The organism is Actinomadura verrucosospora (assembly GCF_039540335.1).
Taxonomy (GTDB): Bacteria; Actinomycetota; Actinomycetes; order Streptosporangiales; family Streptosporangiaceae; genus Spirillospora; species Spirillospora verrucosospora.
The window spans coordinates 1-53792 of record NZ_BAABEV010000054.1; the positions used below are offsets into that span (position 1 = coordinate 1).

Genomic DNA, 53792 nt, shown 5'->3' on the forward strand with positions numbered 1-53792 from the left:
CCGGTACCGGATCGTGGCGAGGTCGGTGGTGGAGTAGTTGTAGCCGCCGTCGCTCTCGGCGACCGCCACCGGCTCGGCGCGACGCGTCGAGGGCGCGCCCGCCGAACCGCCGCGCGAGGCCGTCCCGTCCGGGACGGTGACGGGCGGGCTGCGCGCCTGCTACGTCTGCAAGGCGCACTTCCGGGAGGCGGACGCGTTCTACCACCGCCTCTGCCCGCCGTGCGCGCGGGAGCACCGGCGGCACCGGAACGCGCGGGCCGACCTGGCGGGACGCCGCGCCATCGTCACGGGCGGGCGGGTCAAGGCCGGGTTCGAGCTCGTGCTGAAGCTGCTGCGGGACGGCGCCGCCGTGACCGCCCTGACCCGGTTCCCCGCCGACGCGCGCCGCCGCTTCGCCGAGGTCGCCGACCGGGACGACTGGCGCGACCGCCTCACGGTCGTCGGCATGGACCTGCGGGACCTCCCGTCCCTCGTGCGGTGGTGCGACGCGCTCGTCGAGACCGGCGAGCCGCTCGACATCCTCGTGAACCTCGCGGCGCAGACGCTGCGGCATCCGCCGGAGTCGTACGCCGAACTGCTGGCGGGCGAGGAGCTCGCGGCGCTGCCCGCGCCCGCCGCGCTTCCCGTCCCTCTGGCGGCCGGAGCGGTCGACGTCGCGGGCCTGCTCCCCGACCCGTCCCCCGTCAACTCCTGGACCCGGCTGGTGCACGAGGTCGACCCGGTCGAGCTGCTGGAGGTGCAGCTCATCAACGTCACGGCGCCGTTCGTCCTGCTGGGGCGGCTGCGTCCCCTCCTGGAGCTCTCGCGGCATCCGCGGCGGTACGTGGTGAACGTCTCGGCCGTCGAGGGGCAGTTCGACCGCGTGTACAAGGGCGCCGAGCATCCGCACACCAACATGGCGAAGGCCGCGCTGAACATGCTGACGCGCACGACCGCGTCCGAGCTGGCCGAGCACGGCGTGCACGTCACCAGCGTCGACCCGGGCTGGTTCACCGACCAGCAGCCCGAGCCCGCGCGGGCGCGCCGGACCGCCGCCGGGTTCCGCCCGCCGCTGGACGTCGTCGACGCCGCCGCCCGCATCTACCACCCGATCGTGCGCGGCGAGCGCGACGGCGACCCGCCGAGCGGCTGCCTGCTGAAGGACTACCGGGTCGTCAACTGGTGACGGCCGGGCCGGAGACGGCGCCGGCGGTCGCGAGCAGCTCGGGCAGCGTGCCGACGAACCCGTCCTCCAGCAGCTTCAGCGCCACCATCCACGCTTCGGGACGGCCGCCGAGATGCCGGTCGACGTGCTCGGCGAGGCGGCGCAGCACCCGCGGATCGGGCACGCCCTCGACCTCGCCGAGGAGCGGCTCGACCTCCACCGCCGCGAGGACGGCGTCGACGTCCACCGCCGCGAGCACCGCGTCGGCGGTGACGTCCCGGCCCGTCGTGAACAGCCGGCCCGCGGCCTCGCCGTAGGCGAGCACGGGGTCCCAGTGGCGGCGCACGCCGGGTTCGCGGAGGCGGCGCGTCCGCCCGTGGCCGGTCTCGTCGACGAACGCCGGCGCCAGGGTGACGTCCCCGTCCAGCCCGATCAGCGCCCTGACCTGCGCCGTGCCGCGCATCCCCGGAATCCACAGCGACTCGGCGACCGCCCGCAGCGCGGCCTCCGGAAGGGTCGCGGCGACGAACTCGGCGGTCAGCGTCCCGGCGGCGAAGCCGTTCCCGGCGACCTTGACGATGACGTCCGCGCCCGCCCCGGCCCCGGCGAGGTCGGCGAGCACCTCGGGCGCGGGGTCGGGCAGGAGGGCGGCCAGGTCCGGATGGTCGGCGACGACGATCCGGACCAGGTCGAGCGGGGCATCGGTGCGCCTCGCCACGAACCGGGCCGCGCGCAGGGGGAACGGCCCCTCCGCCGCCCTGCGGCGCGGCTCGTCGGCCAGCACCGCGTCCCAGCCCACGCGCGGGACGCAGGGATGGCGGCGGTTCACCACCGTCCGGACGAGCGGCGCGCCGCGCCACGGCTCGCAGCCGTCCACGTCAGCGATCTCGGCGACCGAGCGGAGGAACTCCGGCCGGCGCACCCGCTCCGAGAGCTCCCGCAACCGCCGCTCCCCCTCCGCGCTCGCCAGCGCCGCCTGCGCGTACGCCAGCACGCTGGGCTCGGAGTCCTCCGGTCCCCAGCGGAACGCGGGCAGCCGGCCGTCCTCGACGAGCTGCCGGACCTCGTGCCGCCGGCCCGCGTCGAGCAGCGTCCGGCAGGCCAGGACGGCGCCGTGCGGATCGGCGCCCGCGCCGAGGTAGAGCAGCGCGTCCCCGGCCAGGTCCGGGTCGGCCGCGCACAGCAGCGCGTGGTCGAGGGGCTCCTGCCCCCGCGTGGACAGCAGGGTCCGCCGCACCTCGGCGGGCAGCGGCAGCGGCGTCACGCCGTCACGCCGGGAGGTCTGGTGGGCGAGCTGGCGGCGCAGGTTCCGCGGGATGCGCCCGAGCGCGCTCTCGGCGGTCAGCAGCGTCGCGTTGACCTCGGGGTCGTCCAGGTCGAGCAGCCGTCCCAGCAGCTCGGGCGGGTCGCCCGCGAGCACCGCGTGCTGGACGAGCAGGTCCAGGTCGCTGGGCCGGCCGCGGCGCAGCAGCGCCTCGATGACGACCCGGTTCGGCCTCCCGTAGCTCTGCATCGCGACCTCGACGCGGCTCTTGGGGAGATGGCCGAGCAGCGCGTCCATCTCGCCGGGCGTCGCGAACCGGAGCAGGCCGGCCGTGCAGCGGGCGATGTTCCGGGCGCGGGTCCTGGGGTGGGGGGCCATGAGCCGTCACCGTAGCCGAAAGATCACCCCTGGCGGACCCGATGGCACGCCATCCCGCGCCGTTCCGGCCACTCGTCGCCCCCGGAGGTGATCAGCCAGATCCACTTCCCGGGGTCCGCCGGGAGGATCGGGTCGGCGTACCCGTCGGTCACCACGATGACGGCGTCGGCGGGCTCGTCCCGTCCCTCCGCGTGCCGCCGGACGGCGTCGAAGTCCGTCCCGCCCCCGCCGCGGAGCGGCTCGCCGGGCCGGAACGGCTTCACCGAGGCGTCGAAGGCGACCCACTCGGCCTCGGCCCCGTCGATCCGGCCCACCAGCTCGCCCAGCCACTCCACCAGGCCGTCCGGCATCGACCCGGACGTATCCAGCGCGATGACCAGCGACTTCACCCGCTGCGGCCCGCGCCGCGCCAGCATCGGCTCGTGCCCGAGCGCCGCCAGCACCGCGCCGCGCTTCTTCGGGTAGACGAGCCGCTCCCCCTCCTCCAGCTTCGAGGCGAGCACGTCCATGAGCCACCGCTGCCACCACTCCACCCGCCGCGTGGCCGAGGTGACGCCCCGGAGCGCGTGCGCCCCGAGGTCGCCCCAGATCTTGTCGACGCCCTCCGAGGCCCCCTCGGTGCGCCGCAGGAGGTCGAGCAGCTCGTCGCGCGCCACCCGGTCGCCCCGCCGCGCCGCGAGGAGCACGCTCCGCAGCACGTCGTCGCCGACCCGTCCGGCGGTCTCCTGGTCGAGCGCGTCGACGAGCACGTGGATGCAGACGGCCCGCCCGACGCCCGGCGGGTTCCGCATCCGTCCGAGCTCCCGGTAGACGCTCATGTCGGTCTCGACCCACTCCTCGAACGGGAGCGGCTCGACGCCCTGCCCCCGCAGGTCCTCGGCGTAGGACCCGTACACGCCGCGCGGCGAGACGCCCACGGGCTCGCCGCCGATCTCGGGCAGCCCCCCGCCGAGCCGGACCATCGCGACATGGTTGATCGTGACCTCGCACGCCAGCGTGAACACCGGGTCGCTCCGCAGGTCGGCGTCCGCGAAGAGGTGCCGCTGGACGAGGTGCCGGGCCTCGTGGAACAGGACGAACCGCACGCCCTCGCTCCCGATCCCCACGAAGAACTCGGGGTTGTAGAGGAGGAGGCAGGAGCCGTCCCCGGAGGCGACCACGGCCGCCGTGTCCACCGCCGTGGTCGGCACCTGGTGGTGGCACTTGCTGAACAGCCACGACGCGACGGCGCTGTGCGTCATCCCCAGTTCGAGCAGCGCCCGCTCCTTCAGCCGCCGCGCCGCTTCGACGACCTCCGCGTCGGCGGGCCGCCACCGCTCCAGCGCCCGCCGGTCGGCCAGCTCGACGACCGGCGCACGCGGCCGCCCGATCTCTCCGTACCCCACGCCCCCACCTTCCCGGCAACCCGCGCCCGGTTCCACCGGTTTACGGACTACCGGGGCTCAGGCGGGCAGCCCCGCCGCGTGGCGCATGGCAGCCCGCGCGCGGGCGGCGGCCGCGGGGTCGTCCAGCAGCTGGATCTCCTGGTTGGCCGCCATCGACAGGCCCGTCAGCGTGGTGGCGACCTCCTGCGCGGGACGGTGCGGGCCCGGCAGCGCGGCCTGGGCGGCGGCGACCTCGGCCGCCAGCGCCCGGCGGTGGCCCGCGACGATCTCGCGCAGCCGGTCGCGCAGCGGCCCCGGCCGCCCGTCCAGCTCGGACGTGGCGGCCGTGATGAAGCAGCCCCCGGGGAACGGGCAGTCGGCCAGGTAGCCGACCCACCCGTCGATGAACCGCCCGAGACGCTCCGGCCCGGGCGGCAGGCCCTCCAGGGGGCCGGTCACCGCCGCGCGGAAGACCTCGCAGGCCTGGTCCAGCGCGGCCATGAGGAGCCGCTCGCGCGACCCGAACGGGCCGACCACGCCCGCCTTGCTCATGCCGAGCCGCTGCGCCAGCGAACCGACCGTCAGACCTTCCAGGCCCAACCGCGAGGCGTCCCGCACGGCGGCGCCCACGATCCGCTCGCGCGTCCGGGCCGCTTCGGCCGCCGAGTGACGAGGAGACATGCCGCCAGGATAGCGAACGGACGTACGCTATGGTTTTGGCGAACGACCGTTCGGCAACGATGGGACGCCGCATGACCGACCTGCTCAGCCTCGACGCCACGGCCGTGGCCCTCACGGGTCACGACGTGGCGCTGATCCCCGACGCCGCGATGGAGGCCCCGACCCCCTGCGAGGGATGGACGGTCACCGACCTGGTCCGCCACATGAACGAGCGCCACGAGGCCATCGCACGGACCGCGCTGCCGCCCCTCGAACCGGCCGGCGACCCGCGCGACGACTTCGCCCTGGTCGCCGCCCGCTGCCTCGCCGTGCTCGAACGGGCGGGCGAGACCGTCACCATGCCGCGGCTGGGCCCCCTGTCCACCGAATGGGTGCTCGGCATCCACGCGGTCGACATGCTGGTCCACCGCTGGGACCTGGCACGCGCGCTCCGCACCACGGCCGCCGTCCCGTCCCGGATCGCCGAGGCCGCGCTGCCTCTCGCCCGCGCCAACACCGCGCCCGGCAGCCCCCTCAACGGGCCCGGCGGCGCCTACCGCCCGCCGCTCGCCGAGGACCCGTCCCGCCCCGCGATCGACAACATCGCCGCCCTCCTGGGCCGCGACCCGCTCTGGTCTCCCCCGGTGTGAGGGGTCAGGCGTCGCCGAGCAGGAGGGCGCCGGCGCGTTCGACGACCTCGTTCCGGGTGCGGGCGCCGTGGTCGGCGGCCAGGAAGTGGCTGCCGACCAGGAGGCAGAACGCGAGCATGCTGCGGGCCTCGACCTCGTCGGGGTCCGAGCAGAAGGTGCCGAACAGCTCGCGCAGGTAGTCCATGCGCTGGTTGTCGACGCGGCGGACGCGCTCGGCGACGTCCGGGTCGCGGCGGGCCCAGTCGCGCATGGCGAGGTCGATGTGCAGCAGGTCGCCCGCCCGGGTGAGCATGCCCGCCCGCCGGATCTTCGCGCGGGCGTCGCCGCCCTCGCGGTCGACCCGGTCGCGCAGGTCGTCGACGGACCGCGCCTCCCAGTGGTCGAGCATGGCGGCCAGCAGCGCCCTGCGGTCGGGGAAGTGGCCGTAGAAGCCGCCCTTGGTGACGCCGAGCGCCTGGGCGAGGGCCTCGACCCGGACCGCGTCGGGCCCGCCGGCGGCGAGGGCCTTCAGGCCCTGCTCGATCCAGCTCTCGCGTGGGGTGCGCATGACGGCGGGCATGGCCCATTATCGCCTCCCCCTCCCGGGGACGATTCATACGGTGGCGTATATTTGAGGGCGAGGCGGGCGCGACGGCGCGTCCGCCGACCGAGGAGGTGGCCTGGCGATGAAGCTCCCGGCGAGCGCGCACACCGACCGTCCCTGGCGGATCCACGAGATCGCGCCCGACTTCCGGCTTGAGGACGTGTGGGCCCTGCCCGCCGCCGGCGGCCCGGACGACTTCCCGAAGCTCCTGGAGCAGATGACCTCCAGCGAGAACCACCTGCCCGGCGTCGCCGGGGTGCTCTTCGCCGTCCGCTGGCGGCTCGGGCGGCTGCTCGGCTGGGACGGGGAGGACTCCGGGCTCGACGGGCGGGTGCGGTCGCTCCGCGAGCGGCTGCCCGACGATCTGCGCGGCCGCCCGGCGGGTCCCGCCCCCCGCTCGCTGCCGTTCCGGCCGCTCTACCTGACCGGGGACGAGTGGGCGGCCGAGATGGCCAACCGGACGGTGCACGGCGTGATGCACCTCAGCTGGGTCCCGGACGGCTCCGGCGGCCACCGCGCCCAGATGGCCGTCCTGGTGAAGCCGAACGGCCTGCTCGGGAAGGCCTACATGGCCGCGATCCTGCCGTTCCGGTACACCCTCGTGTACCCGGCGCTGATGCGGACCATCGGGCGTGCGTGGAAGGCCCGCGAGACGGCGCCGGCCTGACGCCGGGCATGGTGCGGCCCCGTCCCCGCGGGGGCAGAAGGGGACGGGGCCGCGGGCCGCGCGGGGGAGGGCGACGCCCGCCCGCGCGGCGGCTCACAGTGGTCGGTCGGTGCTCGGGTCGGTCGGTGCTCGGGTCGGTCAGTGCTCGGGTCGGTCAGTGCTCGCCCGCCGGCTCGGCGCCCGCGCCCGTGAGGGAGCGGACCTCGATCTCGGCGTACTTGGCCGCGTTGAACTCCTTGCTGAGCAGCGTCCCGATCCAGCCGCACAGGAAGCCGAACGGGATGGAGATGATCCCGGGGTTCTCCAGCGGGAACCAGCTGAAGTCGGAGTCGGTGAACAGGGCCTTCTCCGAGCCCGACACGACCGGCGAGAACGCCACCAGGAAGATGGCCGAGCCGAGGCCGCCGTAGATGGCGGAGACGGCGCCGGTGGTGTTGAACCGCTTCCAGAACAGGCTGTACAGGATCGCGGGCAGGTTCCCCGACGCCGCGACCGCGAAGGCGAGGGCGACCAGGAACGCCACGTTGAGGCGCTGGGCGTAGATGCCGAGGACGATCGCCACGGCGCCGATCACGAACGCGGAGATGCGGGCGACGCGGACCTCGTCCCGCTCCGACGCCTTGCCCTTCTTGAACACGTGGGCGTACAGGTCGTGGGAGAACGACGAGGACGAGGCGAGCGTGAGGCCCGCCACGACCGCGAGGATCGTCGCGAACGCGACCGCCGCGATGACCGCGAGCAGGATCGTCCCGCCCGCGTCCCCGAAGACGATCTCGCCGATGCGCTGGGCGAGCTGCGGGGCGGCGGTGTTGCCGGCCGGGTTGGCCTTGGCGATCTCCTTGGACCCGACGAGCGCGGCGGCGCCGAAGCCGAGGACCAGGGTGAGCAGGTAGAACACGCCGATGATGCCGATGCCCCACAGCACCGACTTGCGGGCGTCGCGGGCGGTCGGGACGGTGTAGAAGCGGATCAGGATGTGCGGCAGCCCGGCGGTGCCGAGGACGAGCGCGAGACCGAGGCTGATCAGGTCGAGCTTGCCTTCCAGGCCCTGCTTCTCGGTCGCGTAGCGCAGCCCCGGCTCCAGGAACTCGCCGCCCTTGCCGCTCTGGTCGGCGGCGTCGTTCAGCAGGCTGGACAGGTTGAACCCGAACTTGCCCAGCACCAGCAGCGTGATGAGGGTGGCGCCCGTCATCAGCAGCACGGCCTTGACGATCTGGACCCAGGTGGTGCCCTTCATCCCGCCGAACACCACGTACACGATCATCAGCACGCCGACGAGCGCGATCGTCGCGCCCTTGGCGAAGTCGCTGGTGAAGCCGAACAGCAGCGACACCAGCGCGCCCGCGCCGACCATCTGCGCCAGCAGGTAGAAGATCGACACGACGATGGTGGAGACGCCCGCGGCGGTGCGGACCGGGCGGGGGCTCATCCGGAACGCCAGCACGTCCGCCATCGTGAACCGGCCGGAGTTGCGCAGCAGCTCGGCGACGAGCAGCAGGGCCACCAGCCACGCGACGAGGAACCCGATCGAGTACAGGAACCCGTCGTAGCCGTACAGGGCGATCAGCCCGGCGATGCCGAGGAACGACGCGGCGGACATGTAGTCGCCGCCGATCGCCATGCCGTTCTGCAGGCCGGAGAACGACCGCCCGCCGGCGTAGAAGTCGGTGGCGTTGCGGGTGTTGCGGCTCGCCCACACGGTGATCGCCAGGGTGGCCGCCACGAAGACCAGGAACAGGATGATCGACAGGGTCTCGTTGCTCACTTGGCCTCCTCCGCGGCCGGGGAGGACTCGGCCTCGATCTGGGCGCGGATCCCGTCGGCGACGGGGTCGAGGCGGCGCTCGGCGTGCCGCGCGTAGAGGTAGGCGATGAGGAAGGTGGAGACGAACTGCAGCAGCCCGAACACCAGGGCGACGTTGACGGCCCCGAACAGCTCGGTGCCCATGAAGTCGCGCGCCCACCCCGACAGGACGACGTACAGCAGGTACCAGCTGAGGAACGCCGCGGTCATCGGGAACACGAATCGGCGGAATCTTCGCCGGAGCTCCTGGAACTCCGTGCTGCCCTGGAACCGTTCATAGACGGTGCCGGGGGCGCTCTTGTCGACGGACACGCCCACCCCTCCTCGGTTGTGACGCCGGTCACGCGCAACCGTAAAGATCCTGCTGGTGGCGGACGAGGGGTCGGGGGCAGGGCTGCGACCAGCCGCCGTTCACCGTCGGCCAAAGGCCGCCTCCGTCGCCGAACGGTCGCTCTCGCGCGACGAACGGTCACACCCGCTTGGGCCGCCACGTGCCCCGGTCGACGTCGAGGGACTCAGGGGTGTGCAGCCGCACCATCATCCGCGCGACGCCGCGCGGGACCCGGCCGGGCGTGCACAGCGACACCAGGATCATGACGGTGAACGCGATCGGGACCGTCCAGGCCGCGGGCTGGGCGAGCAGCGCGCCGAGCAGCCCGGCCGGCGGCCCGGCGGCGATCGTCACCACCACCGCGGTGCCCGCGAGCGCGCCGCCGAGCACGAGCCCGGCGAGGGCGCCCGGCACGGTGAGCCGCCGCCACCAGACGCCGAGGACGAGCAGCGGGCAGAACGTGGACGCGGCGACGGCGAACGCCAGCCCCACGACGTCCGCGACGGCGAGGGACCGGGCCGCGATCGCCAGCCCCAGCGGGACGGCGAGCGCGAGCAGCGTCCCGGCGCGGAACGAGCGGACGCCGCCGCGCAGGATGTCCTGCGCCAGCACCCCGGCCACCGACACGGTGATGCCGGACGACGTCGACAGGAACGCCGCGACCGCCCCGCCCGTCACCAGCGCCCCCAGCAGGTCGCCGCCGAGGCCGCCGACGAGCCGTCCGGGCAGGGTGAGGACGACGGCGTCGGCGCGCCCGGTCATCAGCAGCTCGGGGGTGTAGAGGCGTCCGAGGACCCCGTACAGGGCGGGCAGCAGGTAGAACGCGCCGAGAAGCGTCAGCACCACGACGGTGGTGCGGCGGGCGGTGCGGCCGTCCGGGTTGGTGTAGAAGCGGACGAGGACGTGCGGGAGCCCCATCGTCCCGAGGAACGTGGCGATGATCAGCGAGTAGGTGGCGTAGAGGGAGTGGTCGCGCCCGTCCAGCGGCAGCGCCCACTCCCGGCCGGTGGTCGCGGGGCGCCCGCTGACGTGCGGGACGTCGGCGCCCGCCGGGAACGTGACGGACGTGTCCTTGTCGAAGCGGTGCGGCCCGGGCCCCAGCGCGAGCGGGAAGCCGGAGTAGGCGCGGCCGTCCACCCGCCCGTCCACGGTCACCTGGACGGGCGCCGTGACCTCCACGGTGACCGCCATGCCGACCGCGACGGTCGTGCGGTCGCCGAACCGCGGCGGAACGTCCGACGACAGGCCGGGCGCGCCGTCGAACCGCCACGCCATCAGCAGGAACACCAGCGGCACGGCGAGCGCGGTCAGCTTCAGCCAGTACTGGAACGCCTGCACCATCGTGACGCTGCGCATCCCGCCGGCCAGGACGTTCGCCGCCACGACGACCGCGACGAGCACGCCGCCCGTCCACACCGGCGCGCCCGTCACCGTGCGCAGCACCAGCCCGGCGCTCTGGAACTGCGGAAGCAGGTACAGCCAGCTGATCAGCACCACGAGCACGCTCGCGGCGCGGCGCACCGCCATGGACTCCAGGCGCGCCTCGGCGAAGTCCGGCAGCGTGTAGGCGCCGGAGCGGCGCAGCGGCGCCGACACCAGGACGAGCAGCACCAGGTACCCGCCCGTCCAGCCGACGGGCAGCCACAGCATGTCGGCGCCGTAGGCGAGGATCAGACCGGCGATGCCGAGGAACGACGCCGCCGACAGGTACTCCCCGCCGATCGCGGACGCGTTGCGCAGCGGCGTCACCGTCCGCGACGCGACGTAGAAGTCGGACGTGGTGCGGGAGATCCGCACCCCGAGCACGCCGACGAGCATGGTCGCGACGACGACCAGCAGCACGCCCGCCAGGCCGTACGCGGCGCTCACGGCCGGTCGGCCCGGTCGACGAGGTCGGCGAAGTCGTCCTCGTTGCGCTCGGCCTGCCGGACGTACCACCAGCCGCAGGCGACGAACCACGGGTAGATCAGCCCGCCGAGCAGCACCCACGGCAGCGGCAGCCCGAGCACCTCCTGCTCGCGCACCGCGGGGACGAGCGCGAACAGCAGCGGAAGGCCGAGCACCACCACCGCGAGGACCAGGCAGAGCCGGGCCGCGAGCCGCCACTGGGCGCGCACCAGCGACCGCATGTACGCCTCGCCGAGCCCGGTCTGCTCGTCGATCTCCCGCGTCACCGGGTACCGGGGCCGCCGGACGGCCCGGGTCCGCGGCCCGGTGACCAGCGTCCGCCCGGGCGCGGCGTCCCGCGCGTCCGGCCCGCTCAGGGCGACCGCCTCGCCCGGCGGACGAGCAGGTCCCGCAACTCGCGCACATGCCGCCGCGCGACGGGCAGCTCGGCGCCGCCCACGACCACCGTGCAGCGCCCCGAGTCGAGCCGCAGCTCCGTGATGGCCGCCAGCGCCACGAGATGGCTGCGGTGCACCCGGACGAACCCGGCGCCGCTCCACCGCTCGCTCAGCGCGGCGAGCGGGATCCGCACCAGATGGCTGCCGCCGGAGGTGTGGAGCCGCGCGTAGTCGCCCTGGGCCTCGACGTACAGCACCTCCCCCGGCGTGACGAACCGGGTCACCCCGCCCAGCTCGACCGGCATGGCCTCCGGCTCCGGCGGCCCCGGCGCGGCCTCGTCCTCCCCGACGGCCTCCGTGACCCGCCGGATCGCCACGGCCAGCCGCTCCGGCCGCACCGGCTTGAGGATGTAGTCGGTCGCCTTGATCTCGAACGCGTCGACGGCGTGCTCCTCGTAGGCCGTGACGTAGACGATCTGCGGGGCCCGGGCGAACTGGGCGAGGACGCGGCCGAGCACGGTGCCGTCCAGGCCGGGCATCCGGATGTCGAGGAAGACCGCGGCGACGGGACGCCCCTCGGCGAGGGCCCGGTCGAGCTTGCGGAGCGCGGCGGCCCCGTCCCGGGCGGTGTCGATCTCGCCGATGCGCGGGTCGGCGCGCAGCAGGTGGACGAGGTCGTCGAGCGCGGGCGCCTCATCGTCCACCGCCAGGACACGCAGGGTCACCGCACCGTCCCTTCCCACGCCGTCCGCCACATTCCAGTCAAGGAGCGACCGGGCGTCAAGAGGCCGTGACCCCGGGCCGGTACTTCGGCACCCGCACCGTGACCTTCGTCCCGGCGCCCGGCCCGGTCTCCACCGCGAGGCCGTACTCATCCCCGTACACCTGCCGCAGCCGCGCGTCGACGTTGGCGAGCCCGATCCCCGCGGCGTCGTCGGCGGACGGCTCGGGCCGCTCCCCCGACAGCAGGCGGCGGACGTCCTCGGGATCCATCCCGATCCCGTCGTCCTCCACACTGATCACGCAGTCGGACCCGGCGTCCTCCGCGATGATCGTGATCAGCCCGGGCTCGGACCGGTCCTGGAGCCCGTGCCGGACGGCGTTCTCCACGAGCGGCTGCAGGCAGAGGAACGGCACGGCCACCGGCAGCACCTCGGGCGCGATCCGCAGCGTCACCCGCAGCTCCTCGCCGAACCGGGCCCGCTGGAGCAGCAGGTACCGGTCGATCGACCGCAGCTCCTCCGCCAGCGTCGTGAAGTCGCCGTGCCGCCGGAACGAGTACCGCGTGAACCCGGCGAACTCCAGCAGCAGCTCCCGCGCCCGCTCCGGATCGGACCGGACGAACGAGGCGATCGTCGTCAGCGAGTTGTAGATGAAGTGCGGCGAGATCTGCGCCCGCAGCGCCCGCATCTCCGCCTCCATCAGCAGCGTCCGCGAATGGTCCAGCTCCGCGAGTTCGAGCTGGGCGTCCACCCACTGCGCGACCTCCTCGGCGGCGCGGATCAACCCCGCCGGAACGTCCTCCCCGTAGGCGGCCAGCGTCCCGACCACCCGGTCGTCGGTGGCGAGCGGCACGACCACGACCCTCCGGATCGGACAGTCGAGCCGGTCGCACTCCACGTCGTGCACCTGCGTGCGCCCGTTCCCCCGCGTGGCCTCGGCGTGCCCGGGCCCGTCCACCGCGTGGTGGTCGTGCTCCCCGTCCCAGGCCAGCAGCCGCTCCCCGTCGGTGATGGCGAGCGCCTCGCACCCGAGCAGCGCCCGCAGATGCCGGGCCGCCTTCTGCGCCCCCTGCTCCGTCAACCCGCCCCGGAACGCCGGCGCGGCCCGCGAAGCGGTGTGCAGGGTCTCGAAGGTCGCCCGCCGCTCCGGCCCTCCGAGGTCCCCCCGCCGCCGATGCCGCCGCCCCCACACCAACGCCGGCACCCAGGTAAGGACCAACGTCGCGACAACGGCAAAGGCCACACTCATCCGCCAAACCTACGCCGGGTGCTCCGCACGCGGGCCCGGCAGGGAGCCGTCGTCTCCGGCGGCCGCGGGATTCCCGCCGGCGGACACCGTCGCGGGGCCTGGAGGTCTATATCGTCATCTCCAGTGCCTTCGCATCAGCAGGGCGCAAAACAAACAACACCACGAGGGATCGAAATGGATCTCAGTCAATTCAGCATCGTCGTCCGCCCTGGAGAGAGGGTGGACCTCTGGGCCGTCAGCGGCACCGTCGCCGTCCTGGACGGCGGCCGGGCCACCATCGGCCAGGTTCTCCACTCGGGCCACGTCACCGTCTTCCGCGGCGGCCAGGCCACCATCGACACGGTCTGCTGCTCCGCCCGCGTCAGCGCCCACGGCCGGGTCACCATCGGCCAGATCTCCGACCAGGCCCTCGCCACGGTCGGCGAGGGCGGCCGGCTCACCGTGGACGAGGTCCTCGGCTGCGCCACCGTCCTGGTCGAAGGCGGCCGGGCTCTCATCGAGGAGATCCGCGACAACACCTACGTCGATGTCAGCGGCGGCCTGGCCATCATCGGCGAGGTCTCCGTCCAGAGCCACCTGCGCGTCAGCGGAGGCCTGGCCATCGTCGGCGAGGTGTCCGGCGACGGCGCCCTTTCCGCCACCTGGCGGAAGACGCGGGTCACCGTCGTCAACGGAGGCCGGGCGGCCATCGGCCGGCTGTCCGGAGCGTCGCGGATCCACGTCGCCAACGCCCAGGCCCTCATCGGCGAGGTCGCCGACCGCGTCCGCGTCGAGGTCCGCAACGAAGGCCGCGTCTACCTCACCAGGACCTTCGGCAACAGCCGGGTCTACGTCGGCGTGCGGGGCCGGATCTTCATCGCGGAGGTCCTCGGCCACAGCAACGTCAGTGTCCACGACGAGGGTGTCGCCACCATCGGCCTGGCATCGGACCTGGCGAACATCAGCCATGGAGGCCAGGTCGTCTTCGGCATGGTTCCTCCCTGGTAGACCCAGAGCACCGTCCTCCCTGAGGAGAACTCCTGCACCACGGGCGGCGGTCACCAACCGGGAGCGGCCGCCGCACGGCGGCCGCTCCCGAACAGCAGAGGGCCCGGCGCACGCCGGGCCCTCACCGCTTCTCCTCCGGCAGATCTAGGCCGGAAGCGCGCGGAACCAGTGGAGGGTGTCGGGCAGGGCGCGGTGGAGGGTGGCGAAGTGGTCGGTGCCGCTGCCGGTGCCGTAGTCGACCACCTGCGGCCGGGTGCCGCGGGCGCGCAGGGCGCGGACGCAGTTGCGCGTGTTGCCGTAGGTGACCTGCTCGTCGCCGGACGCGCCGTACAGCCGGATCGGGACGTCCGGAGCCCAGTCGCAGGTGCCGTCAGCGGCGCGGATCGCCCGCAGCAGGGCCCCCGAAGGCTGCTTGAGCCAGTGCAGGTAGCGCGGGGTCACCAGTTCCTCGGGGCTAGCGGGAAGCTGCGGGAAGATGTCCGATTCATCGTGGCTGCCGTCGAAGAGCTGTTCCACGGTGGTGTCGTAGGGCGCTTGGAAGACCTCCGAGGGGTCCTTGTACAGGTGGTGGAGCCGGTTCCAGGCGACCGTGGCGTAAGCGAGGTTGAACGCCGACACGCGCGGGTCCAGTGAGTCGCCGGAAAGAGAGGCCGGGAGCTGCGCGCGTCGCAGGTCGTAGGTGCCGCTGACCGGGGCCAGGGCGCCCAGCCGCAGGTAGGGGTCGGCGCCGCGTTGCAGTTGGCGTCCGAGCGCCATGGCGGCCTGACCCCCTTGCGAGAAGCCGGTGACCAGCACCCGCCGCTCCAAGCCTCTGCCCTGCCGGGTGGCGACGTCGCGGGCGGCGCGGAGCATGTCCAGCGACGCGGACGCCTCTGACTCGGCGTCCAGGTAGGGATGCGCACCGGGCCCCTCGCCGAGCCCGAGGTAGTCGGGGGCGACCCCGGCGTATCCGGCGGCGGCGTAGTAGACCGCCGCGATCCTGCTCTGCCCGTCCGCGGCGACCGAACCGGCGGTGCTGCGGCCGGCGTGGGTTCCATGGGTGAAGCTGACGGCCTGCAACGTCCCGGTGGTGTCGCTGGGCAGAACCACGACACCGCTGGCGAGCGTGGGCCGCCCGGTCGCCGAGACGGTGCGGTAGAGGACCTTGAAGCCGCTCACCCCACTGCGCGGCGGAGACGTCAACCCCTCGTCGCCCAGGTAGTCGCGTACCTGTGCCCGCGACATGCGAACCACCGGCGTCACCGACACCACCGTCCCTCGCCCGCCGCCGGCGTCCGCGTCCGACCGCCCGGCCGCGGCCGCGGCATGCCCCCCGGACCGCGCGGCGCATCCCGCCCCCGACACGACCAGCGCGGTACCGAGCAGAACCCGCGAAATGCGCCCGCTCACGAAGCTCATCTTCATGCCCACGACGCTAGGAAAGCGGGCACCTCCACACCATCGACCTACACACCCGAAGGCCGGTGAACAAAGACCCCTCAGGGGGTGTATCCAGCCCCACCCGAACCCCCGCTACGCAAGCCTCCCGGTCCTTCCCCCCAAAGCGTCACACGGTGGCGAAAGTGGTTCCGATGGCCGTCATCCGCTCGACGGTGAAGGCCGGGTCGAGCAGGGCTTCGGGGGTGTGCAGGCCCGGGCCGGCGGGTTCGCCGCGCAGGCCGAGGAGCCGCTCGACGCCGAGGGCGATGCCGAGGGCCGTGAGGGGGCGCTGGCCGGCGGGGTGGAAGAGGTGGCGGCGGGTGCGGAGAGGGTCGCCGGACGGACCGGTTCCCTCCAGGTCGATGAGGACCTCGGTGGAAGCCGCCTCGCCGCGTCTGCGGCCGGACGAAGCGCCTACGGCGAAGTCGAAGTGGACGTCACCCGCCCCGGTGGCCAGGGCGAGACTCGGGACGTCGAGGATGGCGATCCGCCGGCCGGGCAGCACGACACCGTCGATTCCGGGCACACCCACCTCCGCCTCTGCCCCGGAGACCCAGGTGAAGGCCCCGTCCCGCCGCACCAGGCCGGCGGAGGTGACGGCGGCCAGGCCCTCCAGGTCGTCGAGCGCCGCCGGTCCGCCGGCGTCCTGGTCGTCGAGGACGGCCGCGATCCGGACGGCGTCGAGCCGCCCGAACTCCCGGGCCAGGTCCAGGGCCACCAGGACGACGAGGCCGGCCAGATAGTGACTGGCCAGCAGCACCGGAGCGGCACTCGCCCGCTGGGCGCCGGCGACGACCTCCGGGGCGATGCCGACCAGGCCGCTGGAGATGCTGAGGTAGGGCAGGCCGCGCTCCTGGGCGTAACCGAGCCCGTACAGGCGGGAGTCACCCACGGCTGCGACCACGGCGGAGAAGTCCTGCTCGGCGGGGAGGCCGAGGTCGGGACGCTGAAGGTCGAGGGTGACGGCGGTGGCATTGCCGAGTCCGTCGGCGACCTTCCGGGCGCGGTCGAGGTCGCGGCCCGCGATGGCCAGGGGCAGATCCGGATGCCACTCCCGCAGGACGGCAGCGGTGTCCGAACCCGCCTGACCCGATCCGCCCATGATCAAAACCGGCTGCTTCATCTGCGGAGTCCTCTCACTCACCTAAGCTACATTTTGTAGCCTACACTTTGTAGCCTAAACTGGTGCCGTGACGCAAGGGAGGACGATGAGGGCGCCAACGACCCGGCTGTCCAAACAGGCCAGGCGGGAGCAACTGCTCGACTCGGCGACGGCGATCGTCCGCGACCGGGGGGCCGACGGCCTGACCCTGGTCACGCTGGCTGAGGCCGCCGAGGTGAGCAGGCCGATCGTGTACGACCACTTCGGCACCCGTCAGGGGCTTCTCATCGCGCTCTACCGGCGGCTCGACGAGCAACACCGGGCCGCGCTGACGCAGGCACTGACGGAAGCAGGGCCTGGCGCATACGAGGTCGCGGGGCTGATGAGCCGGGCCTACCTCACCTGCGCCACGGCCATGCCGGAACTCAACGCGGTCTCGGCGGCGTTGAAGGGCAGCCCGGAGATGGAAGCGGTCCAGCACGAACTGCTCGACGACTACATCGACCTGATGGCCGACGCGCTGGCCCCCCACTCCCGCCTCGGCGCCCAGGCGCTCCGGCTGCGCTGCGCCGGCGCACTGGGCGCCGCCGAGGCGATCGCCGCCGAACTCACCCACGGGCGCACGACCGCCGCCGAAGCGACCGACGCGCTGACCGACCTGATCACGAGCTGCCTGGCCGCCGCGCCCCGCCGCTGACGCCACTCGCCGTGGCGGGGAGCACCTCACCCCACCGACTGACCAGGCCGAGGTCCGGCGGCCGGGGTCGCCTGCCTGTGCGCCTGGTCCGGCATGCTGGCGCTGAGCGCTTTGGAGGGGCTGTGGAGTCGATGCCCGAACGGATGTCCGACCACTGGTGGTGGCTGCCGGGGATGCGGCCTGGGCGGCGGATGCTGCTCTGGCACATCCTGCCGGACGCGCAGCCTCGGGTCCTGGACCTGGTTCGTCGGTACCAGGACATGCTCGCCGGGGTGGACGGGCTGGATCTCATACCGGCCGAATGGGTGCACATGACCACGCAGATCGTCGGGTTCGAGGACGAGATCCCTCGCGAGCAGGTCGAGGCGCTTGTCGCGGGCGTCGGTCGCCGGCTGGGTGCGCTCGCGCCTGTCGAGGCGGAGGTCGGGCGGCTGTGGGTGCACAGCGAAGGGGTGGCGCTCGGCATCCGTCCGGAGCGCGGGCTCGATCCGGTCCGGGAGGCGATGCGCCAGGCCGCTGCCGAGACCGTTGGGGTGCACCCGCTCGACGGTGAGCCCGGCTGGACGCCGCATGTCTCCGTCGCCTACAGCAACGCCGACGGGCCCGCCGCCCCGATCGTCGACGCTCTCCATGCGCAGCCCGAGCCGGTGCCCCTGCGGGTGGGTTCCGCGCATCTGGTCGCCCAGGTTCGGGACGGCCACCTGTACCGGTGGGAGCCGCTCGCAGAGGTCGCGTTGGGCTGACGCCCGGCCGGGGTCCGGCCGGGCGTCGGCGTCAGGGTAGGTCGAGGGCGTCGGCCAGGTTGTTCAGGTGAAGGTCGGCGTCGCCGAAGGCCAGGGACGTGGCCAGTGCGTGTTCGGAGAACAGGTGGAGGTCGTGTTCCTGGGTGAAGCCGATGGCGCCGTGGACCTGGTGGCCCAGGGCGCACACGCGTTCGTAGGCCTCGCTCACCCAGGCCTTGGCCATCGCCACCTGCTGTGCGGCTTCTCGGTTCACGGAGAGAAGCCAGATGGCCTCGTAGGCGGTGAAGCGGGAGCCCAGGACGTCGATGGCCATGTTCGCGCAGTGGTGCTGGACGGCCTGGAACGACCCGACCGCGCGGCCGAACTGCTCCCGTTCCGTGGCGTACTGGACCGTCATGTCGAGGACGCGTTGGGCCGCGCCCACCATCTCCGCGCAGGTGGCGGCTGCGCCGAACAGCGAGATCGCGGTGGCCGCGTCCGCGCCCAGGGCGGCTTCGCCGGGGACCCAGAGGGCCTCCAGCTCGGCGTGGCAGGGACGGTCGTGACCGATCGTTCCGAGCGGTTTCAGGGTGACGTCCGCGGTGTCCACCCAGAAGGCGCGCGGTTCGCCGTCCAGTCGCGCCACCACCAGGATGTGCTCGGCGGATGCGGCGAACGGCACGAACGTGGCCGTGCCGTCCAGGACGTACCCGGAGTCGGAGCGCGACGCGATCGGGCCTTCGCCTGGGCGGTCCCACGGGAGCGGTGCGGCGGTCACGATCTGGCCGACCGAGATGGCGTTCAGCCAGCGCTCCTTCTGGGCGGACGTCCCGAACCGCGCGACCGGCATGCCGCAGCACGCGACCGAGGCCAGCAGCGGGCTCGGGACCTGCGCGTACCCCAGTTGCTCGAACAGCAGGCAGACGTCCAGGAAGTCGCCGCCCACGCCGCCGTGCTCCTCGGGGAAGGCCAGGCCCGTCCAGCCGAGCTCGACCATCTCCTTCCAGAGCGGCGCCGAGTGGCCGGACGGGTCGCCGCCGAGGGCCCGCGCGCCCGCCGTGGCGGCCTTGGACTCCAGGAGTTCGCGGGCCGTGGCGGCGATCAGCTCCTGGTCCTCGGTCAGGCTCAGGTCCATGGCGGCGGCACCTTGTCCGAGCGGACCCACACGCCCGGCCGCTCCTCCCAGAACAGCTGGACGAGGATGCCGCCGGTGTGCTTCGGGTGGACGAACGTGTGCCTCCAGGCGGCGCCGTCGGTGACGCCCTCCTCGTCGTCGAAGGTGGGGACGTCGTGGTGCTCGCAGGCCGCCAGGGCCGCGTCCCAGTCGGCCACCTCGAAGGTGACGTGGTGGGCGCCCGGGCCGCCGCGCTCCAGGAAGCGGTCGATGAACGAGTCCTCCCCGCGCGGCATGATCACTTCCCAGCAGATCGTCGAGCCGGGGATGTTCAGGACGAGGTCGGCCATGTCGGGGTGCTCCGCGTCCGCCGTCCGCCAGACCTGCACGAACCCGGCGAGGTCGCGGTACCAGCGTGCGAGGACGTCCCGGTCGTGGAACGCCTGGCAGATGTGGTCGAGCGCCACGACGCCGAGCGACGGGCCGTCCGGCCCGGACGGCCCGGGCGGCTCGGGCGGCTCGGCGGCCGGGCCGGCGGTGTCGCCGCACATGTCGAGGCTGCCGGGTCCGCGGAGCCGCCACAGCACGCCGGTGCCGTGCTCGGGCGGGCTCAGCGACGCCTCCAGCCAGCGTCCCCACGCCCAGTCGGTCGGCTTGATGCCGCGCACTTCGAGTTCCGCGCGGACGGCTTCCAGGTCGGGCACCTCCGCCCCGACGTGGTGCAGGCCCGGGCGCCCCTTGTGCTCGTCCAGCCAGGTCTGCAGGGACGAGTCGTCGCCGGCCGGCGCGACGACCTCCCACGCCTGCCCGCGGCTCCCGGGGATCTCCAGCCGGGCGCCGCGCACGCCCTCGGCCGGGTTGTCCCAGCTCCGGACGCGCCGGAACCCGAACAGCCCCTCCAGCAGGGCGACCTGCTGGTCGAGGTCGGGGGTCACCTGCGCGACGTGATCGATGCGGTAGATCTGCACGGGTCCTCCTAGCTCGGGTGGGGCTCGATCCAGTCGTAGCCGTAGGTGACGAGTTCCTTGACGAGCCGCAGGTTGTAGCGGTTCATCGCCGCGATCCGCTCGGCCAGCTCACCGATCCGCCTGTCGAACTCCGCCGCCGGGTAGACGTCGTTGACCAGGCCGAGCCGAAGCGCCCGGTCGGCGCCGATGCGGGCGCCGGTGAACAGCAGCTCCTTGGCGCGGGCCTTGCCGATCCGCTCCGGCAGCCGCTTCACGCCGCCCCAGCCGGGCGCCGAGCCGCCGAACTCGGGCTGGTCGGGGTCGCCGTCCTCGGTCATCTTCGGGCGGTACGGGGGACGCGCCGACAGCGTGATCTCGACGAGCCCCATCTTGGCGTCGTCGGAGGCGATGATGAAGTCGGCCGCGAGCGCCAGCTCCAGCCCGCCGCCGACCGCGTACCCGTGCACGGCGGCGATCACCGGGACGGACAGCCGCTCCATCATCGCGAACGTCTTCTCGCCGAGCCGGCCCTGCTCGATCCGCTCGCGCGGGGTCAGCTTCTCCGACCAGGACAGGTCCATGCCGGCACAGAACGCGCGCTCGCCCGCGCCGCGCAGCACCACGACGCAGACGTCCTCGTCGTCGTCCACGCGGGTGAAGATGTCGCGCAGCTCCGTCATCGTGGTGGGCGTCAGCGCGTTGAGCTTGTCCGGCCGGTTCAGCGTCAGCCAGGCGACCCGCTCCTCGATCCGCAGGTCGATCGTCTCGTAGGCGTTCTCGTCGAGCATGTGCGTGCGCTCCTCCCGTGTGTGGTCAGCCGCGGGGCAGGTTCAGGCCCCGGGTGGCGATGACGTTGCGCTGGATCTCGGTGGTGCCGCCGAGGAAGGTGGACGCGACCGAGTCGCGGCGCATGTGGGTGAACACCGCGTCCAGGGGCGCCCCCTCGCGCTCCCACAGCGCGGCGGACCGCCCGAACGCCAGCGCGCCCGTCCGCGCGAGCCGCTGGTGCAGCTCGGCCCCGAACAGCTGGTTGACGGACGCCTCGAAGCCGGGCTCGTCGCCCGCCGCCTGCCGCGACACGGTGTAGCGGGCCAGGTTGTACAGGACGGCGATCTCGGTCCGCCGGCGCGCGATCTCCTGCCGCAGCGCGGGGCCGCCCCGGGCGTGCCGCCGCCCCTCCGGCGACCTCAGGCAGGCCACCAGATCGGCGAGGGCGTGCTCGTACTTGATGGTGGCGCCGATCCCGGCCCGCTCGAAGCCGAGCGCGGACATCGCCACGTACCAGCCGCGGTTCTCCTCGCCGACCCGGTTCGCGACCGGCACCCGGACGCCCTCGAAGAAGATCTCGCAGAACGGCGCCGCCCCGCGGATGTCGGTGATGGGGCGGATCGTCACCCCGGGCGCGTCCGCCTCGACCAGCAGGAACGTGATGCCGCGGTGGGGGCGCTCGGCGGACGGGTCGGTGCGGACGAGCACGAACAGCCAGTCGGCGTACTGGCCGAGGGACGTCCACACCTTCTGGCCGTCGACGACGTACTCGTCGCCGTCGCGGACGGCGCGGGTGCGCAGCGAGGCCAGGTCGGAGCCGGACTCCGGCTCGGAGAAGCCCTGCGCCCAGGTCGCCTCGCCCGCCGCGATCGGCGGCAGGTGGGCGGCCTTCTGCTCGTCGGTGCCGTGGACCAGCAGGGTCGGGCCGAGCAGGAACGCGCCGATGCCGTTCACGGTCGGCACCCGGGCCCGCATCATCTCCTCGTGCAGGACGAACTCCTCCAGCGCCGACAGCCCCGCGCCGCCGTACTCCCGCGGCCAGTGCGGCGCGATCCAGCCGCGCTCGGCCAGCGCCGCCGCCCAGGCCCGCGCCCCCTCGCGCCGCTCGGGATCGCCGGCGACCCGGTCGACCGGCCAGTTGTAGCCGGCGACGTCCTCGGGTTCGAGGCTCTGCTCCTCGTCCCCCGCCGGACGGTACGAGGCGGGGAACCGCTCCCTGACGAAGGCCCGGACCTCCTCGCGGAAGGCGGCCTGCTCCGGCGTGTCGTCCCAGTTCACGGGTTGCTCGCCTCCCGGTCCCAGGTGGTCGGGGTGATCCCGCCGTCGCCCTGCGCGCGCAGCCGGTACTTGGCGACCTTGTCGGTCGGGGTGCGCGGCAGCGCGTCGATGAACTCGACGTAGCGCGGCACCATCGAGCGCGGCAGCCGCTCCTCGCAGTAGGCCACCAGCTCCTCCGGGGCGAGCCCGGTGTCCGGTTGCACCACGACCGACACCTTGATGTCCTCGTCCTCCAGTTCCGAGGGCACGCCGATCGCGGCGCACTCCAGCACCGCCGGATGCCGGTTGATCTCGGTCTCCAGGTCGAAGGCCGAGATGTTCTCCCCCCGCCTGCGGATGGCGTCCTTCATCCGGTCGAGGAAGTAGAAATACCCGTCGTCGTCGCGCCACACCCGGTCCCCGGTGTGGAACCACATGTTGCGGAAGCAGCGGGTCGTCGCCTCCCAGTCGCCGTAGTAGCCGGTGGTGAGGACGAACGGCTGCTTCGGGCGCAGGACCAGCTCGCCCGGCTCCCCCGGCCCGACCTCCCGGTCGCACTCGTCCACGACCGCCACCTGGAACCGCTCCTCGTGCGCCTGCCCGCACGACCCGAGCCGCCACTCCCCGTACGGGCTGCCGGTCGCGATGCCCGCCTCGGTGCTGGTGTAGGTCTCCACCGACCGGACGCCGAACCGCTCCCGCAGGGGCTCGTCCAGGTTGGACTTGCCCATGTAGAACGTCTCCAGCCGGTGGTCGCGGTCGCGGGACGTCGGCGGGCGGTTCAGCAGGATCGGGATCATCGAGAACACGCTCATGCACACCTGCGCGTCGAAGCGGCGCACGTCGTCCCAGAACCTGGACGCGCTGAACCGCTCGACGATCGCGATGGAGCCGCCGCCGAGCAGGGCCGAGAGCATGCCGTCCCACAGCGCGGCGGCGTGGAAGAGCGGCAGCGGGCAGTAGACGGTCTTGCCCCAGCGGTCCAGGAAGTCCAGCGAGTCGTAGGCGCAGGTCAGCGCGAGCGCGTGCGGGACCATGGCGCCCTTGGACGGCCCGGTCGTGCCGGACGTGTACATGATCGCCTGCATGTCGCCGAAGCCGACCTTCACCTCCACCGGCCCGGACCCGCCGGCCGGGAGGGCGGACATGTCCCGCGCGGGCTTGCCGAGCCGGTCGAGCAGCACCCCGGCCTCGGCGGCGCCCCGCACGACGACCCGTTCCAGCCGGGGCAGGCGGCCGGCGATCTCGACGAGCCGCTCGGCGTAGGGCCCGTCGACGATCAGCCACCGGGAGTCGGAGCCGTCCAGGACGTGCCGCAGCAGTTCGCCCCGGTAGGCGATGTTGATCGGCACGGCGACGGCGCCGAGCCGCGCCAGCGCGAAGATGACGTGGACGAAGTCGGCGCAGTTGGGGAGCATCACGCCGACGTGGTCGCCGCGCGCGACGCCTGCGGTGGAGAACGCGCGGGCCAGCCGGTCGGCGGCGGCGTCGACCTCCCCGTAGCTGATCTCCCCGTCGCGGAATCTGAGGAACGTCTGTCTTCGGTGAACCTGCGCCTGTGACCGGAGGACGTCCCCGAGGACGAAGCTCTCCAGCGTCTCCTTGCGCATCCGGACCTCCGCTGTCGCTGCGTGGCGTGGGGCGGCTCGATGGCTGGCGGCTCGGTGGCTGGGCGATTCGGTGGGCGGCTCGACGGCGGGCGGGCGGACGGCGGCGCGGAAACGGGCGGCGGCGGTCCGCAATCAGACATTGCCTTAAATAGAGGAACACGAAACGCTAAACACGGCAATAGTGACTTAAAGGCCACAAAGCCGTTCAAGCGGTTAGCTACTGGGACACCCGATCGCCACTGTGACGCAGGCCACACCACGCGGACGGCCGGGTTTCGGACACGCGTCCCAGCAGACGAGGTACCCCCGATACGACCGAACGCCCGGCCGGGCACAGCCCGGCCGGGCGTTCGCGCGGGACGAGATCAGCCGATGACGCCGGCGATCCACCGGTGGTAGTGGCCGACGCTGGTGTACAGGTCGGGCGTCTCGCCGCAGACGTCGCCGACGCCGCGGGAGTCGACCCCGGTGATGACCCAGCGGCCCTTTACCTTGATCAGCAGCGGCGAGCCGGAGTCGCCGCCGCAGGGACCGCGGACGCCCTCGGGATTGTCGGTGCAGATGTCGTGGTCGCGGTAGCCCCACGAATCGTCGCCGTTCGCGTCCACCTGGCACTTCTTGGTGGTCGGCGAGATCACCTTCGTGTCGAGCTGCTGCAGCAGCACGGGCAGTCGGCTCGGATCGCCGTCACTCGTGGAGGTGTAGCCCCAGCCGATCTGCCGGACGGGCGTCCCGGGAGCGGGGATGGTCGTGGCCTGCCGGACGGGCGCCTGCGGCACCGCGGTGTCGAGGTGCAGGAGCGCGATGTCCTTGCCCTCGGAACGATCGTCCAGGGACCGGTAGCCGGGGTGGACGACGATCCCCTTGAGCCTGGCGATGCTGCCGCCCTGCGTCCGGTCACTGGATCCGACCCGGACATGGAAAAGCCCCGGATCCATCACCGAGAAGGGCGCCCCGTTCTGGCCGGCCTGGGTCACGCAGTGGGCGGCGGTGACCACCCATTCCTTGTCGATGAGCCCGCCACCGCAGCGGTGCGAGTCGGGGTTGCCGTTCCGCTCGTACTCCAAGGAGGCCATGAACGGGTACGCCTGGTCGGCCGGCGTCCCGCCGATGATCTTCGGGGTGGGCGGCGGCTCGCCGGCGTGCGCCGCCGGGGCGGCGACCGCGCCGCCCACCAGCACCGTCCCGCCGGCCAGCACCGCCGCGCAGGCGATCCTCCGCCAGGTTCCCGTCGTCTTCCTGTCGCGCGTCCGCAAGGACAGCTCCGATCGGTCGAGTTGATCTTGGCCCGTGGGACGCTACCGGCCGCCGCGGGGCGGTGTCCGCACGTCTCAGGCACAAGATCAGATAGACCCAGGTCAGGCGCCGTGCACAAGGACTGCCAACGAACCCGTCCAAGGATCGGAGGATCTCGCCGAAAGCGATCGTGAGCTGCGCCTCTATCGTTCTGCCGTCCCCTCCGCCGAAGGAACGAGAGCGCCATGCAGAATCCGGACCGCCACAGTCCCCAGGCCCCCGAGCCCCGCTGGTGCTCGTGCCGCGTGCCGGACGTCAGCCGCCGGCAGGTCCTCGGCGGTCTCACCGCCGCGAGCGCGCTGGCCCTGGCCGGATGGCCCGGCTCCGCGCGGGCCGCGGCCGGCGGCCGGTCCGTGACGATCACCGTCATGGGCACGTCCGACCTGCACAGCCACGCCGTCGACTGGGACTACTACAAGGACGCCGAGTACAGCGACAGCGGCGGCAACGTCGTCGGGCTGGCGCGCGTGTCGAGCCTGGTGAACCGGATCCGCGCCGACCGCGGCCGCGAGCGCACCCTGCTCTTCGACGCGGGCGACACCCTCCAGGGCACCCCGCTCGGCTTCTACTACGCCTCCGTCGAGCCGATCACCAGGACGGGCGCGACCCACCCGATGGCGCGGCAGATGAACGCCGTCGGCTACGACGCCGTGGCCCTCGGGAACCACGAGTTCAACTACGGCATCCCGTTCCTGAACCGGTGGATCGAGCAGATGGACGCGCCGGTGCTCGCGGCCAACGCCGTCCACGCGGGCACCCGCCGCCCCGCCTACCGGCCGTACATGATCAAGACGATGCGGGTCCCCGGGCACCCGCCGATCCGCGTCGGGCTGCTCGGCCTCACCAACCCGGGCGTGGCGATCTGGGACAAGGCCAACGTCTCCGGCAGGCTCGACTTCCTGGACCTCGTGGAGACGGCCCGGCGCTGGGTCCCGGTCATCCGCGCGAAGGGCGCCGACGTGGTCGTCGTCAGCGCCCACTCCGGCGACAGCGGCACCTCGTCCTACGGCGACGCCCTGCCCGTCGAGAACGCCGCCGCCCTGGTCGCCGAGCAGGTCCCGGGCATCGACGCGATCCTGTTCGGGCACGCGCATCTGGAGATCCCCGAGCGGTTCGTCACCAACAAGGCCACCGGCCGGACGGTCGTGATGAGCGAGCCGAAGTGCTGGGGCCAGCGCCTGTCGGTCTTCGACCTCACCCTCGTCCACGAGCGGGGCCGCTGGACGGTCACCGGCAAGTCCGCGACGACCGTGAACAGCAACACCGTCGAGGAGGACCCGGCGCTCGTCACCCTCGTCAAGAAGCAGCACGACGCGGTGGTCGCCTACGTCAACAAGGAGGTCGCCACCTCCACCGAGGAGATGTCGGCGGCGGAGTCGTGCTGGAAGGACACGGCGATCCTGGACTACGTCCACCAGGTGCAGACCGCGAAGGTCAGGGAGGCGGTCGCGGGCACCGAGAACGCGTCGCTGCCGGTCGTCTCGATCGCCGCGCCGTTCAGCCGCGCCGCGACCTTCCCGGCCGGGAAGGTCACCATCCGCGACATCGCGGGCCTCTACATCTACGACAACACGCTGCTGGCGAGCATCCTGACGGGCTCCCAGATCAAGGCGTACCTGGAGTACTCGGCCCGGTACTTCAAGCAGGTCGCCCCCGGCGCCCCGGTCGACCCGGCCTCGTGGACGAACGCGAACAACCGCCCCGACTACAACTACGACCAGTTCTCCGGCGTCACCTACGACGTCGACATCGCCAAGCCGGAGGGCTCGCGCATCACCGGCCTGGCCTACGAGGGCGCGCCGGTCGCCGACGACCAGAAGTTCGTCGTCGCGGTCAACAACTACCGCCAGTCGGGCGGCGGCGGCTTCCCCCACGTCGCCGCGGCGCCGGTCGTCTACAACGCGCAGGTGGCGATCCGCGAGGCGATCGTCGAGTACGCGTCCGCCGCGGGGACCATCGACCCCGCCACGTTCCACGTCGGGAACTGGAGGCTCGTCCGCGACGGCGCCCCGGTCTTCTGATCCCGGATAAACCGTTGGCGGCGACGCCGCCGAGGCGGCCATCGTGGGCTCATGCTCTCCGACGCGCAGATGGCCGCCTTCGTCGCCGACGGCTTCGTCCGCGTCGAGGCCGCGTTCCCCCGCACCCTCGCGGACGAATGCCGCGAGGCCGTATGGCGGGACCTGGACGCGGACCCCGGCGACCCGTCCACGTGGCCGACCATCGCCTCGCGCCCCGACTACGCGCAGCCGCCCTTCGTCGCCGCCGCCAACACCCCGCGCCTGCACGCCGCCTTCGACGCCCTGGTGGGGCCGGGACGCTGGGCGCCGCGCACGAGCCTCGGCGGTTTCGTCGTCCGCTTCCCCTCCCCGGAGGCGTCGGTCGTCGACGGCTGGCACGTCGACGTCAGCTTCCCCGGCCCCGGCTCCCTCGCCGGCGACTACATGACCTGGCGCGCGAACATCGCGTCGAAGGACCGGGCCCTGCAGATGTTCTTCCTGTTCTCCGACGTCGGGGAGGACGACGCTCCCACCCGCCTCCGCCCGGGCTCCCACCGCGACACGGCCCGCGTCCTGGCGCCCGAGGGCGAGAACGGCCTGGACGCGCGCGAACTGGCCCGGCGCGCGGACGCCGCCAGCGCCCACCGCCCCACGGCCCTCGCCACGGGCCGCGCGGGCGACGTCTACCTGTGCCACCCCTTCCTCGTCCACGCCGGGCAGCCGCACCTCGGCGAGCACCCCCGCTTCATGGCGCAGCCCAAGCTGTCCCCCGCCGGGCCCCTCCGCGTCGAGCGTCCGGCGGCCGCCTCCCCGGTGGAGATCGCGATCGTCGGAGCACTCGAACCGTGACGCCCCGGCGCGGGACGGGTCAGGGGACGGGCGCGAAGGCGCGGCGGTAGGCGGTCGGCGGGACGCCCACCGCCCGGGTGAAGTGGTGGCGGAGGTTGGCCGGGCTGCCGAGGCCGCAGCACTCGGCGATCTGGTCGACCGGGAGGGACGTGGTCTCCAGGAGTTCGCGCGCGCGGTCGACGCGGATGCCGCGCAGCCACGCCATGGGGGTCGTGCCGGTCGCGGCGTGGAAGCGGCGGATCAGCGTGCGGGTGGTGACGTTGGCGCGGCGCGCCAGGGCGGCGACGGTGAGCGGCTCGTGCAGCCGCTCCCGCGCCCAGTCGAGGAGCGGGCCCAGCTCGTCCGCGTCCGCCGGGGGGACGGCCGCGTCGATGTACTGGGCCTGCCCGCCGGGACGGTGCGCGGGCATCACCAGGCGCTTGGCCAGGGCGCTCGCCACGGCGGCGCCGTGGTCGTTGCGGACGACGTGCAGGCACAGGTCGAGCCCGGCGGCGGTGCCCGCGCTGGTCAGGACGTCGCCGTCGTCGATGTAGAGGACGGACGCGTCCACCAGCACCTTCGGGTGGCGGGCGGCCAGCTGGCCCGCGTGCATCCAGTGGGTGGTCGCGGGGCGCCCGTCCAGGAGCCCCGCGGCGGCGAGGACGAACGCGCCCGTGCACAGCGAGACGATGCGGGCGCCGTTGCCGTGCGCGGCGCGGACCGCGTCGACCAGGTCCGGCGGCTGCTCGTCGACGACGCTCGCGCAGGCGGGGATCACGACGGTGTCGGCGTCGGCGAGCGCGTCGAGACCGTGCCCGGTCTGCGGGACGAAACCGGCGGCGGTGCGGGTGCCGGGGGCGGCGCAGAGACGGAAGTCGTACCAGGAGTCGGCGAGCCCCGGGCGCTCGTACCCGAACACCTCGCACGGGATCGCCAGCTCGAAGATCGGCACCCCTTCGGTGACCGCGACGGCGAGTGTGTGCATGTCACTAATTTAGCGGTGATGGTCACTTCTGCCACTTGGGGCCGGGGGCGGCGCGCGCCAGGCTCGGACGCATGGACGACTTCCCCTCTGGACGAGCCTCCTTCGACCCGCCCCCCGAAGCGGCCGAGCGCGTGTGGCGGCAGGTCGTCGACCTGCTGCGGGACGAGCGCGAACGGATCGCCGGGCGGGACGTGAGCGCCCCCGTGGACGTGGCGGAGCTGCGCGCGGCGATCGGCGCGTACGACTTCGCCCGTCCCGTCCCGCCCCGCGAGGCGGTCGACGGGGTCGCGGAGCTGCTGCGGGCGACCACCGTCCACACCACGCATCCCCGGTACTTCGGGCTGTTCAACCCGACACCGACGCTGATGGGCGTGGTCGGCGAGACGCTCGCGGCGGCGTTCAACCCGCAGCTGGCCGCGTGGTCGCACGCGCCCGCCGCCGCGGAGATGGAGGCGCACCTGCTGCGGTTCCTGGGCGGGCGGCTCGGCTACCCGCCGGAGCGGGTCGCCGGGTCGTTCACGAGCGGAGGCGCGGAGGCGAACCTGACGGCCGTGCTGCTGGCGCTGACCAGGACCTGGCCCGAGTACGGCGAGAAGGGGCTGCGGGCGCTCCCCGGCCGCCCGGTCCTGTACGCGTCGGCCGAGAGCCACCTGGCCTGGCTGAAGATCGCGCACGCGACCGGGATCGGGCGGGAGGCCGTGCGCCTCGTCCCGACCGGGCCCGGGCTGCGGATGGAGGCCGCCCGGCTGGCCGAGCTGGTCACCGCCGACCGCGCGCGCGGCGACCTGCCGTTCCTCGTCGTCGCGACCGCCGGCACCACCGGCGCCGGGGCGATCGACCCGCTGCACGACCTGGCCGACCTCTGCGCGGACCGCGGCCTCCGCCTGCACGTGGACGCCGCCTACGGAGGCGCCGCGGCCCTGTCGGACCGGCTGCGGCCCGCGCTGGACGGCATCGAGCGCGCCGACTCGATCACGCTCGACGCGCACAAGTGGCTGAGCGTCCCGATGGGCGCGGGCGCGCTGCTCGGCACGGACGCCGGCGGCCTCGCGGAGACCTTCCGGGTCACCACGTCCTACATGCCGGACGAGATCCACGGCACCGTCGACCCCTACACGTCGAGCCAGCAGTGGTCGCGGCGGTTCATGGGGCTCAAGCTGTTCCTCAGCCTCGCCGTCGCGGGCCGCGCGGGCTACGCCGAGCAGCTCGAACGCGACGCCGACCTGGCGGACGCGCTGCGCGAGGGGCTCGCCGCCGCGGGCTGGGAGATCGTCAACGACACCCCGCTGCCCGTCGTGTGCTTCGCCGACCCGGCCGACAGGACGTGGGAGCGCCACGACGCGCTCGCCCGCGCGGTCGTGGGGAGCGGGCGAGCGTGGATCAGCCCCGTCCGGCTGGACGGGCGCGCCGCCCTGCGCGCCTGCGTCATCAGCCACCGCACCACGCTCGCGGACGTCGAGGAGCTCGTCACCGCCGTGACCAAGGCGCGCGCCTGAGCGAGGCGGGTCAGGGGACGCTGGCGAGGGCGCACAACATGGAGACGTCCTCGACGGACGGGCGGCCCTCCGCCGGGACGTCCGGACGCCAGTCGACGACCGAGGTGACGCCCGGCGGGAGGAGCTCCAGGCCGTCGAAGAAGCGCGCGAACTCCTCCCGGGTGCGGAGCCGGAACGGGACGCCGCTGCGCGGGTTGGCCTCCTCGTTCTCCGCGTACTGCCTGAATCGCGGTCAGGTCGCCCGCAGCGGACGCACCGGCAACCGATACAACGCCACCCCAGCGGGCCCAGCGACACCGCCAACAGGTCCAGATACCGGCCCCTGACCCTCACACCCTCCAGATCACGCCCCTTGAGTACTGAAGCGCCGCAGCTCGGCGGCTGCCAGTGCGTCACAGGCCAAGTCACGTGGGTCCGTCTCCCCGGGACTGCTTGCGGGACATTCACTCTGCAATATAGAGTTCTCTTTAATACAGATAACTCTAAGGAGTAACGTGATGGCTGGGGATTCACAGAGCTCGGCGCAGACGGCACTTCAGGAAGTGGTCGAGGACACCGAGCGGCTGCGCGCCGGGCGCGCGGCGACCGGCATGCGTCCTCGGTACCGCTGCTGGTCTTCGGCGCACTGACCCTCATCGGCGCCGTCCTGGTGAGCGCCCCCGACGCGTGGGACGCCTACTGGTTGCTGGCCGGGCCGAGCGGATTCCTGGGGACCTGGTTGTGGTACTCGCGGCAGGAGGCCCAGACCGGTGTCGGCCGGGGACGCGGGTCCTACCTACCGCTGGGTATCGCAGTACTCCTCGCCCTGCTGTTCGTGCCGCTGGGGTTCGTCGCGCCGATCCCGGCGGCCGGGCTCGGCCTCGCAGTCATCGCGATCCGGCAGCGCAACGGCTATCTCGGCCTGTGGGCAGTGATGTTCGGAATCATCGGCTGGCTGGAAGGGCACTACGTCATCAGCAACAAACTTGATGAGCGCACTGGCTCAACCGGGTACGACTTCGGCTATCTCGACCATTCGGGCCACGCGGTGTTCGCGCTGACCGGCCTGGCCCTTCTCACCGGAGGCGGAGCCGCGCTGTGGAAGGAGAACCGCCGGTGACCGGATCCAGTAGCGACACCATCGGCGATGCCAGCGGGGAGACCGGCGAGGAGACCGGCGGCCATCCGACCACGACGCTCAACGATGTCGTCCATCAGCGGGTCAGGCTCGGCATCCTTACCGTCCTGCAGGAGACACAGCGCGCCGATTTCGGCTACCTGAAGTCGGCCTTGGAGCTCACCGACGGAAACCTCGGGCGCCACATCGAGATCCTCGAAAAGGAGGGCCTGGTGGCCAGTACCAAGGGCTACCAGGGCCGCCGGCCGCGCACCTGGGTCGAGATCACCGCCGACGGCCGCCGGGCGCTGGCGACGGAGATGAAAGCGCTCAAGCGGCTCCTCACGCGGTTCGAGCACAGTCAGGAACCCTCCGCACAGGACTGACCCGGCCCACTCGTCATACGACCGCGCTGTTGTGCGTCCACCAAAGCGCACGCATTTGGGGCGGCGGAAGCGTGCCCGCGATACAAGGGTGAACAAGCACGCCTTCCTTCCTCGTCACCCCCACATAGCCCGGATCAGTCGGGCCCTCCCTTTCGCGAGGATGAAGGACATTGATCTTTCGCAATTCGCCAATGAGCAGGACCCGTCGCATGAAGCCGCTCTACCCGCTCGTCGCCGCGGCTCTGATCGGGACCGGCGTCGCCGTGACCTTCGGCGAGCGACCGGACCCGCCACGACTGTTCGCCACAGGGATCGCCGTCGGCCGGGACGGGCAGGCAATCGCGATACCGCCCGGGACGCGAGGCCGCTACATCCCGCATACGAGCTTCTTTGTTCCCGACGACCCGCATCTGCGCTCCGCGTACGCCGTGCCGGCTCCGGAGGAGGCGGAGCAATCACTCGGCTGGCTGAAGACGGGTTACGTTCCCGCTTCCTCGACCCCGTACGGCGAGATGGTCGAACGCGCCCTGCTCGACCTGCGGCTACTCACCGGCGACGACGGCGCGATGGTCGCGGCGTTGCACCCGAGATGGCGCTATGTCTGGCCGCGTGACGCGAGCTTCGCCGTGGCGGCGCTCAGCGTGACGCGGCATCACCCCGAAGCCCGTCGGATCCTGGACTTCCTGCAAAGGATCCACCCTGCCCGGGGATTCTGGCAGGCACGGTACCTACCCGACAGATCCGGAAGGGCACCGGACGACCGGGGTGAACAGATCGATGGCTCCGGCTGGGTACCCTGGGCCGTCTGGGTGTGGTTCACCACGAACGCGGATCGGCGGAATGCGGCCCAGACCCTGCAAGAGCTATGGTCCACCGTGGCCACCTCCGCCGATGCGGCCGCACACTCGCTGGAAAAGGAGGGGCTTCCCGCGGCATCGCCGGACTACTGGGAGAAACGCGAGCGTCGGACCACCCTCGGGACCGCCGCACCGCTTCTGCTCGGCTTGCGGGCCGCAACCGACCTCGCCAGAAGGACCGGCCGGCATGCCGAGGCCGCACAATGGTCGGACGCCGCACGTCGTCTCGACGGCGCGATCACGAACACGTTCGGAAGATCCGGCTACCCTCGGACCGTACCGGACGGCGGGGCGGACACAGCCGTCACCTTCCTCGCCCCGCCCTTCGCTCCGAGCGACCCCGCCGTCGACCACAGCGTCGCCGAGGCTGCCGGGAGGCTCACCCTGGCAAACGGCGGCATGAAACCCGGCTCGGCCTGGAAACGCGATGGCATCGCATGGACCGCCGAGACCGCGTTCTTCGCCCTGGCTGAGGCCGCCTCCGGCCGCAGCCAGGCCCGCAGCCGGCTCGCGTGGCTGGCCGCGCACCGAACGCCGCTGGGAGCACTCCCAGAGAAGGTCGACCCAGCAGGAAAACCCGTGTCGGTCGCACCCCTGAGCTGGACCGCCGCGATGGTAGTCCTCACCGCGGCCACGCTGGAATCCAGCCCCGCACTCGCCCCACCCACGCAATGAACCAGGCTTCGTCACCGACACGATCATCGCCGTCCGTAGCCTGTGAAGCGCCCCGGGTCGGATGGAGGCTCTTTATGAGGGGATCGAGTCATGGCACGTCCGTCTCCCTATCCCCCTGAGCTGCGCAGGCGCAGTCCGCGCGGTGGCCGAGGTCCGTCCGGACAGTTGTAGCGGCGGGACGGGTGCGCCGGTTCTCCAGCCGGAACGGGTGGTGGGGCGAGGACCGGCTCACCCCGGAGGAGATCGTCGGCGTGCTGATCCTGCTCGTCGGGGCGGGGCATCGAGACCACGATGCTGACGCTCGGCAACGCCTGGCACGCCGCCTGGCGGCACCCCGACCAGCGGGCGGAGGCGCTGCTTCCAGGAGACGGCGGGCGCGTCGAGGACTGGATCGAGGAGACCCTGCGCTGGGACCCGCCGTCGCAGGCGCTCGCCCGCACCACCACCGAGGACGTCGAGCTGCACGGCGCGACGATCCCGGCGGACGCGCGCGTCCTGCTGCTCGTCGGCGCCGCGGCGGCACCACAGCCTCAGCGCGAACCTCGGCCGGCTGGAGGCCCGCATCGCCCTCGGCGCGATCGCGGACGTCGTCGCCGACTACGAGATCGACATCGACGCGGCCCGGCGGGTCCGCTCCTCCAACGACCGCGGCTTCGCGTCCCTGCCCAGCCGCGTCACGGCGCGCCGCTGACCGGGGCGCCGGGGGTCAGACGATCGGGCGCCCGGTCCTGAGGCGGCGGCGGACGTCGCGCAGGTAGAGGTTGAAGGGGAACTCGCGGGCCGGGCGCGGCAGGGCCCGGTTGCTCACCGCCAGCACGCGGACGAAGCGGTCGAAGCGCGCCTGGTCGCGGGGCGTCCACGGGAAGCCGAGCTCGTCGCGGAAGGGCTGGGGAAGGAAGCCCATCGTCAGGAAGCGGTGGAACCGTCCGAACGTCCGGTGGACGGGCGCGGGCAGGAAGCGCATCTCGGCGAGGTCGCGCAGGTAGCCGCGGGTCACGTCGTCCATCTCGATCTTCGCCAGGCCCTCCCGCCAGTAGTCCTCGAAGGCGTCCCGGTCCGGCGGCCACATGTCCGGGGTGACCTGGAGGGTGGTGCCGAAGCGGGCGCCGTGCCGGTACAGGTCGGCGGCCTGGTCGCGCGACGGCGTCCCGTACAGCATCGTGTAGATCATCTCGACGCCCACGTAGAGGCACGCGGCGACCCACAGCTGGAGGTCGCGGTCGAACGCGTTGTAGGCGACGGGCTCCTTCGCGCGGACGTGCCGGTGCGCGCGGTTCACCTCGCGGCGCATGGCCTCGCGCTCGGCCTCGGTGCCGAGCATGGCGACGGCGATGTAGCTGAGCGTGGTGCGGGCCCGCTTGACCGGGTGCTTGTCGACGCGGCCGCTGTCGACCGTGCTCTCCGCGACGCCGTGCCCGATGGGGAGGCGGGAGAGCTGCATGACGACGTTGGACGCGGCGGCGGCCAGGGCCACCCCGCTGATCGAGTCCAGGACGACCTTCGGCGGCGTCTCCTCCACGGTCGCGGTCATGCCGGCCCCACCTCCGTACGGGCTCGCGCCTGCGCCCACGATTGATACAACGAGTCGAATTTCGTCTCACTGTGCCATCGTAAGTGCGCACTTGCAAGGCGCCCGGGAAGAGAGCGCCCTCACACGCGACCCGCACGGAGGCCGAGGCCGAACGTCCGTGCGGCGGGCGGCCCGGTCAGGCGTAGGGGTTCTCCATCGCCAGGACGCGGCCCGCGAACTCCTTCAGGGAGTCCAGCGCGCGCAGGTACGGCATCGGGCCGTAGGAGACGCGCGCGACGCCCATCTCCGCCAGCTCCGCGAGCGACGTGCCCGGGAAGTTGTTCGCGTTGACCGGGCCCGGGATCCCCTTGACCAGGGCCGGGACGGCGTCCGGCGGCGCCGCGATCGGGTACACGCAGTCGGCCCCGGCCTCCAGGTACAGCCGTCCCCGCGCGATCGCGGACTCGACCGGGTCCGGGAGCTTCGCCACGAACGTGTCGGCGCGGGCGTTGATCACCAGGGCGTCGCCGGCCGCCTCCCGGACGGCCGCGATGTACTCCGCCTGCGCCTCCGGCTCGGCCAGCTCCCCGGCGTAGGTGTCCTCCAGGTTGCAGCCCGCCGCGCCGATGGCGAGCAGCCGCTCGACCAGCTCCCCCGGCTGCAGCCCGTACCCGGCCTCGGCGTCCACGGTGACGGGGACGGTCGCCGCGCGGATCACGCGCTCCGCGGCGGCGAGCATCTCCTCCACGGGCGCCCCCTCGTGGTCGGGGTAGCCGAGCATGGCGGACACGGCGGCGCTCGCGGTGGCGAGGGCCGGGAATCCGGCCTCCTGAACGATCTTCGCGCTCCCCGCGTCCCACACGTTGGGCAGCAGCAGCGGCTCCCCCGGACGGTGCAGGTCCCGCAGCAGTGCGGCGTTGTCGGTCATATCTGTCCCCTTCCTTCCCAAGAGGGACGGAGAACGCGGCCGCGTTGTGACACCCGCGCCCGGCGGCGGCCCCGTCCCGCCGTCCCGGCCATGGGTTAGCGTCAAGGTGATCATCCGCTTGCGACGAGGGAGTACGCAATGCAGCCGTGGTCCGCCGATCTCGCCGGCCGCCTCGAAGACCACGTCGTCAGCAGCGAGCTGCTGCGCGGCAACCCGCTGGACGACCCGCACGAGCGGCCGGTGCTGGTGTACGTACCGCCCGGTTACGACGACGAACCCGACCGCCGCTACCCCAGCGTCTACGTGATCACCGGTTTCACCGGCCATGTCGGGATCTGGCGCAACCGGACGCCCTACCGGCGGCCCTTCCCCGAGACGGCCGACGAGGTGTTCGCCTCCGGGGAGGCGCCGCCCGCGATCGTGGTGTTCGTGGACGCCTGGACGGCGCACGGCGGCAGCCAGTTCGTCGACTCCCCCGGCACCGGCCGCTACCACTCCTACATCTGCGACGAGATCGTCCCGTGGGTGGACGGCCACTACCGGACGCTCGACGCGCCCGAGCACCGGGCGATCAGCGGCAAGTCCAGCGGCGGCTACGGCGCGATGATCACGCCGATGCTCCGTCCCGACCTGTTCGGCGCGCTCGCGACGCACGCGGGCGACGCCCTGTTCGAGTACTGCTACCTGACCGAGTTCCCCAAGTGCGTCCGGCACCTGCGCAAGTACGACGGCGACATCCTGCGCTGGTGGGACGACTTCAGGAGCCGCACCTCGTTCACCAAGCCCGAGGACATGGAGCTGCTCAACATCCTCGGCATGGCCGCGTGCTACTCCGCGCGCGAGGACGGCACGCCCGAGCTGCCGTTCGACCCGGTCACCGGCGTGCTCCGGCCGCGGGTGTGGGAGCGCTGGCTCGCCTGGGACCCGGTGCGGATGGTGCCGGAGCACGCCGAGGCGATGCGCTCGCAGCGGGCGATCTGGATCGACGGCGGCACGCGCGACGAGTGGTACCTCGACATCGGCGCGCAGGCGTTCCACCGGGCGCTGCTCGACGCCGGCGTCGCCGAGGACGCGATCCACTTCGAGCTGTTCGACGCCGGTCACGGCGGCATCGACTACCGCTACCCCCTGGCGCTCTCCTGGCTCTGCCGCCGCATCGCCCCCTGACCGACCCCGCCGGGCGGCCGGCGTCTCAACGCGCGCGCCGCCCTCGCGGTTCCCTGCCCGCCGGGCCGGGCCGATCTCCCGGCCCGGCCCGTTCGCGCTGCTCCGCCACGGAATTCAATGGATTTCAGAGAGGCGCCCGGCAGGATTGAAAATCCAGAACCAAATGGATTTATTGACACCTTTCTCCAACCAGGGTGCACTTCGGGTCAGCTCATCCGGATGAGTCCCCCATCCAAACCCCCCGCCGGGCGGGCGGCGGTTCATGGAGCGCTCTTACAAGGGCCTCCACGTGCCCACCCCCTCCGCCCGCCCGGCACGTGGAAGGAGCACCCCCGTGCGACACCAGACCGCGATCGGGGCGGCGGCGTTGTCCGTCGGCCTCGCCGTGGCGATGTCCTCGCCCGCCTCAGGTGCGACACCCCGCACCGCCCCCGGCGCCCCGGCCAAGCCGGACCCCCGCGCCGTCGCCGCCGCCTCGGCCGACCGCCTGGTCGCGGCGAAGCCCGCCGCGTTCAAGAAGGCCCCCAAGGACAAGATCGTCCGGCGCGGGGTCACCTCGGGCCTGCGCGGCCTCCAGTACGTGGCCTACGAGCGCACCTACGACGGCCTGCCCGTCTACGGCGGCGACTTCGTCGTCACCACCAACGCGAGCGGCGGCGTGCTGAGCACCTCCGTCGACCAGACCCGCACGCTCGACGTGTCGACCAGGGCATCGGTCGGCGAGGCGGAGGCCGCCAGGACCTCGCGCGCCCGCGTGTCCAAGGTCGAGACCGCCTCCACGCCCCGCCTGACGGTGCTCGCCGAAGGCGCGGGACGGCTCGTCTACGAGACCGTCGTCAGCGGCACCCAGAAGAAGGCCCCGACGAAGCTGCACGTGTTCGTCGACGCCAAGAGCGGCAAGGTCGTCAAGACCTACGACGAGGTCCGGGACGCTGCCGACGACCGCAGCTACTACCACGGCACCGTGGACCTCAGCACCGCCGCCACGTCCATGACCGACCCGCAGCGCTCCGGCATCCGGTGCGGCGGCCAGAACGGCTCCGCCTACACCGGCACCGACAGCGCCTGGGGCAGCGGCAGCGGCACGGACCTGGAGACCGCCTGCGTCGACGCGCTCTACGCCGTCCAGAAGGAATGGGACATGCTGGGCTCCTGGCTCGGCCGCAACGGCATCAACGGCAGCGGCGGCGGCTTCCCGCTCCGCGTCGGCCTGAGCGACGTCAACGCCTACTGGAACGGCAGCTACACCAACTTCGGCCACAACCAGGCCGGCACCAAGCAGGCCACCTCGGTCGACGTCGTCGGCCACGAGAACGGCCACGCCGTCTTCACCACCACGCCCGGCGGCGACAGCGGCGGCAACGGGAACGAGAAGGGCGGGATGAACGAGTCGGCCGGCGACATCTTCGGCGCGCTGACCGAGCACTACATGAACGAGCCCGCCACCCTCGACCCGCCGGACTACCTGGTCGGCGAGGAGGTCGACCTGGTCGGCCAGGGCCCTATCCGCAACATGTACAACCCGTCCGCGCTGGGCGACCCGAACTGCTACTCGTCCTCGATCCCCAGCACCGAGGTGCACGCGGCCGCCGGCCCGCAGAACCACTGGTTCTACCTGCTCGCCGAGGGCTCGAACCCGAGCAACGGCAACCCGACCAGCCCCACCTGCAACAACTCCACCGTCACCGGCATCGGCATCCAGAAGGCCGGCCAGATCTTCATGGGCGGCCTGAACCGCAAGGTGACGAGCTGGAGCCACGCCCGCGCCCGCGTCGAGACGATCAACGCGGCGCTGCAGCTGTTCCCCGGCTCGGCCACCGAGTGCAACGCGGTGAAGGCGGCGTGGAGCGCGATCAACGTTCCCGCGCAGAGCGGCGAGGCGGCCTGCGGCACCCAGCAGAACGACTTCTCGGTCACGCTGAGCCCCGGCTCGGGCAGCGCCCAGGCGGGCGGGACGGCGACCGCCACGGTCGCCACCCAGACCACGGGCGGCACCGCCCAGCAGATCTCGCTGTCGGCGACGAGCAGCCCGTCCGGCCCGACCGCGACGTTCTCCCCATCCACGATCACCTCGGGGCAGTCGTCCACGATGACCGTCACCGTCCCGGCCGGGACCGCTGACGGCACCTACCGGCTGACCGTGCTCGCCGACGGCGCGTCCGTCGACCGCACGGCCACCTACACGCTGACCGTCGGGCAGGGCCAGCCCGGCTCCGTCTACTCCGACGACTTCGAGTCCGGGACGGGCTGGACGACCAACCCGAACGGCACCGACACCGCCACCGCGGGCCGCTGGGAGCGGGGCACCCCGCAGCCGACCAGCTACTCCGGCACCAACCTGCAGCTCGCCGCCGCGGGCGGCAGCGGCGCCCTCGTGACGGGCGCGGCCGCCGGAACCGACGCCGGAACCTACGACCTCGACGGCGGCGTCAGCAGCGTCCAGTCGCCGGCGATCAGCCTGCCGAGCGGCACCCTCTCGCTGAAGTTCTCCTGGAACTTCGCCTACCTCAACAACAGCTCGACCGACGACTACCTGCGCGTCCGCGTCGTCGGCGCGAACGGGTCGAGCACCGTGCTGAACCAGAGCGGCGCCGCGGCCAACAAGGCCGGGGCGTGGCAGACGGCGACGTACGACCTGTCCGCCTACGCCGGCCAGTCCGTCCGCATCCTCGTCGAAGCGGCCGACAACGGAACCGGCAGCCTCGTCGAGGCCGGCATCGACAACGTCACCATCACCAAGGCCTGACCGCCCCCCGCCCGCGGCCCGCGACGGGGCCCGCTCCCCCGTCGCGGGCCGCGCCCTACCTGGAGGAACGCATGAGATCGCGCATGATCGCGAGCTTGGGCGCGGCGGCCCTCGCGGCGTCGGCCCTGCTCGCCCCGTCCGGCGCCGCGGCCGCGCCCGCCCCGCTGGCCGCCCCCGACATCTCGCTCGCCAACGTCAAGGCGCACCTGTCCCAGCTGCAGAGCATCGCCACCGCCAACGGCGGCAACCGCGCCCACGGCCGCCCCGGCTTCCGCGCCTCGATCGACTACGTGAAGGGCAGGCTGGACGCCGCCGGCTACCAGACCAGCGTCCAGTCGTTCACCTACAACGGCTCCACCGGCTACAACCTCATCGCCGACTGGCCGGGCGGCGACACGAACAACGTCCTGATGACCGGCGCGCACCTCGACAGCGTCACGGCCGGGCCCGGCATCAACGACAACGGCTCCGGCTCGGCCGCGAACCTGGAGATCGCCCTCACCATCGCCCGCGAGAAGTACGCGCCCAAGCGGCACCTGCGGTTCGGCTGGTGGGGCGCCGAGGAGCTCGGCCTCGTCGGCTCCACCAACTACGTCAACAACCTCGCCTCCACCGAGCGGTCGAAGATCAAGGGCTATCTGAACTTCGACATGGTCGGCTCCCCCAACCCGGGCTACTTCGCCTACGACGGCGACGGCTCCAGCGGCAGCGGCGGCCCCGCCGGATCCGCCGAGATCGAGCAGACGCTGCGCGCCTACTTCCAGTCGATCAACGTGCCCGTCCAGGACACCGCGTTCGACGGACGCTCCGACTACGGGCCGTTCATCCGGTACGGGATCGCCGCCGGAGGCCTGTTCACCGGCGCCGAGGGACGCAAGACGACGCAGCAGGCGCAGCTGTGGGGCGGCCAGGCCGGCGTCGCGTTCGACCGCTGCTACCACTCGTCCTGCGACACCACGTCCAACATCGACGACACCGCCCTCGACCGCAACGCCGACGCCATCGCCCACGCCGTCTGGACGCTCGGCGGCGACGGGGGCACCACGGAACCGCCCGGCGACACCGTCTTCACCGACGACCTCGAATCGGGCACCGGCTGGACGACCAACCCGAACGGCACCGACACCGCCACCGCGGGCCGCTGGGAGCGGGGCACCCCGCAGCCGACCAGCTACTCCGGCACCAACCTGCAGCTCGCCGCCGCGAGCGGCAGCGGCGCGCTCGTGACGGGCGCGGCCGCCGGAACCGACGCCGGGACCTACGACCTCGACGGCGGCACCACCACCGTCCAGTCGCCCGCGATCGCGCTGCCCGCCGGCTCGAAGACGCTGTCGTTCTCCTGGTACCTCGCCCACCTGAACAACAGCTCCACCGACGACTACCTGCGGGTGCGGGTCGTCGGGCCGAACGGCTCCACGACCGTCCTCGACCAGGCCGGAGCGGCGGCCAACCGCGCCGGCTCCTGGCAGACGCAGACCGCGGACGTCTCCGCCTACGCCGGCCAGACCGTCCGCATCGTCGCCGAGGCCGCCGACAACGGAACCGGCAGCCTCATCGAGGCCGGCCTCGACACCATCAAGATCACCAAGTAGCCGCAGGCTGTGTCGATCGCAGTGCCCTCCTCCGCCTGGCCTCTGGCCCGGCGGGGGAGGGCACAGCGACGGAATCGCCTCGCCTGCCTGGCGGCACGGTGCGGGTTGTCGGTGGGGCGGAGCAGACTTGAGTCATGTGCCGCAGTATCAAGACGCTTCGACCGCCGTACTCCGACGACGTCACCGACGAGGACGTGCGGGCGGCGGCGCTCCAGTATGTGCGCAAGATCTCCGGGTTCCGGGCGCCCGCCTCGCATAACGCGGAGGCGTTCGACCGGGCCGTGGAGGAGATCGCGCGGAGCACCGCCGCCCTTCTCGAAACCCTGGAGGTGCGGGGGCGCCGTTAGCCCTCGGCGGCGACCAGTTCGGCGATCTGGACGGTGTTGAGGGCCGCGCCCTTGCGCAGGTTGTCGCCGGAGCAGAACAGGGCGAGGCCGTTCTCGACGGTCTCGTCGCGGCGGATGCGGCCCACGTAGGTGGGGTCCTGGCCGGCGGCCTGGAGCGGCGTCGGGACGTCCGAGAGGACGACGCCGGGCGCCCCCGCCAGCAGCTCGCTGGCGCGCTCGGGGCTGAGCGGGCGCTCGAAGCGGGCGTTGACCTGCAGGGAGTGGCCGGTGAACACGGGGACGCGCACGCAGGTGCCCGAGACCTTCAGGTCCGGAAGCTCAAGGATCTTGCGGCTCTCGTTGCGGAGCTTCTGCTCCTCGTCGGTCTCGGCGAGGCCGTCGTCGACGATCGAGCCCGCCATGGGGAGCACGTTGAACGCGATCGGGCGCACGTAGACCGACGGCTCGGGGAACTCCACGGCCGTCCCGGCGTGGGTCAGCCGGTCGGCGGTCTGGACGGTCTTGGCGGCCTGGTCGTGCAGCTCGGCGACGCCGGCGAGGCCGCTGCCGGAGACGGCCTGGTAGGTGGAGACGACGAGGGCGGTCAGCCCGGCCTCGGCGTGCAGGGGGCGCAGCACCGGCATGGCGGCCATCGTGGTGCAGTTCGGGTTGGCGATGATGCCCTTCGGGCGCTGCCTCGCGGCGTGCGGGTTGACCTCCGCCACGACCAGCGGGACGTCCGGGTCCATCCGCCAGCCCGAGGAGTTGTCGATCACGACGGCTCCGGCGGCGGCGACCTTCGGCGCCAGTTCCTTGGACGTGGTCTTGCCCGCGGAGAACAGCACGATGTCGAGCCCGGTGTAGTCGGCGGCCGCCGCGTCCTCGACGGTGACCTCGCCGCCGTTCCACGGGAGCCTGCGGCCCGCGGAGCGCGCGGAGGCGAAGAGCCGCAGCTCGTCGACCGGAAATCCTCTTTCGGCCAGGATCTCGAGCATCTTGGCCCCGACCTGTCCGGTGGCCCCGACGATGCCGACTCTCATGCCGCTCCCTCGTGTAGATCGCTTGACCGGGCGAGTCTGCCCAGGTCGGATACAGGACGTCCAGTGATTAACCCTACGCGGAGGGGTCGAGCACTGCTTAACGGAAGGCGTCCAGCCCGGTGACGGCCTTCCCGAGGGTCAGCAGGTGAACCTCCTGGGTGCCCTCGTAGGTCAGGACGCTCTCCAGGTTGTTCATGTGCCGGATCACCGGGTATTCGAGCGTGATCCCGTTGGCGCCGAGGACGGTGCGGGCCTCCCGGGCCACGTCCAGCGCGGCGCGGACGTTCGCGAGCTTGCCGAACGAGACCTGCTGCGGGGTCGCGTTCCCCTCGTCCTTCAGCCGCCCGACGTGCAGGGCGACGAGGCCCGCCTGGCCGAGTGCGACCTCCATCCAGGCGAGCTTCTCCTGCGTGAGCTGGAACGACCCGATCGGCTTGCCGAACTGCACGCGGGTCTTGGCGTAGTCGACGGCCGCCTCGTAGCAGGACCGCCCGGCCCCGACCGCGCCCCACAGGATCCCGTACCGGGCCTCCGAGAGGCAGCCGAGCGGGCCCTTCAGGCCCTTCACTCCGGGCAGCATCGCCGACTCCGGCAGGCGCACGCCGTCCAGCACCAGCTCGGAGGTGACCGATGCCCGCAGCGACAGCTTGCGGTGGATGTCGCTCGTGGTGAACCCCGGAGTGCCCTTGGGGACGAGGAAGCCGCGGATCCCGTCGTCGGTGCGCGCCCACACCACCGCGACGTCGGCGATCGAACCGTTGGTGATCCACATCTTGGCGCCGTCCAGCACCCAGCCGGCGCCGTCCCGGACGGCGCGGGTGAGCATGTCGCCGGGGTCGGAGCCGCGGTCGGGCTCGGTCAGCCCGAAGCAGCCGATCGCCTCCCCCGCGGCCATCCTCGGCAGCCACTCGGTCTTCTGGTCCTCCGAGCCGTACTTGTGGATCGCCGCCATCGCCAGCGAGCCCTGGACGGACACGAAGCTGCGCAGCCCCGAGTCGGCCGCCTCCAGCTCCCGGCACGCCACCCCGTAGGCGACGGCGCTCGTCCCGGCGCAGCCGTAGCCCTCCAGGTGCATGCCGAGCAGGCCCAGCTTGCCCAGCTCGGGGGCCAGCTCGCGCGCGGGGAACGTCCCGTCCTCGAACCAGGCCGCCAGGTGCGGCGCCACCTTCTCCGCCACGAAGGCGCGCACGGTGTCGCGGACCATCCGCTCCTCGTCGGTGAGCCGGTCGTCTACGCGCAGCACGTCCATGCGGGGTCTCCTCCGTCCGGGGCCGTCCGCGACGAGGGTACGTCGCTGGGCCGACCCTGACCGGGCAGGGGTGCGATCAGGGATGAATCAGGGCGAATCCGGATGTCAGAGTTACCTTTCGCTGGGCATGATCGAGGCATGGACATGGACAAGACCACGGGCAGGCAACTCCGCCGCACGCACGAGGGACGCATGGTCGCCGGGGTGTGCTCCGGCGCGGGCCGGTTCCTCGGCGTCGACCCCAACATCCTCCGGCTCGGCCTGGCCATCTTCACGATCTTCGGCGGCGCCGGCGTCGCGCTCTACGCGATCGCGTGGCTCCTCATCCCCGAGGAGGGCGCGCAGAAGTCGGTCGCCGAGGACCTGTTCAAGAAGGCGAGCGACTCCCCGACCGTCCAGGACGCGGTGCAGAAGACGAAGGACGCGGTCAACAAGAACCGCACCCACGCCTAGGACGCCGGGATGCCGGACAGCTCGTCGCCGCCCCCGGCGGAGGGGGTGACGACGACGGGTTCGACGTGCTCGCGCGTCCCGGCGACGACGCCGCCGCGGACCTGGTTCCAGCCCAGGGTGAGGATCGCGGCGGCCGACAGGCCGAGGACGCCCGCGAGCGCCACCACCGTCTCCGGCCCCAGCACCTGGGCGGCGGCGCCGCCGACGAGGATGCCGACGCCCTGACCGGCGAGGATGCCGGACTGGGCGAGCCCGAACGCCTGCCCCCGCCCCGACGCGGGCACCGCCCCCACGAACGCGGTGTTGGCGGCGAGCTGGTAGGCGCCGCCGACGCCCGACAGCGCCCACAGCACGACGACGCACCACAGCGGCGGATGCGCGCCCGCGCCGATCAGCGGCAGGCACGCCAGCATCGACATCCAGCCCATGACGTGGAGCCGGCTCGCCGGACGGACGAACCGGCTGAACAGCAGCGACCCCACCACCATGCCCGCCGGCATCGCCGCCAGCAGCAGCCCGGCCGTCACCGCCCCGCCCCCGAACGTCGCCGCGTACGGGACGGCCAGGCCCTCGGGGATCACGTAGAACGCGCACAGCCACGCGAACAGCACCAGCGACCGCAGCACCGGATCGCCGAACACCAGCCGCACGCCGTCGCGCGTCCCCCGCCACAGCCCGAGCGACTGGGGCTCCCTGCTCCGCTGCGCGGGCCGCCGCCGCAGCCCGCCGATCAGCACGACGGCGGACGCGCCGAACGTCAGCGCGTCCAGCCCGAGGGCCTCGTAGGTCCCGACGACGGCGACGGCCGCGCCGCCCAGGAGGAAGCCCAGGACCTGCGTGATCTGCTGGGTGACGCTCGCGATCGCCGAGCCCGCCACATATCGGTCGCCTTCCAGCACGTCCGGCATGACCGCGGCGCGCGCGGCGGAGAACGGCGTCCCCAGCAGCACCGTCAGGAACACCAGCCCCGCGAGCCCCGCGACCGGCATCGGCACGAGCGCCATCACCGCCACCAGCCCGGCCCGCAGGACGTCGCAGACGACCATGACCGTCCGGCGCGGGAACAGGTCGGCGAGGCCGGACAGCACCGGCCCGCCCACGATCGGCGGGATGTAGGTCAGCGCGTACATCAGCGCCGTGAGCAGCGTCGACCTGGTGTGGTCGTACACGAGCACGGCCAGCGCGACCTGCGCGAGCTGGTCGCCGACGAACGACAGGGCCTGCGCGAGCCAGAGAGCGCGGAACTCGCCCACCGCGAACACCTCGCGGTAGGTCGCCTGCTCATCCGGCGGACGACGATGCCGGCCGGTCTGCCTTCCCGCCACGCACGCTCCAGTTCAGCCCGCCCGGTGCCGGGCGCCCTCCCCTATTAACTCACGCTGCGTGGCAGTCGCGTGACCTACAGTGCGCATTTCCCTGATCAATATCCGAGTTCGTGCAGTCGCTCGTCGCTGATCCCGAAGTGGTGCGCGATCTCGTGTACGACTGTTATCCGGACTTCTTCCACAACGTCCTCCGCGGTGTCGCAGATCCGGAGGATCTCGTGGCGGTAGATCGATATGTGATCGGGCAGGACGGCCCCGTACCAGTCGCCCCGCTCGGTGAGGGGGATGCCCTGGTACAGGCCGAGAAGGCCGCGCTCGGGCGCGTCGTCCTCCACGACGATGACGACATTGCGCATGTGGGCGGTCAGCTCCGGCGGCACACTGTCGAGAGCCTCCGCCACGAGGTCCTCGAACGCCTCTCGCGACAACTCCATCACACTGGTCATTCTGCTCGACAGAAGGGGAACACGTGCCCAAGGTCCGCGCCGCGTCGACCCAGGCCCTCGCCGCCGTGCGCGCACAGGCCGCGCGCGCCCGCGCCGCCTGCTCGCCCGTCACCCGCCGCGCCCGGCCCGTCCTCACCAGCCGCTGGACGCGGTTCTCCCTCGTCATCGTCGTCGGCCTCGCCGGAGGCTATCTCGGCCTCCTCGCCGGCGGCAGCTACGTCACCCCCGTCGGCCCCGCGGACGTCCAGCTCACCCTGCACCCGTCCCTGCACGGCGGGACGACCCTGAAGCTGCCCCCGCTCGGCTCCCTCCGCCTCGACACCCACGGGGGCCCGGTCTCCCTGGAGGCCCGCCTCACCGACCTGCGCCCCGACCAGGCCAAGAAGCTGATCGAGGACGACACCGAGGTCGACCGCCTGACCGACCAGATCGCCGGCCAGCTCCGGCACGGCCTCGCCGAGCTCCTCCTGCGCGCCGTCCTCATCGGCCTGGCCACGAGCTTCGTCGCGTCCCTGGCCCTCTTCCGCTCCTGGCGGCGCGCCCTGCTCGGCCTGGGCTCCGCCGCCGCCGGCCTCGTCGCCCTCACCCTCATCACCTGGGGGACGTTCAACCCCCAGTCCATCGCCGAGCCCCGCTACACCGGCCTGCTCGCCAACGCCCCCCAGGTCGTCGGCGACGCCCGCAGCATCGTCGAGCGCTTCTCCGCCTACCGCGCCCAGCTCGCCCGCCTCGTCGGCAACGTCTCCGAGCTGTACGCCACCACCTCCACCCTCCCCACCTACGAGCCCGACCCCTCCACCATCCGCGTCCTGCACGTCTCCGACATCCACCTCAACCCCGCCGCCTGGAACGTGATCAAGTCCGTCAGCACCCAGTTCAAGGTCGACCTCATCATCGACAGCGGCGACCTGATGGACCACGGCAGCAAGCCCGAGGACAAGTTCGCCGACGAGATCTCCGGCCTGAAGGTCCCCTACGTCTACGTCCGCGGCAACCACGACTCCAAGGTCACCCAGAAGGCCGTCGGGCGGGAGAAGAACGCCATCGTCCTGGACGGTGAGACCCGCGAGGTGGCGGGCCTGCGCGTGTACGGCCTCGGCGACCCCCGCTTCACCCCCGACAAGAGCACCCGCGACGACTACGTCGGCGCCGACCAGCTCCGCGCCGAGGGCCTCAGGCACGCCGACGAGCTCCGCAAGGCGGGCAAGCTCCCCGACCTCGTCGTCACCCACGACCCCACCGAGGGCGAAGGCTTCTCCGGCGTCGCCCCCATGGTCCTCGCGGGCCACACCCACACCCGCTCGACCAAGCTCCTGCCCACCGGCACCCGCCTGTTCGTCCAGGGCTCCACCGGCGGCGCCGGCCTGCGCGGCCTCGAACACGAGGAGCCCACCCCCATCGAGCTGTCCGTCCTCTACTTCAGCCGTGCCAGCCACCGCCTCCAGGGCTGGGACGACCTGCGCCTCGGCGGCCTCGGCCTCACGTCCGCCCAGATCGAACGCCACCTCGAACCCGCCCCGGACCGCCCCGTCACGCCCCAGCCCCCGGCCGCGTCCCCGCCCGCGTCCCCGACGTCCCCGTTCCCCTCGGAGTTCCCGTCCGACTGGCCGTCCCGCACCCCGTCCCCGACCGTCACCCCGTCGCGCACCACCTCTCCGAGGTAACCGTTTGCACGCCGCCCCGCCGCGTCCTCTAGACTTGGCGAGTCGAGTGGCGACCAAGTCCGCCACCACGGGCCCCCTTCGTCTAGCGGCCTAGGACGCCGCCCTTTCAAGGCGGTAGCGCCGGTTCGAATCCGGTAGGGGGTACCACCCACACTGCTGCATGATCATTAGCCGTCCAGGTCGTCACTTCCCGTGACGCCTCCGATGGCACTCCGTAGTCGCATGGGGTCCCAGCCCTCCACCGCCCCTTCAGATCGGCGTCGAGGACCCCTCCGGCGATCCCCCTGCACCGGCCGCGGAGCACCCGGGGCGTGTTCACCCGGGCGGCGTTCGCCCGGCCCCTGGCGGCGCGAGGCGGAGCGGCCTCTCGGACGGAAACGGTTCCCGTTCCCCCTTCCACTCGCCTGATAAGATCGCCGCGAAATAAAAACTGAAAAAGCCGTCTCGGCTCTTCAGTCGTCCGTGGAAGCGGGCGCACGAAGGGCCGGGGCCAACGCCTCCGGGATCCCTTTGTGCGCCCCAACAAACAAAGGGGTTCCGGTGGAAAAGAAATGGCGCCCGCGAGTTTTGCTCGCAGGCGTCCGCAGATACCTGGAGACGCTGTCGAGCGATCTCCGGGCTGCGGACAAAGGAATGCTCGCGATGGTCATGATCGCGAGCGCGGCGGGTGTCGCCAACGGCTTCATCCTGGCGCTGACGGGCGTGACCAAGAGTGTCGGGCCGCTGACGGCGGCCTGCGTCTCCGTGTTCTTCGGAACGCCGGTCATGTGGGTGTTCTTCAGACCGTCGCTGCGAAGCCGCTGGTCCGTATGGATGCCGTCCCTCCTGCTGGGCCTCAGCATGGGGGTGAACAACCTGGCCTACCAGAACGGCTTGCGGTGGGTTCAGTTGCAACTCCTCCAGCCGCTCTCGTTCCTGTTCAGTGCCATCTTCCTGATCGGCCCCAGGGTCGTGCGGGACGCCAGGAGCGGGAGGTACTCGACCGCCATGTGGCCGGTCCTGGCCGGGCTCGGTATCTGGCTCCTGTCCGCCGACACGGCCGGCGGCGCGGGCGGGCGAGCCTTCACCGACGCGATACCGCGGATCCAGGTGCTGGGCCTGCTCGTTCCGGACTGGGGGCTGGGACTCGGAACCCTGTTCCTCACCGCGGCCACCTACGCCTACTACAGCAGGAAGATGGAGGTCTTCGGCAAGGATGTCCGCGGGAAGATCAACACTCTCGCCGGCATCCCCTGCTTCGTCGTCCTCGGGCTGGGCGCGCTGGCGTTCGAGAGCGACTGGGCCGGCATCACCGACGGCTACTGGCTGTATCTGCTGATCTGCGCGTGCAGCGGGATGGTCCTCTCGCTTCTCAACGGAGTCGTCATGGTGTGGGCCTTCGACAGGGGGCTTCTCGCGTCCACGACCGTGATGCTCTCCCCGCTGCGAACCCTCCTCGGAACGTTCCTGGGGATGGTCGCGGCGCACACCGCCCCCGGCCCCCTGGGACTGGCGGCGATCGGCCTGATCCTCGTCGCCTCCTTAGGAGCGGCGGTGATCCAGAGTCGTCAGGACGGCTCTGAGTGACCCGGCGGCGGGGAGGCTCTGCCTCCCCGCCGTTCGCGTGCCACCGGACTAATCCGGTTGGCCGGGCCGCCGGGCCCGGCTAATGTTCGTCCCACCTCGCGGCTGCTGAACCTCGGGGAGTCCATCGCCCACGGAGCGATGTCCCGTGCGTCCGCTCTGGACGATCACGTCTGAGACCCATGCCCGAAATCCAGCAGCCACCAAGGAAAGCCCATGACCGCGTCCCCGCAGGATTCCCGCCTCGTCCGCATGGACGACGGCTGGCTCCGTCTCCCCAACCGGTGGGACATCCCCGTCGAGATCTGCGCCGGCGCCGACGTGCCGATAGAGCCCAGCGCCATCGACGAGATCCTCACCGTGCTCGAAACCGCCGGCACCCTGGCGCGGCTCGCCGACGCGACCGGGCACCCGGGCGCGGTCATCGACCGCGTCGCGCTCACTCCGGACCTCCACAAGGGCGCCGGGATCCCCATCGGCACCGTGCTGCGGACCAGCGGCGCGCTGATCCCGCAGGCGGTCGGCAACGACATCAACTGCGGCATGCGCCTGGAGACGACCTCGCTCACCGTCGACCAGGTCCGTCCCCGGCTGGACGCGCTGGAAGGGCGGCTGCGGCACCTGTTCTTCGAGGGCGGCCGGCGGATCGCGCTGTCGGGGCTCCAGCGGGAGGCCCTGCTGCGCGACGGGCTGCCCGGCCTGCTCGCGGCGCCGGGAGATCCCGCGAGCGGCATCTGGTCGCAGTACCGGCCCGAGGACGTGCGGCCGGGCCGGATCCACGGCGAGCGGTACCCGGTCACGACCGCCGAGCCGTTCCGCGACTGGATCGACAGTGCGGGCGGGACCAGCTACGACAGCATCATCGGCAGCGTCGGCGGCGGCAACCACTTCGCCGAACTGCAGTACGTCGCGTCGGTCCACGACCGGCAGGCCGCCTACGCCTGGGGGTTCGAGCCCGGGCAGGTCGTGCTGATGGTGCACAGCGGCTCGCTGTCGCTGGGGCACCAGGCGAACGCCGACGGCCTGGAGCGGGCGAGGAAGGCGTGGCCCGCGTCCGTCCCGCTGCCGGACAACAAGATCCTTCCCATCCTGCTCGGCGAGCGGAACGAGGCCGCGCTGCGGCGCTACCTCGACGCGTTCGGCAACGCCGCCAACTTCGCGGTCGGCAACCGGTTCTTCCTCTCGCTCATGCTGCGCCAGGGCCTCGCCGCGGAGTGCGGCGACCTCACCGGCGACCTGGTCTACGACGCCCCGCACAACCTGCTGTGGCGGCACGACGACGGGTCGGTCGTGCACCGCAAGGGCGCGACGCCCGCGGGCGGGTACGCCGACACGGCGGGCGGGCCGTACGCGATGTGGGGCGAGCCGGTCATCGTGCCCGGGTCGATGGGGGCGGCCAGCTACGTGCTGCGGGGGCGCGGCGACCCGCGGACGCTGGCCAGCGCGTGCCACGGCGCCGGCCGCCGCGTTCCGCGCGGCGCGGCGTCCCGGGCCGGCGACGCCGAACTCGACGCGTTCCTCACCGGGTTCCGCGTGGTCACGCCCCTCGACCACCGCGACCCCGCGGTCACCCGCCGCGCGGACGTCATGGCCGCCTGGCGGCGCGACCTCAAGCAGGAGGCGCCGTGGGTGTACAAGGACATCGGCCCGGTCGTGTCCAGCCTCGAACGGGCCGGCGTCGCGGACCCGGTGGTCGAGCTGCGGCCGCTACTGACCGTCAAGGGATGACCCGCCGGGCGGGGCCGGCCGTCCCGGCGGAGGATGCCGGTCCCGCCCCTTTCCCGCAGGCCGGACGCCCTTTCCCGCGGGCCGCCCGCCCCTTTCGAGCCGGCCGCCTTCACCGGAATAGTTGAAAGATCAGCCTTGATACGCCATCGGCGAATGGAAGCCTGGGCGGCCGGTTAATCGACCGTCCGAAAAGTGGCGGAGCGCCGCTCCATACGCGCGACCTCCCCGTTCGCCGTCAACCCGTAGCCGCCCGGCGGACAAGGGGTTGAAATCCACGGGAAGTTAGGTCAAGATCACCCAGATGCTCCCGCCGCGGGCGGCGGTTTATGTCGAACCGCGCCCGCCGTATGACGCTTGTGTGTGACCACCTGAAGCCATCGGCAACTGGGAGGCGCCCGAGTGAATGGGTCTGACCTGCGAACGGATGGATTATCCCCTCGAATTGAGCAATCAACCCCCGCGTCCGCCTCGGGCGTACGGCGGACTTCGGATCTGCTGCAGACCTCGCCCTATCTGACATTCGTCCGCCCCGGCGACGAAAGCCCGGTCGTCTACGCGATCGACGAACTGACGCCGGCATATCCCGACGTGACGGCGCCGGAATGGGCCGCGTTCGGGGCGATCGGCCTGGACCGTTCCGTGGTCTGGCACGGGGACGCCGCCGCGCTCGACGCCCTGAACGACGCCGCGGCATCGCCCGTGGAGCGGCCGGTGCTCGCGGCGGCGCACGGCCCCGCGGTCGTCGACGACCTGGCCGGCCGCGGCTGGCTGCAGCCCCCCGCGGACCTGTGCGCCGACTACCTGCTGACCACCGCGCAGATCGAGGTCACGGCGCACTGCAACTGGGGCTGCGAGTTCTGCCCCGTCTCACTCGACCGCAAGCCGGCGGCGACGATGCCGATGCCGCTGTTCGAGGAGATCATCGAGAAGATCGCTCCGTACGACACGATCCGGTACGTCACGTTCCACTTCTACAACGAGCCCACGCTGGACCGCTTCTTCGCCGAGCGCCTGGCGGTCCTGCGCGAGCACCGGCTGAAGCTGCGCCTGTTCACCAACGCCAGCAGGCTCACCGAGGAGAAGGTCGCCCTGCTCCGCCAGGGGGACACGCTGTTCCAGCTCGTGGTGAACCTGCCGGCGCTCGACGAGGACTCGTTCCGCGACCTGACGGGCACCAGGGGACTCGCGCGGACGCTGGCCGGCGTCGAGGCCGCGCTCGACGCCGGGCTGCCGATGGAGATGGTGGTCAACGGCGGCGGGGACGACGCGCGGCGGCGGCTCGGCGAGCTGCGGGCGCGGTTCGAGCCGCGCGGCGTCGCGGTCCGCTCGACGCTGCTGTCGGACCGGGCGGGATCGCTGGCGGAGGACTACCACCAGGACGTCCGCGTCGAGGGCAGGCTGCGGGGCTGCGGCTGGCCGGTGAACCACGCGCATTTCTCGGTCGGCGGCGACATGTTCATCTGCTGCAACGACTACTACCAGCGCGAGAAGTTCGGCAATATCCGCTCCGGCTCCGTGCACGAGCTGATGACGAGCGAGGCGGCGGTCCGGCTGCGCCGCAGGGTCTTCGGTGTCGCCGACGCGCCCGACGACTATCTCTGCCGAACGTGCCATGACCAGCTGCCCGACTTTCCCCGCCGGCAGTTCCGCCCGCTCGCCAGCTTCCCGGTGAAAGGCTGCCACCGGGGGGTGGGCCGTGCCTGAGGAGACCGCTCCCCGCAGCGTTCGCATCTGGTACGTCTCCGGACAGCGTCTCTGCAATTTCCGGTGCGCGTACTGCGTTTCCGTCAACGACTACGCCAAGAGCAATTCCGGCGACTGGTCCGACGAGGACCGGTCCCGCTTCGAGAAGATAGTGGACTGGATCGCCGACCGGCCGTTCCAGATCGGGGTCCGGCTGGCGACATTGGGAGAACCGTTCGCCTCGCGGCCGTTCCTGTCCAAGGCGGCCGGGCTGAGCACGCGTCCGAACATCGACTTCGTCGAACTGCTGACCAATGGGTCGCTGCTGAAGCGCCGCCTTGAGCAGCTCGACCGCGAGGGGGACATCGGCAAGATCTCACTGTGGGTGACCTACCACCCGACGGAGATCCCGCTGGCGCGGTTCATCGCGAACGCCCGCTTCGCTCAGGAGCGCTACGGCTGCTTCGTCGTCGTCAACGGCCTGCTGTTCCCCGACAACGAGCAGGAGGTCGTCGATCTCGGGCGCGCCGCCGAGGACGCGGGCCTGCGGTTCAACCTCGACCTCGGCTACGACCCCCTCACGCCGCACGGCGTGCACACCGAGCTCGGCGCCATGGTGCCCGTGCTGCGCGAGCGGGCGGAGGACGGGATCGACCGCGCGATCCGCCTCGGCGCGCATCCCGAGCTGCTCGACCTCAACATGGCCGCGATGCGGGACCTGCGCGGGGAGACGTGCAGCGCGGGCCACGACTACTTCTACATCGGCATCCGCGGCGACGTGTACCGGTGCTCGCGCTACCAGGCCCTGGACAAGGACCGCATCGGCAACGTCCTCGACGAGGGGTTCGAGCTCCGGCCGGCCCGCGAGCCCTGGGCCGCCTGCGGAGCCGGATTCGGCTGCGGCAACAAGGAGGACTTCCTTCACCTGCGGCGCCGCCGCCCCGCGGCCGGACCGCCGCCCCCCAGCCTCGGCTGGGTCGACCGCGACGCGCCCGCGGCCGCCGGCCGGACCCGCCGCGGCGGCGCGCCC

Annotated in this window: 49 protein-coding genes, 1 tRNA gene and 1 pseudogene; 25 read left to right on the plus strand and 26 right to left on the minus strand. The window is 72.4% G+C overall.

Going from position 1 to position 53792, the window contains the following annotated elements; genetic code table 11:
* Nucleotides 1–136 precede the first annotated feature (136 nt).
* A complete protein-coding gene (locus ABD944_RS36820; protein ID WP_345185043.1) occupies nt 137–1165 on the plus strand; it encodes an SDR family NAD(P)-dependent oxidoreductase in 1029 nt (342 codons plus the stop codon).
* Here ABD944_RS36820 and ABD944_RS36825 read toward each other — a convergent pair.
* From ABD944_RS36825 to ABD944_RS36835, 3 genes are read right to left on the minus strand one after another with little or no spacing between them, the layout of a single operon-like run.
* Nucleotides 1155–2786, minus strand: coding sequence for a hypothetical protein (locus tag ABD944_RS36825; protein WP_345185046.1), 1632 nt, complete (start codon nt 2784–2786; stop codon nt 1155–1157). The genes ABD944_RS36820 and ABD944_RS36825 overlap by 11 nt on opposite strands.
* A gap of 23 nt (nt 2787–2809) precedes the next feature.
* Entirely contained in the window at nt 2810–4171 is a 1362-nt protein-coding gene (locus tag ABD944_RS36830) for a DUF2201 family putative metallopeptidase (RefSeq protein WP_345185049.1), read from the minus strand.
* 57 nt (nt 4172–4228) lie between these two features.
* A complete protein-coding gene (locus ABD944_RS36835; protein WP_345185051.1) occupies nt 4229–4831 on the minus strand; it encodes a TetR/AcrR family transcriptional regulator in 603 nt (200 codons plus the stop codon).
* A gap of 71 nt (nt 4832–4902) precedes the next feature.
* Between ABD944_RS36835 and ABD944_RS36840 the strand changes: the two genes are divergently transcribed.
* A complete protein-coding gene (locus ABD944_RS36840; protein ID WP_345185053.1) occupies nt 4903–5460 on the plus strand; it encodes a maleylpyruvate isomerase family mycothiol-dependent enzyme in 558 nt (185 codons plus the stop codon).
* Between the two features lie 4 nt (nt 5461–5464).
* Here ABD944_RS36840 and ABD944_RS36845 read toward each other — a convergent pair whose 3' ends face one another.
* The gene (locus ABD944_RS36845) at nt 5465–6007 is read right to left on the minus strand and encodes a TetR/AcrR family transcriptional regulator (protein ID WP_345185056.1); all 543 of its coding nucleotides are present in this window, start codon (nt 6005–6007) and stop codon (nt 5465–5467) included.
* Nucleotides 6008–6125: 118 nt separating this feature from the next.
* On the opposite strand from ABD944_RS36845, the gene ABD944_RS36850 reads away from it, so the two are divergent.
* Nucleotides 6126–6710 (plus strand): DUF2867 domain-containing protein, encoded by a 585-nt coding sequence (locus tag ABD944_RS36850; protein WP_345185059.1) that lies wholly within the window; start codon nt 6126–6128, stop codon nt 6708–6710.
* 154 nt (nt 6711–6864) lie between these two features.
* Here the strand turns inward: ABD944_RS36850 and ABD944_RS36855 are convergent, their stop codons facing one another.
* The 6 genes from ABD944_RS36855 to ABD944_RS36880 all read right to left on the minus strand — a co-directional run bounded on the left by ABD944_RS36855 (nt 6865) and on the right by ABD944_RS36880 (nt 13100).
* Nucleotides 6865–8475 (minus strand): solute symporter family protein, encoded by a 1611-nt coding sequence (locus ABD944_RS36855; RefSeq protein WP_345185061.1) that lies wholly within the window; start codon nt 8473–8475, stop codon nt 6865–6867.
* Nucleotides 8472–8831 (minus strand): DUF485 domain-containing protein, encoded by a 360-nt coding sequence (locus tag ABD944_RS36860; RefSeq protein WP_378190867.1) that lies wholly within the window; start codon nt 8829–8831, stop codon nt 8472–8474. Before ABD944_RS36860 ends, ABD944_RS36855 begins: the two co-directional genes overlap by 4 nt.
* Before the next feature lie 151 nt (nt 8832–8982).
* A complete protein-coding gene (locus ABD944_RS36865) occupies nt 8983–10713 on the minus strand; it encodes a sodium/solute symporter (protein WP_345185065.1) in 1731 nt (576 codons plus the stop codon).
* Nucleotides 10710–11018, minus strand: a complete 309-nt coding sequence (locus tag ABD944_RS36870; protein ID WP_329096165.1) for a DUF485 domain-containing protein — start codon at nt 11016–11018, stop codon at nt 10710–10712. Before ABD944_RS36870 ends, ABD944_RS36865 begins: the two co-directional genes overlap by 4 nt.
* Nucleotides 11019–11104: 86 nt before the next feature.
* Nucleotides 11105–11854 carry a LytR/AlgR family response regulator transcription factor gene (locus ABD944_RS36875; protein ID WP_345185071.1) on the minus strand — a complete coding sequence of 250 codons (750 nt, stop codon included), beginning with the start codon at nt 11852–11854 and terminating at the stop codon, nt 11105–11107.
* Between the two features lie 55 nt (nt 11855–11909).
* Entirely contained in the window at nt 11910–13100 is a 1191-nt protein-coding gene (locus ABD944_RS36880; RefSeq protein WP_345185074.1) for a histidine kinase, read from the minus strand.
* Nucleotides 13101–13274: 174 nt separating this feature from the next.
* On the opposite strand from ABD944_RS36880, the gene ABD944_RS36885 reads away from it, so the two are divergent.
* The gene (locus tag ABD944_RS36885; RefSeq protein ID WP_345185077.1) at nt 13275–14087 is read left to right on the plus strand and encodes a hypothetical protein; all 813 of its coding nucleotides are present in this window, start codon (nt 13275–13277) and stop codon (nt 14085–14087) included.
* Nucleotides 14088–14231: 144 nt separating this feature from the next.
* Here the strand turns inward: ABD944_RS36885 and ABD944_RS36890 are convergent, their stop codons facing one another.
* On the minus strand, nt 14232–15491 hold the full coding sequence (locus ABD944_RS36890) for a hypothetical protein (protein ID WP_345185080.1): 1260 nt from the start codon (nt 15489–15491) through the stop codon (nt 14232–14234).
* Nucleotides 15492–15633: 142 nt separating this feature from the next.
* Complete coding sequence (locus tag ABD944_RS36895; RefSeq protein ID WP_345185083.1) at nt 15634–16629, minus strand: hypothetical protein; 996 nt, start codon at nt 16627–16629, stop codon at nt 15634–15636.
* An 85-nt stretch (nt 16630–16714) separates the two neighbouring features.
* On the opposite strand from ABD944_RS36895, the gene ABD944_RS36900 reads away from it, so the two are divergent.
* Both ABD944_RS36900 and ABD944_RS36905 read left to right on the plus strand, forming a co-directional pair.
* The gene (locus tag ABD944_RS36900; protein WP_345185085.1) at nt 16715–17305 is read left to right on the plus strand and encodes a TetR/AcrR family transcriptional regulator; all 591 of its coding nucleotides are present in this window, start codon (nt 16715–16717) and stop codon (nt 17303–17305) included.
* A gap of 131 nt (nt 17306–17436) precedes the next feature.
* The gene (locus ABD944_RS36905; protein ID WP_345185161.1) at nt 17437–18048 is read left to right on the plus strand and encodes a 2'-5' RNA ligase family protein; all 612 of its coding nucleotides are present in this window, start codon (nt 17437–17439) and stop codon (nt 18046–18048) included.
* Between the two features lie 31 nt (nt 18049–18079).
* Here the strand turns inward: ABD944_RS36905 and ABD944_RS36910 are convergent, their stop codons facing one another.
* The 6 genes from ABD944_RS36910 to ABD944_RS36935 all read right to left on the minus strand — a co-directional run bounded on the left by ABD944_RS36910 (nt 18080) and on the right by ABD944_RS36935 (nt 24979).
* A complete protein-coding gene (locus tag ABD944_RS36910; protein ID WP_345185087.1) occupies nt 18080–19162 on the minus strand; it encodes an acyl-CoA dehydrogenase family protein in 1083 nt (360 codons plus the stop codon).
* The gene (locus ABD944_RS36915) at nt 19153–20109 is read right to left on the minus strand and encodes a VOC family protein (RefSeq protein WP_345185091.1); all 957 of its coding nucleotides are present in this window, start codon (nt 20107–20109) and stop codon (nt 19153–19155) included. The genes ABD944_RS36910 and ABD944_RS36915 overlap by 10 nt, the downstream gene beginning before the upstream one ends.
* 8 nt (nt 20110–20117) lie before the next feature.
* Nucleotides 20118–20876 (minus strand): enoyl-CoA hydratase/isomerase family protein, encoded by a 759-nt coding sequence (locus ABD944_RS36920; protein ID WP_345185093.1) that lies wholly within the window; start codon nt 20874–20876, stop codon nt 20118–20120.
* A 25-nt stretch (nt 20877–20901) separates the two neighbouring features.
* Nucleotides 20902–22134: an acyl-CoA dehydrogenase family protein gene (locus ABD944_RS36925; RefSeq protein ID WP_345185096.1), complete on the minus strand. Its 1233-nt coding sequence runs from the start codon at nt 22132–22134 to the stop codon at nt 20902–20904.
* Nucleotides 22131–23723, minus strand: coding sequence for an AMP-binding protein (locus ABD944_RS36930; RefSeq protein ID WP_345185098.1), 1593 nt, complete (start codon nt 23721–23723; stop codon nt 22131–22133). Before ABD944_RS36930 ends, ABD944_RS36925 begins: the two co-directional genes overlap by 4 nt.
* A 365-nt stretch (nt 23724–24088) precedes the next feature.
* Nucleotides 24089–24979 (minus strand): S1 family peptidase, encoded by an 891-nt coding sequence (locus tag ABD944_RS36935; protein WP_345185101.1) that lies wholly within the window; start codon nt 24977–24979, stop codon nt 24089–24091.
* Nucleotides 24980–25204: 225 nt separating this feature from the next.
* Between ABD944_RS36935 and ABD944_RS36940 the strand changes: the two genes are divergently transcribed.
* Both ABD944_RS36940 and ABD944_RS36945 read left to right on the plus strand, forming a co-directional pair.
* The gene (locus tag ABD944_RS36940) at nt 25205–27040 is read left to right on the plus strand and encodes a bifunctional metallophosphatase/5'-nucleotidase (protein ID WP_345185103.1); all 1836 of its coding nucleotides are present in this window, start codon (nt 25205–25207) and stop codon (nt 27038–27040) included.
* 51 nt (nt 27041–27091) lie between these two features.
* Nucleotides 27092–27868, plus strand: a complete 777-nt coding sequence (locus tag ABD944_RS36945) for a phytanoyl-CoA dioxygenase family protein (RefSeq protein WP_345185106.1) — start codon at nt 27092–27094, stop codon at nt 27866–27868.
* 19 nt (nt 27869–27887) lie between these two features.
* Here ABD944_RS36945 and ABD944_RS36950 read toward each other — a convergent pair whose 3' ends face one another.
* On the minus strand, nt 27888–28832 hold the full coding sequence (locus ABD944_RS36950) for a helix-turn-helix domain-containing protein (RefSeq protein ID WP_345185108.1): 945 nt from the start codon (nt 28830–28832) through the stop codon (nt 27888–27890).
* A gap of 71 nt (nt 28833–28903) precedes the next feature.
* Between ABD944_RS36950 and ABD944_RS36955 the strand changes: the two genes are divergently transcribed.
* Nucleotides 28904–30328, plus strand: coding sequence for a pyridoxal phosphate-dependent decarboxylase family protein (locus tag ABD944_RS36955; RefSeq protein ID WP_345185110.1), 1425 nt, complete (start codon nt 28904–28906; stop codon nt 30326–30328).
* Between the two features lie 10 nt (nt 30329–30338).
* Here the strand turns inward: ABD944_RS36955 and ABD944_RS36960 are convergent.
* Nucleotides 30339–30527, minus strand: a pseudogene (locus ABD944_RS36960) (SAM-dependent methyltransferase); the annotation flags it as partial.
* Between the two features lie 298 nt (nt 30528–30825).
* Here ABD944_RS36960 and ABD944_RS36965 point away from each other — a divergent pair.
* From ABD944_RS36965 to ABD944_RS36985, 5 genes are all read left to right on the plus strand, one after another.
* Nucleotides 30826–30957 (plus strand): hypothetical protein, encoded by a 132-nt coding sequence (locus ABD944_RS36965; RefSeq protein WP_345185112.1) that lies wholly within the window; start codon nt 30826–30828, stop codon nt 30955–30957.
* Between the two features lie 20 nt (nt 30958–30977).
* A complete protein-coding gene (locus tag ABD944_RS36970) occupies nt 30978–31427 on the plus strand; it encodes a hypothetical protein (RefSeq protein ID WP_345185114.1) in 450 nt (149 codons plus the stop codon).
* A complete protein-coding gene (locus tag ABD944_RS36975) occupies nt 31424–31810 on the plus strand; it encodes a winged helix-turn-helix domain-containing protein (RefSeq protein ID WP_345185116.1) in 387 nt (128 codons plus the stop codon). Before ABD944_RS36970 ends, ABD944_RS36975 begins: the two co-directional genes overlap by 4 nt.
* A 209-nt stretch (nt 31811–32019) precedes the next feature.
* A complete protein-coding gene (locus ABD944_RS36980) occupies nt 32020–33342 on the plus strand; it encodes a glycoside hydrolase family 15 protein (protein WP_345185119.1) in 1323 nt (440 codons plus the stop codon).
* Nucleotides 33343–33633: 291 nt separating this feature from the next.
* Nucleotides 33634–34074 carry a cytochrome P450 gene (locus ABD944_RS36985; RefSeq protein WP_345185122.1) on the plus strand — a complete coding sequence of 147 codons (441 nt, stop codon included), beginning with the start codon at nt 33634–33636 and terminating at the stop codon, nt 34072–34074.
* Here ABD944_RS36985 and ABD944_RS36990 read toward each other — a convergent pair.
* Both ABD944_RS36990 and ABD944_RS36995 read right to left on the minus strand, forming a co-directional pair.
* Nucleotides 34049–34873, minus strand: a complete 825-nt coding sequence (locus ABD944_RS36990; protein WP_345185125.1) for an oxygenase MpaB family protein — start codon at nt 34871–34873, stop codon at nt 34049–34051. The two genes, ABD944_RS36985 and ABD944_RS36990, sit on opposite strands and share 26 nt — an antisense overlap.
* A 175-nt stretch (nt 34874–35048) precedes the next feature.
* Nucleotides 35049–35780 carry an isocitrate lyase/PEP mutase family protein gene (locus ABD944_RS36995; RefSeq protein ID WP_345185127.1) on the minus strand — a complete coding sequence of 244 codons (732 nt, stop codon included), beginning with the start codon at nt 35778–35780 and terminating at the stop codon, nt 35049–35051.
* A gap of 138 nt (nt 35781–35918) precedes the next feature.
* On the opposite strand from ABD944_RS36995, the gene ABD944_RS37000 reads away from it, so the two are divergent.
* The 4 genes from ABD944_RS37000 to ABD944_RS37015 all read left to right on the plus strand — a co-directional run bounded on the left by ABD944_RS37000 (nt 35919) and on the right by ABD944_RS37015 (nt 41632).
* Entirely contained in the window at nt 35919–36947 is a 1029-nt protein-coding gene (locus ABD944_RS37000) for an alpha/beta hydrolase (RefSeq protein ID WP_345185129.1), read from the plus strand.
* A 334-nt stretch (nt 36948–37281) separates the two neighbouring features.
* Entirely contained in the window at nt 37282–39693 is a 2412-nt protein-coding gene (locus ABD944_RS37005; RefSeq protein WP_345185132.1) for a M4 family metallopeptidase, read from the plus strand.
* Nucleotides 39694–39776: 83 nt separating this feature from the next.
* The gene (locus ABD944_RS37010) at nt 39777–41285 is read left to right on the plus strand and encodes a M28 family peptidase (RefSeq protein ID WP_345185135.1); all 1509 of its coding nucleotides are present in this window, start codon (nt 39777–39779) and stop codon (nt 41283–41285) included.
* 134 nt (nt 41286–41419) lie between these two features.
* On the plus strand, nt 41420–41632 hold the full coding sequence (locus tag ABD944_RS37015) for a DUF2277 domain-containing protein (protein ID WP_179844599.1): 213 nt from the start codon (nt 41420–41422) through the stop codon (nt 41630–41632).
* On the opposite strand, the gene ABD944_RS37020 is transcribed toward ABD944_RS37015, so the two are convergent.
* Together ABD944_RS37020 and ABD944_RS37025 are read right to left on the minus strand one after the other, a co-directional pair.
* Nucleotides 41629–42651 carry an aspartate-semialdehyde dehydrogenase gene (locus tag ABD944_RS37020; RefSeq protein WP_345185137.1) on the minus strand — a complete coding sequence of 341 codons (1023 nt, stop codon included), beginning with the start codon at nt 42649–42651 and terminating at the stop codon, nt 41629–41631. The genes ABD944_RS37015 and ABD944_RS37020 overlap by 4 nt on opposite strands.
* Nucleotides 42652–42748: 97 nt before the next feature.
* Nucleotides 42749–43900: an acyl-CoA dehydrogenase family protein gene (locus ABD944_RS37025; RefSeq protein ID WP_345185141.1), complete on the minus strand. Its 1152-nt coding sequence runs from the start codon at nt 43898–43900 to the stop codon at nt 42749–42751.
* 138 nt (nt 43901–44038) lie between these two features.
* Here ABD944_RS37025 and ABD944_RS37030 point away from each other — a divergent pair, with 138 nt between their 5' ends.
* On the plus strand, nt 44039–44353 hold the full coding sequence (locus ABD944_RS37030; protein ID WP_345185144.1) for a PspC domain-containing protein: 315 nt from the start codon (nt 44039–44041) through the stop codon (nt 44351–44353).
* Here ABD944_RS37030 and ABD944_RS37035 read toward each other — a convergent pair.
* Together ABD944_RS37035 and ABD944_RS37040 are read right to left on the minus strand one after the other, a co-directional pair.
* Nucleotides 44350–45678, minus strand: coding sequence for an MFS transporter (locus ABD944_RS37035; protein WP_345185147.1), 1329 nt, complete (start codon nt 45676–45678; stop codon nt 44350–44352). The two genes, ABD944_RS37030 and ABD944_RS37035, sit on opposite strands and share 4 nt — an antisense overlap.
* A gap of 95 nt (nt 45679–45773) precedes the next feature.
* The gene (locus ABD944_RS37040) at nt 45774–46124 is read right to left on the minus strand and encodes a metallopeptidase family protein (protein ID WP_378190846.1); all 351 of its coding nucleotides are present in this window, start codon (nt 46122–46124) and stop codon (nt 45774–45776) included.
* Nucleotides 46125–46147: 23 nt separating this feature from the next.
* On the opposite strand from ABD944_RS37040, the gene ABD944_RS37045 reads away from it, so the two are divergent.
* The 6 genes from ABD944_RS37045 to ABD944_RS37070 form a co-directional block, all read left to right on the plus strand.
* The gene (locus ABD944_RS37045; protein ID WP_345185150.1) at nt 46148–47788 is read left to right on the plus strand and encodes a metallophosphoesterase family protein; all 1641 of its coding nucleotides are present in this window, start codon (nt 46148–46150) and stop codon (nt 47786–47788) included.
* Nucleotides 47789–47859: 71 nt separating this feature from the next.
* Nucleotides 47860–47935: transfer RNA gene (locus ABD944_RS37050), tRNA-Glu, on the plus strand.
* A gap of 495 nt (nt 47936–48430) precedes the next feature.
* A complete protein-coding gene (locus ABD944_RS37055) occupies nt 48431–49354 on the plus strand; it encodes a DMT family transporter (protein ID WP_345185152.1) in 924 nt (307 codons plus the stop codon).
* Between the two features lie 213 nt (nt 49355–49567).
* The gene (locus ABD944_RS37060; protein ID WP_345185154.1) at nt 49568–51079 is read left to right on the plus strand and encodes an RtcB family protein; all 1512 of its coding nucleotides are present in this window, start codon (nt 49568–49570) and stop codon (nt 51077–51079) included.
* A 588-nt stretch (nt 51080–51667) separates the two neighbouring features.
* Nucleotides 51668–52783: a radical SAM/SPASM domain-containing protein gene (locus ABD944_RS37065; RefSeq protein ID WP_345185156.1), complete on the plus strand. Its 1116-nt coding sequence runs from the start codon at nt 51668–51670 to the stop codon at nt 52781–52783.
* Nucleotides 52776–53792: radical SAM protein (locus ABD944_RS37070; RefSeq protein WP_345185159.1), on the plus strand; the 1017-nt coding region annotated here is incomplete at its 3' end. The genes ABD944_RS37065 and ABD944_RS37070, both read left to right, overlap by 8 nt.

What these genes read in the sequence shown, in the direction of transcription:
- ABD944_RS36825 (WP_345185046.1), bottom strand. Translation starts at nt 2,786, where the DNA reads ATGGCCCCCCACCCCAGGACCCGCGCCCGGAACATCGCCCGCTGCACG.
- ABD944_RS36835 (WP_345185051.1), bottom strand. Translation starts at nt 4,831, where the DNA reads ATGTCTCCTCGTCACTCGGCGGCCGAAGCGGCCCGGACGCGCGAGCGG.
- ABD944_RS36840 (WP_345185053.1), top strand. Translation starts at nt 4,903, where the DNA reads ATGACCGACCTGCTCAGCCTCGACGCCACGGCCGTGGCCCTCACGGGT.
- ABD944_RS36845 (WP_345185056.1), bottom strand. Translation starts at nt 6,007, where the DNA reads ATGCGCACCCCACGCGAGAGCTGGATCGAGCAGGGCCTGAAGGCCCTC.
- ABD944_RS36850 (WP_345185059.1), top strand. Translation starts at nt 6,126, where the DNA reads ATGAAGCTCCCGGCGAGCGCGCACACCGACCGTCCCTGGCGGATCCAC.
- ABD944_RS36880 (WP_345185074.1), bottom strand. Translation starts at nt 13,100, where the DNA reads ATGAGTGTGGCCTTTGCCGTTGTCGCGACGTTGGTCCTTACCTGGGTG.
- ABD944_RS36885 (WP_345185077.1), top strand. Translation starts at nt 13,275, where the DNA reads ATGGATCTCAGTCAATTCAGCATCGTCGTCCGCCCTGGAGAGAGGGTG.
- ABD944_RS36890 (WP_345185080.1), bottom strand. Translation starts at nt 15,491, where the DNA reads ATGAAGATGAGCTTCGTGAGCGGGCGCATTTCGCGGGTTCTGCTCGGT.
- ABD944_RS36895 (WP_345185083.1), bottom strand. Translation starts at nt 16,629, where the DNA reads ATGAAGCAGCCGGTTTTGATCATGGGCGGATCGGGTCAGGCGGGTTCG.
- ABD944_RS36900 (WP_345185085.1), top strand. Translation starts at nt 16,715, where the DNA reads ATGAGGGCGCCAACGACCCGGCTGTCCAAACAGGCCAGGCGGGAGCAA.
- ABD944_RS36905 (WP_345185161.1), top strand. Translation starts at nt 17,437, where the DNA reads ATGCCCGAACGGATGTCCGACCACTGGTGGTGGCTGCCGGGGATGCGG.
- ABD944_RS36910 (WP_345185087.1), bottom strand. Translation starts at nt 19,162, where the DNA reads ATGGACCTGAGCCTGACCGAGGACCAGGAGCTGATCGCCGCCACGGCC.
- ABD944_RS36920 (WP_345185093.1), bottom strand. Translation starts at nt 20,876, where the DNA reads ATGCTCGACGAGAACGCCTACGAGACGATCGACCTGCGGATCGAGGAG.
- ABD944_RS36930 (WP_345185098.1), bottom strand. Translation starts at nt 23,723, where the DNA reads ATGCGCAAGGAGACGCTGGAGAGCTTCGTCCTCGGGGACGTCCTCCGG.
- ABD944_RS36940 (WP_345185103.1), top strand. Translation starts at nt 25,205, where the DNA reads ATGCAGAATCCGGACCGCCACAGTCCCCAGGCCCCCGAGCCCCGCTGG.
- ABD944_RS36945 (WP_345185106.1), top strand. Translation starts at nt 27,092, where the DNA reads ATGCTCTCCGACGCGCAGATGGCCGCCTTCGTCGCCGACGGCTTCGTC.
- ABD944_RS36950 (WP_345185108.1), bottom strand. Translation starts at nt 28,832, where the DNA reads ATGCACACACTCGCCGTCGCGGTCACCGAAGGGGTGCCGATCTTCGAG.
- ABD944_RS36955 (WP_345185110.1), top strand. Translation starts at nt 28,904, where the DNA reads ATGGACGACTTCCCCTCTGGACGAGCCTCCTTCGACCCGCCCCCCGAA.
- ABD944_RS36965 (WP_345185112.1), top strand. Translation starts at nt 30,826, where the DNA reads ATGGCTGGGGATTCACAGAGCTCGGCGCAGACGGCACTTCAGGAAGTG.
- ABD944_RS36980 (WP_345185119.1), top strand. Translation starts at nt 32,020, where the DNA reads ATGAAGCCGCTCTACCCGCTCGTCGCCGCGGCTCTGATCGGGACCGGC.
- ABD944_RS36985 (WP_345185122.1), top strand. Translation starts at nt 33,634, where the DNA reads ATGCTGACGCTCGGCAACGCCTGGCACGCCGCCTGGCGGCACCCCGAC.
- ABD944_RS36990 (WP_345185125.1), bottom strand. Translation starts at nt 34,873, where the DNA reads ATGACCGCGACCGTGGAGGAGACGCCGCCGAAGGTCGTCCTGGACTCG.
- ABD944_RS36995 (WP_345185127.1), bottom strand. Translation starts at nt 35,780, where the DNA reads ATGACCGACAACGCCGCACTGCTGCGGGACCTGCACCGTCCGGGGGAG.
- ABD944_RS37000 (WP_345185129.1), top strand. Translation starts at nt 35,919, where the DNA reads ATGCAGCCGTGGTCCGCCGATCTCGCCGGCCGCCTCGAAGACCACGTC.
- ABD944_RS37010 (WP_345185135.1), top strand. Translation starts at nt 39,777, where the DNA reads ATGATCGCGAGCTTGGGCGCGGCGGCCCTCGCGGCGTCGGCCCTGCTC.
- ABD944_RS37015 (WP_179844599.1), top strand. Translation starts at nt 41,420, where the DNA reads ATGTGCCGCAGTATCAAGACGCTTCGACCGCCGTACTCCGACGACGTC.
- ABD944_RS37020 (WP_345185137.1), bottom strand. Translation starts at nt 42,651, where the DNA reads ATGAGAGTCGGCATCGTCGGGGCCACCGGACAGGTCGGGGCCAAGATG.
- ABD944_RS37025 (WP_345185141.1), bottom strand. Translation starts at nt 43,900, where the DNA reads ATGGACGTGCTGCGCGTAGACGACCGGCTCACCGACGAGGAGCGGATG.
- ABD944_RS37030 (WP_345185144.1), top strand. Translation starts at nt 44,039, where the DNA reads ATGGACATGGACAAGACCACGGGCAGGCAACTCCGCCGCACGCACGAG.
- ABD944_RS37040 (WP_378190846.1), bottom strand. Translation starts at nt 46,124, where the DNA reads ATGACCAGTGTGATGGAGTTGTCGCGAGAGGCGTTCGAGGACCTCGTG.
- ABD944_RS37055 (WP_345185152.1), top strand. Translation starts at nt 48,431, where the DNA reads ATGGTCATGATCGCGAGCGCGGCGGGTGTCGCCAACGGCTTCATCCTG.
- ABD944_RS37060 (WP_345185154.1), top strand. Translation starts at nt 49,568, where the DNA reads ATGACCGCGTCCCCGCAGGATTCCCGCCTCGTCCGCATGGACGACGGC.